Origin of the sequence: Caballeronia arationis (assembly GCF_001544975.2) — a bacterium.
Lineage (GTDB): Bacteria > Pseudomonadota > Gammaproteobacteria > Burkholderiales > Burkholderiaceae > Caballeronia > Caballeronia arationis.
This window is the reverse complement of the sequence record NZ_FCOG02000009.1, coordinates 1-55817: the sequence shown is the minus strand read 5'-3', so window position 1 is coordinate 55817 and position 55817 is coordinate 1. Positions and strand designations below refer to the sequence as shown.

Here is a 55817-nt window from a genome sequence, read left to right as displayed (position 1 = left end):
TGCACGCCCGCGTCTTCCGCGAGTCCTTCGAAGTATTCGGCGATGCGGTGCAGTTCCCCGGCCACTTCAAACTCTCCCATGTGCCGCGAAAATTGCGGATGCTCCGCGCGCGCGAGGAACAGCACGTTTTCGATCATGCGCGAGAGACGGTCGCACTCTTCGAGATTCGACGCGAGGAGTGCCTGATACTCGTCGACCGAGCGGGGCCGCGCGAGCGCGACCTCCGTCGCGCCGCGCATGTTGGCAAGCGGCGTGCGCATGTCGTGGGCGAGATCGGCGGTGAACTGCGAGAGCCGTTGAAAGCTGCGCTCCAGCCCCGCGAGCATGCCATTGATCGACACGATGAGCGGCTCCAGTTCGCTCGGCACGCCCTCCACCGCGATGCGCGTGTCGAGCTTGTCGACCGTGACGCCCGCCGCATTCTCGGCCATTTCGCGCAGCGGACTCAGCGCGCGGCGCACGAGAAAATAGCCGATGGCGAACGTCAGCAGCACGCCCGCGACTCCGGCGAGATGCAGCCGGTCGCGATAGCGGTCGAGCAGCAGCCAGCGGTCGCGCATGTTGCGCACGATCACGATGGTGGCGACCGTCCCGTCCCCGAGCTTTGCATCGGCGGTCAGAATGCGCAGTGGATCGCCGTCCGGCGCGGTGGCCGCGAAGATGGCGTTGTCCGTGATCCGGGCCGCGGCGGGGACGCGCTCGGAAGCTGGCGTCAGTCCTTCGGCGGTTGCGCCGAGATTGTGCTGCAGCAGCAGTTTGCCCGACGCATCCGCGACGCCGATGGAGAGCGCCTCGTTGCCGAGCACCTGGCTCTCGAGCCGCTCGTTGAAGCGGCGGACGTCCCCGAAATCCTGCAGTTCCTCCGCCAGGCGCCGCGTGTGCCGCGCGGCCAGGACGATGTCGAGATCGTCCTGCACCCGCACCTGCCGCTCCAGCGCGAAGTACACGAAACTGCCGACCAGGCCGAATACGGCGAGCGTGGTGGCGGCGAAGGCGAAGGCGAGCGTCGTGGTGAGCGAACGCGCGCGCATCAGTCAGTCTCTTGGGTATTGATCACGTAGCCGACACCGCGCACGGTCTGGATCAGCTTCACGTCGAAGTCGTCGTCGATCTTCGCGCGCAGGCGGCGGATCGCCACCTCCACCACGTTCGTGTCGCTGTCGAAGTTCATGTCCCAGACGTAGGACGCAATCTGCGTGCGGCTCAGCACTTCGCCGTGCCGCCGCGCGAGCAGTTGCAGCAACGCGAATTCGCGCGGCGTGAGCTCGATGCGCCTGCCCGCGCGGCGCACCTTGCGGCGCGTCACGTCGATCTCCAGATCGCCGAGCGAGATCAGGTCGCTTTCACGCAGCGGACCGCGACGCGCGAGCGTCCTCACGCGTGCCAGCAGTTCGACGAAGGCGAACGGCTTCACCAGATAATCGTCTGCGCCGAGTTCGAGTCCGCGCACGCGATCGGCGACGTCGTCGCGGGCAGTGAGGAAGATGACCGGCGTGGCCTTCGTCTGACGAAGATTGCGCACGACTGTCCAGCCGTCCATGGTCGGCAGCATCACGTCGAGAACGATGACGTCGTAGTTCTCTTCCTGCGCGAGGATCAGCCCTTCGGCGCCATCGCGCACGACATCGACCAGATAGCCGGCTTCTTCGAGTCCCTTCTTGATCTATGCGCCGGCCTTTTGCTCGTCTTCGACTATCAGAATGCGCATCCCGGCGACCTCATCGTAAGCGATTGACCATGCCTGCGATTTTACGCCGCGCTCGCCGGCGTCCGATTACAAAAGCGTCATCTTCGAGGGCCGCCGGGGAAGTCGTTCAGGTCGGCGTAGCGGCCATGGCGGCCCGCGCGGCTCAGCACATCGCGGGAGAACATGTCGGAGATCGCGCATGTGCCGAGCGCGCCCGCCGAAAGGACCAGGACCGCTTGCATCATCAAGTCGAACATGGGAATTTCTCTCTCAGGTTTTGGCGTCAATGAATGCGCGCCCTCCACGCGCTCGCCCCGTCGAATCGTCACGCTGGTCATTGTTTGCCCTCAGACCCGACTTTCGGACTGGCGACTTAGTCGTCAATTAGGGTGCGTTTGGCGACCGAAATATCTTGAGCATAATGCGACTCAATCGTATTCTGACGCACTCAAGTGCATGAGTTTGCCGTCGTCCGAGGCGCGCTCGCATGACGTTGCTGCCCCTGGCGGACGTCGCGTCACCCAATCCGATCACCCGTCTGCACAGGAGCTCCGGCATGTTGTCGACCGCCATCATCGTGTTTCGTGAAGTGCTCGAAGCCGCGCTCGTCATCTCCATCGTGATGGCCGCCACCAAGGGCGTTCCGCGGCGCGGTTTCTGGGTGTCGTGCGGGCTGGTTGCGGGGATCGTCGGCGCAGCGCTGGTCGCCGTTTTCGCCGATGTCATCGGCTCCTTCGCGGCAGGCATGGGCCAGGAGGTGTTCAACGCGGCCATCATGTTCCTCGCGGTCGCGATGCTCACCTGGCACAGCGTCTGGATGAGCAAGCACGGTCGCGAAATGGCACAGCAGTTGAGCGCGGTCGGGAAAGCGGTCGCGAGCGGGGCCAAGCCCCTGACGGGCCTCGCCATCGTCGTGGCGGTCGCCGTGCTGCGCGAGGGCTCCGAAACCGTGCTGTTCCTCTACGGCATCGCCGCGGGCGATCCGGGACAGACCTCGCAGATGGCCGTGGGCGGCGCCATCGGCGTTCTGGGCGGCATCGGACTCGGCGCCTGCATGTACTTCGGCCTGCTGCAGATTCCGGTCAAGCGCCTTTTCAGCGTGACGAACTGGCTGATCATGCTGCTGTCGGCCGGGATGGCGAGCCAGTGCGCCGGCTACCTGCTGTCCGCCGGACTCGTGCCGGCGCTCGGCGAACAGGTCTGGGACACCTCGTGGCTGCTCGACGAGACCAGCATCGTCGGAAAGATGCTGCATACGCTCGTCGGCTACACGGCGCGCCCGGCGGGCATCCAGATCATCGTGTACGTGGCGACGCTGGCGGGCACGATTGCGCTGAATCGCTGGGTCGGCCAGTCCGGCACGCGCGCGGCGCAGCCGAAACAGCCTGCATGAGCGACGCGGCACCCGTCATCCGGCCGCGGCAGCCGCCCGCACGATCAGCAAGAGCCCGAGGCCGACAGCCACCGCGCCGATGCCTCGCGCGACGTTCTCACCGGCCGGCGCGACACGTTCGGCCGTCACGGCGGCCGTCACCACGGCCATCGCGCGCAGGTCCATGACGCCGCTGACGAGGAAGATTGCTGTCAGGCCGGCGGAGCAACCGATGCAGTGAAAGCCGAGGCGCAGTCCATATCGCCATGCCATCCCGGCGTGGGCCGGTAATGCGTGCCCGCGTCCCGGCGCCTCCCTGCAGCAGACAAGATGACGCGCCTTCCACGCGCTGAACTGCAGCCCGCCGCCGATCACGACGACCACCCCGATCGCGACCGGCACGGCGCGCGCGAGCGCGGGCACCTGCAACTCGACGGCAGCCAGCGCGGCGCCCAGCGCGAAGACCACGACGCCGGCCACGGTCCACACGGCGAAATACCCGACGCCCGCCACCGCGGTCAGCCGGCCGGGACGCGTCGCGCCGCTCGCAGCAACGGCCTCGCGATAGCGCCGCAGCATCGGCATGAGCGACGGCAGCATCATCGCGACCATCATCACGGCCCACATGCCGACGAACGACGCCGCGACAACGGGCCACGACTGTCCGCACATCGGCATCCATGCCATCGACATCGTCCAGCCGCCGGGCATCGGCATCTCGCCCATCGAGGACATCGATTCGCACCAGACGACCGTCGCCGCCGCGCTGACGGCGAAAAGCAGCACCGACACGCCGATGAAGCCCCGCTCGGAAACCATCCGTACCGACATCTTTCGCTCCCTGATGGTCGTGCTAGATTAGTACCGGGCTTCGGACGGCGGGAGTGACAAGTGTGGCGGGATTCGAATAGACGATGGACTCGCTGATCACGGCGGCGGCGCGTGCGCTCGCAGCCGGCGATCCGCTCGGCGCGCTGAACCGGGTGGCCTTGCGCGACGACGCTCCCGCGCTCGCGCTGCGGGGCATCGCGATGGCGCAGCTCGGCGACCTCGTGCGGGCGAAGGCACTCGTGCGAAGCGCGGCCCGCGCGTTCGGTTCGAAGGAGGCCGTGGCCCGGGCGCGATGCGTCGTCGCCGAGGCCGAGATCGCACTCGTCTCGCGCGACCTGAACTGGCCGACCCGGGCGCTCGACGCAGCGCGGGTGACGCTCGAAGCGCACGGCGACCGGCTGAACGCCGCGCACGCGCGATATCTCGAAGTGCGGCGCCTGCTCCTGATCGGTCGCCTCGACGATGCCGAGCGCACGCTCGCCGCGCTCGACCCCACGCCATTCCCGCCCGCATTGCGGGCCGCTCATGAACTGGTCGTCGCGGGTATCGCGATGCGGCGCCTCAGGACGAAGCCCGCGCGCGCGGCGCTCGCCCGGGCCGAGCTCGCCGCGCAACACGCGCGCATCCCTGCGCTCGCGGCCGAAGTCGAAAGCGCTTTCCTTGTTTTGAACGCCCCCGCGGCGCGCCTCATTGCACGCGGCGAGGAACGGCTCCTCCTGCTCGACGACGTCGAGGCGCTGCTTGCCTCGGAGGCGCTCGTCGTGGATGCGTGCCGTCTCGTCGTCCGTGACGCACACACGCTGGTGCCGCTCGCGAGCCGTCCCGTGCTGTTCGCGCTCGCGCGTGCGCTCGGCGAAGCATGGCCGTCGGACGTGCCGAGGGACGCGCTCATCGCGCGGGCATTTCGCACGAAACATGCCGACGAGTCGCACCGGGCACGGTTGCGGGTCGAAGTCGGGCGGCTTCGCGCGATGCTCGGGACGCTGGCCGACGTGAGCGCCACGAAGCAAGGCTTTGCGCTCTCGCCACGCGACGCGCGCGAGGTCGTGGTGCTGGCGCGGCCCGTCGAAGAGGAGCATGCGGCGATGCTCGCCTGTCTCGCGGACGGCGAGTCGTGGTCGAGTTCCGCGCTCGCCCTTGCGCTCGGTGCCAGCCAGCGCACCGTGCAGCGGGCGCTCGATTCGCTCGCAACGGCGGGCAAGGTGCAGTCCTTCGGTCTCGGACGGGCGCGCCGCTGGATGACTCCGCCGGTGCCCGGATTCACGACGACCTTGTTACTCCCCGCATCGCTTTCGGGCGACTAGGATGGGAGCATGAATCGTCCGTCAACGAGCAACCAAGACAATCAGGATCCGACCATGAACCGTTCAGCGGCTGAAATCGTGCGTGAATACGGGCCCTTTCCGGGCGTCGACAAAGTGAATGGAGTCACGTACGACGGCCAGCAAGTGTGGTTCGCCGCCGGCGACACGCTGAACGCCCTGGATCCGGCGAGCGGCGAGACGGTGCGCTCGATCGAAGTCGCCGCCCATGCGGGCACCGCCTTCGACGGAGAGCACCTGTATCAGATCGCCGAAGAGCGTATCCAGAAGATCGATCCGAAGACCGGGCGCGTGCTCGCCACGATCCCGGCGCCCGGCGGCGGCGGCGATTCGGGGCTCGCGTGGGCCGAAGGGACGCTCTGGGTCGGGCAGTATCAGGAGCGCAAGATCCATCAGGTCGATCCGCAGACAGGGGCCGTTCTTCGCACCATCGAATCCAACCGCTTCGTCACCGGCGTAACCTGGGTCGAAGGAGAACTCTGGCACGCCACGTGGGAAGCCGACGAGAGCGAACTGCGGCGAATCGATGCCCGCACGGGCGAGTTGCTGGAGCGTCTCGACATGCCGGCTGGCGTCGGCGTGTCGGGCCTCGAGTCCGATGGCGGCGACCGGTTCTACTGCGGAGGCGGAAGCAGCGGGAAGATTCGGGCCGTCCGCCGGCCGAGGCGCCAGCCGGGCGACGCCGGCGACACGAAAACCCCGGACGACGCCGCCTAGGGCTGAACCGCCGTCAATTCGTCCACTCTCGACAGAAACAGTTCGAGCGTGGGTGAAGCATTCGACCGGCTGTAACCGACAACGAGGTCGATCGTCGGCGCCTCGCCTTCCAGCGGCCGGCTCACCACCGACCACGGCAGCAGATTGTTCGCATACTCCGGCATCAGCGCGAGGCCGCGCGTGGAAGCCACGAGCGACATCGCCATCGCCAGGTTGTCGACGCCGTGCTCGGGCGTGATATCGAGGCCGCTCTCCCGCAGATAGCGTTCGATCACGTCGTGCAGCGACGTCGCCTTGTTCGACGCCATGATGAACGTCTCGCCGCTCAGATCCTCCGCGCGGATGGCGGCGCGCTCCGTCAGCCAGTGATCGCTCGGCATCAGCACGACCAGCTTCTCGCGGCTCACCACGCGATACGTCAGATCGAAACCCGGCTCGGCCCGCAAAAACGCGAGATCGAGCTTGCCGCGCGCGAGCGCGTCGGCGAGGTCCGGCGAATAGTGGCTCGACACCGTCACGTCGATGTTCGGCAGTTCGTCGCGCAGCACCTGCATCGCGCGCGGTAGCCAAGTCATCTCCTCGCCCGTCAGGAAGCCCAGCGCGAACACCTTCTTCGCCGGCTGCGACGCGCGGCGCGCCGCTTCCGTTGCGGCGTCTACCTGCGCGAGCGCGAGTCGCGCGTGATCGAGAAACGCCTTGCCCGCCGCCGTCAATTCGACGCCGCGTGCGCTTCGACTGAACAGCGCCGCACCGACCTCGTCCTCCAGGTCGCGAATCTGCCGGCTGAGCGAGGGTTGCGACGTATGCAGCCGCCGCTCGGCCGCCACGGTCAGGCTGCCGGTCTCGGCGACCGCCACGAAGTACTTTAGATGGCGCAGTTCCATTTCCTTTCTCGCGCTTTCCCATGCTTCACAGGCATGCCCCTCAGCCTACAAAGTCTTTTTCATTTAGGCAAGCGCCCTCTACATTGCTCAACAGGCAAGGACGACACGCAGCAACCACCCGTCGTCCGCCCCATACCTTTCATCTATATCCCAAGGAGTTTGAAAATGACCAAGCCAGTCATCCTCATCACCGGCGCGCTGACCGGAATCGGCCGCGCAACCGCGTTCGCTTTCGCCGACAGCGGCGCGCGCCTCGTCGTTTCGGGTCGTCGGGAAGCCGAAGGCCGGGCGCTCGAAGCCGAACTGCGCGAACGCGGCGCCGACGCAGTCTTTGTCCGCGCCGACGTCCGCCGCGACGACGACGTGCGCGACCTGGTCGATGCCGCGGTCGCACGCTTCGGCCGGATCGACGCAGCGGTCAACAACGCGGGCACCGAAGGCGAGCCGGGCCCGATCGTCGATCAAACCGCCGAGAGCTACGCGGCGACCTTCGAAACCAACGTGCTCGGCACCCTCCTGAGCCTCAAGCACGAATTGCGCGTCATGCAGGCGCAGGAGCACGGCAGCATCGTCAACGTGTCGTCGACGTACGGTCACGAAGGCGCCGCGTTCGCATCGGTCTACGCAGGAAGCAAGCACGCGGTGGAAGGCATCACGAAATCAGCGGCGCTCGAAGTGGCGGCGTCGGGCGTGCGCGTGAACGCCGTCGCGCCCGGACCGACCGACACCGGCATGCTCGACCGCTTCACCGGAACCGCCGACCGCAAGGCCGCGCTCGCCGCGTCCGTGCCGCTCGGACGCGTCGGCAAGCCCGACGACATCGCCCGCGCGATCGTGTTTCTCGCTTCCGACGCGGCGTCGTTCGTGACTGGCCAGATCGTCACCGTCGACGGCGGCAAGACCGCCGGCTGAGCGCCCTCTTTACCTACATCACCGGAGTTTCGTCATGAACAACCTCACAGGAAAGACCGCGCTCGTCACGGGCGCATCGCGCGGTATCGGCCGCGCAAGCGCGCTCGCACTCGCTCGCGCGGGTGCGCAGGTTCTCGTCCACTACAGCAGCGGTGAAAAGGAAGCGGATGCCGTCGTCGAGGAGATTCGCGCGGCGGGCGGCGTTGCACAGAAAATCCCGGCGAACCTGCGCGATGCCGACGGCCCGCATCGGCTCGCAGAACGCGTGCGCGAAGTGATCGGCCATCGTCTGGACATTCTGGTGGCGAACGCGGGCGTCTCGAAGGCCGCGAGCATCGAGGAGACGACCGTCGAAGACTTCGACAACCTGTTCGCCGTGAACGTGCGCGCGCCGTATTTCCTCGTCCAGCAACTGCTGCCGGTGATGTGCAAGGGCAGCAGCATCGTGCTGCTCTCGTCGCTCGCGGCGCGCGCTGCGGTCGGCACGCTTTCGGCCTACGCGGCGACCAAGGGCGCGGTCGATACGCTCGTCACGCACTTCGCGTCGATGCTCGGCGAACGGGGTATCCGCGTGAACGCCGTTGCACCGGGCGTCGTCGAAACCGACATGTCGAACTTCACGAAGACGGATGCGGGACGCGCGGCCACCCTCGGCATGCAGGCATTGCAACGTCTGGCCCAGCCAGACGACATCGGCGACGCAGTGGCGTTTCTCGCTTCGGACGCCGCGCGCTGGATCACGGGCGAGACGCTGCGGGTAGACGGAGGCTCGAAGCTCTGACGACCGAGGCAGTCCCGCGCTCAGGCGCGCGCGCTCCTGCCGCGCAGATCGTCGAGAACGGGGACGACGGCGAGCGCCACGAGGATCGTGGCGAGGGGAATCGTCGCGACGAAGCCGGCGTATTTGAACCCGAACGCGCCCGCCAGCGCGCCTGCCAGAAACATCCCGAGCAGCGACGACAGCAGGCGCAGGCGCGCGCGGTCGGCGCGGACCTTTTCGCCGCCCTGTGCTTCGCCGAGGTTCCAGTAGAAGAGCTTGCCGAGTTCGATGCCGATATCGGTCACGAGTCCCGTCACGTGTGTCGTGCGAATCTCGGCTTTCGAGATCTTCGTGATCATCGCGTTCTGCAGGCCCATCACGAAGCAAAGCAGGCCGACCGTCGCGGGCATGAACATCACGCGATGATGTTCGAGGTTCGAGCCGAGGAGGCCAAAGCACAGCAGCAACAAGGCTTCGAGCAAAAGGGGCATCGCGTATTCGCTGTGAGCCTGCCTGCGCCGGCCCCAGTTGATGAGCATCGCCGACGCCGCAGCACCGCAGAGGAACGCCGCGAGCGCGCTCAGTCCACCGACGACGAGCATGGTTTCGCCGATTGCGAGATTGTCCGCAAGCGCCGAGACGATGCCCGACATGTGGGAGGTGTACTGTCCCACCGCGAGAAATCCGCCGGCGTTGGCCGCGCCGGCGACAAACGCGAGCGCAAGCCCGAGCCGCCGGTTGGCCAGAACGGTGCGATTGCGGGCAGTCAGGCTGCGAAGGTAGTGGATCGGCATGACGGACGGGAGACGGGCATCGAGCGCTTATTCTATGCCGTGAAAACTCCCAGCATCTATTGTTTTCCGTACGCGGGGAGCGTCGGCTCAGGCCCGGAAGACCCGCGGATTCCGCAGGTAGCCGGGTGCGGCGCGTCGGGCTATCCTGAAGGATGTTCCAGCCGATCCGTTGAACAAGTCTCGAAAGGGGTCAAGCCATGCCGGGTTCAACCGCCGAAAAGCGCGCAACGTTTCGCGCGTTGCACGATCAGGGTTGCTTCGTGTTGCCGAATCCGTGGGACATCGGAAGCGCCCGCTATCTGGAGAGTCTCGGCTTCAAGGCGCTCGCCACCACGAGCGCCGGTTTCGCATGGACGCTCGGCCAGCCTGACAACGGCGTCACGCTCGAACAGGTACTCGCCCATCTTCGCGACATGGTGTCGGCTACCGACCTGCCGTTGAACGCGGACTTCGAGAACGGCTTCGCACACGATCCAGCCGAAGTCGCCAACAACGTGCGGCTCGCGCTCGATACCGGCATCGCGGGTCTTTCGATCGAAGATGCAACCGGAGACGCCGGCAATCCGATCTATCCGCTCGACGTCGCGATAGCGCGCATCGAAGCGGCTCGACGCGCGTTCGACGAAGCCGGCGGCGATGCGATGCTGATCGGCCGCGCGGAAAACTATCTGCACGGGCGCAATGATTTGCGCGACACCATCGCCCGCCTGGTCGCTTATCGCGACGCGGGCGCAGACTGCCTATACGCGCCGGGCCTTAAGACTCGCGAACAGATTGCCGAAGCGGTCGCGGCCGTGGCACCGGCACCGCTGAACCTGCTGGTGAGTTCCGCGACGGACCTCACCTTGGACGACATCGCGAAACTGGGCGTGAGGCGCATCAGCGTCGGCAGCGCGCTGGCTCGCACCGTGTGGGGCGAGTTCATGCGCGTGGCGCAGTCGCTTGCGAGCGGGAGCTTCGACGGGTTCGCCAAAGCGGCTTCGAATCCGCAGCTCGACGCGTTTTTTCCGAAAAAGCGCTAGCGATCCGGCGTTTCCGCCGTGCTACTCGCGCGGCCACACTCCCGACGACCCTCTGCGGTGACTGTCGACGAGATGCGTATCGACGATGCCCGTCGCTTCCATGAGCGCGTGCATCGTCGTCGGGCCGACGAAAGCGAAGCCCTTCGCGCGCAGTGCCTTGCTCAATGCAATTGATTCGGCCGAGGTGGTCGGGATGTCGGAAATGAGCCTGGGCGCGGGCGTGACCGCCGGCTTGAACGACCAGATGAACGCGGCAAATCCGCCTTCATCGCGCAGACGGACGGTCGCCCGTGCATTTCCGATGGTCGCGAGAATCTTGGCGCGGTTGCGAATGATGCGCTCGTTGGACATCAGGCGCTCGATGTCCTTTTCCGAAAAAGCCGCGACGGCGTCCGGGTCGAAATCGAGGAATACTTCGCGGAAAGCGTCGCGCTTGCGCAGGATCGTCGCCCACGAAAGTCCCGACTGGAACGCTTCGAGGCTCAGGCGTTCGAACAGCCCGCGCTCGTCGCGCACCGGCATTCCCCATTCGGTGTCGTAATACGCCTGCAGCAAGGAATCCGTCGCGGCCCACGGCGGACGCGCGAGACCATCGACGCCGACGATCACGTCGACGGGTTGCGCCCGCAGAGGGCGAGCCGCTTTCCCTGCTGCCTCGTTCGCCACTTTTTTCGCCGCGGGCTTTGCGGGTTGACTGTTCTTCTTCGTGACCACGTGTGCCTTGTTTGTCGATTCGCAGTTTTCTGACCGTTCCATCTTATCCAACACACGAATCGTTTTCGCACAATTTGTCTTCGACACATCGACGCGGTCCGCCTCGCACGGCAAAGCGCCTACACTGTGTCCTTCCCTGTCACTCACGCGAGCCGGGACAGTTCGCGTTCGCAAAGACTCATGGCTACACCCGCCCGTCAGGCTACGACCACGCTGGAACTCCCGTTCAAGGCTCCATTCGACTGGACCCATCTGCTCTCGTTCATCGCGGGGCGGGCGTCGGCGGGAGTCGAATCGGTCGAAGGGAACACCTACCGCCGCGCGATCGAATGGAACGGAGACAGCGGCACGATCGAGGTCACGCGTCATCCGCGCAAGCATCGGCTCATCGTGACGATCGATGGCGACGTGCAGCGCCATCAAGAGGATCTCGCTGCGCCCATCGCCCGCATGTTCGACCTGCACGCCGACCCGAAGGAAATCGACCGGACGCTGTCAGCCGACCCGTGGCTCGCGCCTCTGGTCGAAGCCGCGCCGGGACTGCGCGTGCCGGGCGCGTGGTCGGGCTTCGAACTCGTCGTCCGGACGATCGTCGGGCAACAAGTGAGCGTGAAGGGCGCATCGACGATCATGAGCCGCATCGTGCAGCGCGCGGGCAAGCGCATCGACGGCCATCCGCATGAAGGCACCGCCTGGCGATTTCCGACGCCTGCCGAACTGGCCGCGGCCGATCTCGAACTCATCGGCATGCCGACGAAGCGGATCGCCACCGTGCAGCGCTTCGCACAGGCCGTCGCGAGCGACGCACTGCCGCTCGACACGCCCGGCGCCGATCCGCTCGCGCTGCAGCGGGACATGCTCGCGATGCCGGGGATCGGGCCGTGGACTGTCGGCTATGTCGCGATGCGCGCATTGCGCGATCCCGACGCGTGGCCGGAGGCCGATCTCGTGCTGATGCAGGCCATCGCGCGGCGCGACCCGACGCTCGCGAAGGCGGCGCAGAAGCGCGCAAGGACCGAACGGTGGCGGCCGTGGCGCGCGTATGCAGCGATGCATCTATGGAACGGCGTCGCCAGGGAAACGGGCCTTGCGCGAGGCGGCTAGCCGGGATGCCCGGGCGGTTCTGCGCTCTTTAGGGGCAGCTTAAGTTTCGCTTAAGAAAGCGGACTTAGCCTCGGACCTCCTTCTTGCACCGCGCACGGCCGTATCGGCGGCCTCGCTTTTCGATGTTTTTGCCGCTCTCCGCTTTCACCTCGACGATTCTCCTGCCGTTCCGTCCGCAGCTCGAATAGCGCCGGCCGCTCCCCGCTCGCGGCGGCCTGCGCCGCGCCTTTTCACCCGACGCACGTGCCGCGCGCTGCGTCGTCTGTGCCGGCTTCCTCTCCCGATGGCTCGTCTCGCTTCCATAGCCCTGCCCGCCAAGGCAGGCAAAATCGTTTTCGCTTGCGCACTCAGTTCGGTGTGTGCCGTGCTGATCCTCAACGCCGGCGCGCCGGGCAAGCCGGAAGCGTCCGACGTATCGCTCAAGGAGAGCGGCACTTCGGGCGAGGCGCGAACGCCGCCTGTGCCCAAGGCTGTGCCCGAACCGTCGCCCTACTCCGTGAATTCCGCGACCGTCGAGCGTACCTTCGCGGAGACCGCACAACGTCTCGGCATCGACGCGGGCACGACCGTCGCGTTAAGCCATGCTTTCGCCGACGAGATCGACTTCACGCACGACCTGAGAAAGGGCGACACGCTGAGCGCCGTGTACGACCGGCCGCATGAAGGCGCGCCGCCATCCACGGAGCCGCTCGCCGTGCGCCTCACGGTCGGCGACGACTCGCACGATGTGTTCCTGCATCGCAAGCTCGACGGCAGAGCCTTTTACTACTCGGAAGACGGAACGAGCACGACCCCCTCGTTCTCGCGCTATCCGCTGAGTTTCACGCGTATCTCGTCGGAGTTCTCGCATCGGAGGCTCGATCCGGTAACGCATCGATGGCAAAGTCATGACGGCGTCGATCTCGCGGCGCCCGCCGGTACGCCGGTCCATGCGACGGCTGCCGGCACAGTGAAGTTCATCGGCAGGCAGACGGGCTATGGCAAGGTCATCGTCATCCAGAATCCGCCGCCTTATTCGACGACGTTCGCGCATCTCTCGCGCTTCGCCAAAGGCATCAGGCGCGGCAGCAAGGTGCATCGCGATCAGGTGATCGCGTATGTAGGCGAGACCGGCTGGGCGACAGGACCGCATCTGCACTACGAGGTGCATGTCGATCATGTCGCGAAAGACCCGCTGACTGTCGCGCTGCCGCACGACGATCGCCTGCGCGGTGCAGAGCGCGAGCACTTTGCCAAAGAGGCGCACGGCCTGAGCGCATTGCTTTGAACGACTGGCGCAGCCGCAGAAGGTCGTGCTGTCTCAGCATTTCACACCGATGCCGCAATGTGCTCACGTAGCCATGAATGCGCCGGGTCGCGATGCGAGCGCTCATGCCAGAGCATGGCCATCTCGTAGCCCGGCACATCGACAGGCGGCTCGACAATCCTCAGACCAGGCGAATCGCGAACCAGCCGCTCGGGCAGCATCGCGACGAGATCGGTGTTCGCCACAACCGACATGACGAACAGGAAGTGCGGCACTGACAGCACGACGCGACGCGTGAGACCGGCTTCCGACAACACTTCATCCGTGACGCCGCGAAACCCGCCGCCATCCGGCGACACGATCACATGATCTAGTGCGCAGAATTGCGATCGCGTCGGTCTTCTTTTCAGGCGCGGATGACCCGCGCGCCCCGCCAGCACATATCGCTCGGTAAAGAGCGGACGGCGACGCAAGCCGGATGGAGCCTCGTCGCTCGTATGAAAAGCCAGATCGATCACGCCCTGCTCCGCTTGCCGCGCGATGTTTGGCGGAGCGAGTTCCAGAACCGCCAGCCGCGTGCGAGGTGCAGCCGTGCGCAATCCGCTCAATGCCGGCAGCAGAACGGTCGATTCGCTGTAGTCGGTCGCGGCGACGCGCCACGTATGGGTCGCCACAGCCGGGTCGAATGGACTGGCTGGCGACACGGCGCGTCCGAGCGCTTCCAGTGCCTCCCGCAAGGGCTCGCGCAACTCGTCGGCTCGCGCGGTGGGCCGCATGCCGCGTGGCCCCGGTAACAGCAGCGGATCGCCGAAGATGTCCCGAAGCTTCGCGAGATGCACGCTCACCGATGGCTGCGAGAAGTTCAGGCGTTCCGCCGCACGGGTGACGTTGTGTTCCGAAAGCAGGGCATCGAGCGCGACCAGCAGATTGAGATCGATCCGCCTGAGATTATTCATGGCAATACCTGCAATATTGGAAATTCATTTCCAATATACCGGGCGCAGACCTACCCTGCCTGCTTCTGGCAATGGAGGTCACACATGAATATTCTTTTGGTCTACGCCCATCCGGAACCCCGGTCGCTGAACGGCTCGCTCAGGAATTTTTCGGTCAGGCGACTCGAAGAGGCGGGACACGTCGTTCAGGTATCGGACCTGTATGCAATGAACTGGAAGGCGTCGCTCGATGAGAACGACAGCGGCGCCACGCAGCGCGATGCGCGCTTCGATCCCTCGCTCGACTCGAAGCATGCATTCGAACATGGCCTGCAAAGCGAGGACATCGCACGCGAGCAGGAGAAGCTGATGTGGGCGGACACGCTCATCCTGCAGTTCCCTCTATGGTGGTTCTCGATGCCCGCGATCCTGAAGGGCTGGGTCGAGCGCGTCTACGCTTATGGCTTCGCGTATGGGGTCGGCGAGCACTCCGACGCGCGCTGGGGCGATCGATATGGAGAAGGCACGCTCGCGGGCAAGCGGGCGATGCTGATCGTCACCGCGGGCGGCTGGGAGTCGCACTACAGCCCGCGCGGAATCAACGGACCGATCGACGACATCCTGTTCCCCATCCATCACGGAATTCTTTATTACCCGGGCTTCGACGTCCTTCCGCCGTTCGTGGTCTATCGTTCCGGCCGCACCGACGAAGCGCGATTCTCGGTGATGTGCGACGAACTCGGACGGCGCCTGGACGACCTCGCAAACACGACGCCGATCCCGTTTCGTCCACAGAACGCGGGAGCGTACGACATCCCCGGCCTCACGTTGCGCCCGGAGATCGCGGCTGACACAAACGGCTTCGCCGCGCACATCGGCTAGACGCATGTCAATGGCCGCCCGCGCCTGCCGCCCCGGCGCCCGCACCCTTGCCCGGCTTCGTGAGCCAGATGAGCGGAATGATCGCGACGAAGATCACGGCGGAGAGCCAGAAGATGTCGTTAAGCCCGAGCATCGCGGCCTGCGTGTTCAGCGAGCGCTCGAAGTATGCGAGCGCTTGCGGCGCGCTGCCGCCGAGCGACGCCTGCAGCGACCCGATCGCTTCGACGAAGGCCGGGTTGTGCACGCTCGCCTGATCGACGAGTTGCGAGTGATGCAGGATCGTCCGGTCGTTCCAGCCGGTGCTCGCGAGCGACGTTCCCACCGCGCCCGCGAACACCCGCACGAAGTTCGAGAGGCCCGCCGCCGCCGGAATCTTCGAAGGCGGCAGGCCAGAGAGAATGATCGCGGTGAGCGGCACGAAAAAGAGCGCCGTCGGAATGCCCTGCAGCAACGTGGGAACCACGAGCGTGACCGTATCGACACCCGTCGTGTAGTGCGAGCGCATGAAGAACACCGCCGCGAAGCCGACGAACGCGAGCGTTGCAAGCACGCGCGCATCGGACTTCGGCATGAGCTTGCCCATCACCGGCGCGAGCAGCACCGCGAAGATGCCGAGCGGCGCGGTCACGAACCCCGCATCGACGGAACGGTAGTTCAGATAGCCTTGCATCCATTGCGGCAGCAACACGAGGTTGGAGAAGAACACCGCATACGCGACTGAAATCGCCACCGTCCCGCCAAGAAAATTGCGTCCCGCGAAGAGCTTGATGTCGATCACCGGGTTCTTCTCGGTCAGTTCCCAGATCAGGAAGAACGCGAAGCTCACGAGCGCGAACACGCCCAGTCCGACGATGACGGGCGAGTTGAACCAGTCGAGATCCTTGCCCTTGTCGAGCATGATCTGAAGCGATCCGACCCACGCGATCAGCGAGATCAGCCCGACCGTGTCGATCGGAATGCGCTTCACCGGCGTCTCGCGGTCGCGGTAGATCGCCCACGTGACGCCCGCCGCAAAAAGGCCAACCGGGATGTTGATATAGAAGATCCACGACCACGAATAGCTGTCGGTGATCCAGCCGCCGAGCGCGGGCCCTGCGATCGGACCGACGGTCGCCGTCATCGCCCACAGTGCGAGCGCGTGCGAGCTCTTTTCCTTCGGATACGAGCCGAGCAGGATTGCCTGCGAAAGCGGAATCAGCGGACCCGCGACGGCACCCTGCAGAATCCGCGCGGCGAGCAGCACCGGCAGGTTCGGCGCGATGCCGCACAGCCACGACGAGACCACGAAGAGCAGGATCGCCCATACGAACAGCTTGATCTGCCCGACGCGCTGCGTGAGCCAGCCGGTCAGCGGAATCGCTATCGCGTTCGCGGCGGCGAAGAGCGTGATCACCCACGTTCCTTCATCGACGGAGACGCCGAGATTGCCGGCGATCGTCGGAATCGCGACGTTCGCAATCGACGAGTCCAGCACGTTCATGAACGTGGCGAGCGCGACGGCGAGCGTTGCAAGGACGAGCTTGCCGCCGGTGAGCGGCGCGGGGTTCTGGGTCGGGTTCATCGTGTCACCTGCATTGTCTGTGGCTGACTTGTCAGATATGTGGGTAAAAAAATCAGCCCGCGCGGCGCTTGCCGGAGGTTCGGGCAGGAACCTCCGCGACGGCGCGCTCCGGCATGTTCTGTTCGATGATCCGCTCGATCTCGGCGTCCGCTTCGTCGCCATACTTGCTGAACACGTCCGTGCGATACGACGTCGTGGTCGCGGCGCCGAGCTGCGTGCCGGATTCGTCGCGCGTCTCGACTTCCGCCTGCATCGAGAGCCCGATGCGCAACGGATGCGCCGCTAGTTCACGCTGATCGAGCCGGATGCGCACCGGCAGGCGCTGGACGACCTTGATCCAGTTGCCAGTCGCGTTCTGAGCGGGCAGCACGGCGAACGCCGCGCCCGTCCCGGCGGAGAAACCTTCGACATGTCCGTGGTACTGCACCTTCGACCCGTAGACATCGGCGACGAGCGTCACCGGCTGGCCGATGCGCATATGTGCCAGTTGCACTTCCTTGAAGTTGGCATCGACCCAGACGCCGTCGAGCGGGACGATGGCCATCAACGGCGTGCCGGGCGCGACCCGCTGTCCGACCTGCACCGAGCGGCGCGCGACATAGCCCGTCACCGGCGCCGGCAGCGTGTTGCGCGCGTAGTTGAGATAGGCATCGCGCACCTTCGACGCCGCGGCCTGCACGTTGGGATGCCGTTCGATCGACGTGCGGTCGGTGAGCGCGTGGTTCGCCTCCGATTGCTGGCGCACCGCGTCGAACGCCGCTTGCGCGGAACTCACGGCGTCGCGCGCATGAGCGATGTCTTCGCCCGACACGGCGCCCGTGCCCGCGACGGCCTGACGGCGCTTCAAATCGTCCATCGCGCGCGCGAGATCGGACTGGCGCTGCGCGACGGTCGCCGCGTAGAACTCGTTGTTCACGTAGAGGCTGCTCACCTGCCGCACGCTCTGTCCGAGCGTGGCTTCGGCGTTCGAGAGCGCCACTTTCGCGTCGGCCGCATCAAGCGTCACGAGCGGCGCGCCCTGCTTCACGATCTGGGTGTCGTCGGCGTCGACCGCGACGACCGTGCCGCTCACCTGCGGCGTCAGTTGCACGAGATTGCCGCTGACGTAGGCGTCGTCGGTCGCTTCATGAAAACGCGCCGTGGTGTAGTAGTACGTGCCGTAGCCCGCGCCCGCCACGACGATCGCCGCCGCGAGCAGCGACAGCAGCAGCTTGCGCTTGCCCGGGTGCTTCGATTCCGCACGTTGCGCGTTTTCGGGTTGTTCCGCCGTCGTCCGGGCGGAGGTGATCGTGTCGCTCATTTCAATGCTCCTGGTGAATGCGTGGACGTGCCCGCTTCAGCGCGCGGCAACGACGGGGTTTGCGGATTTCGGTTCGTCGCGTGCAGCGGCGTCGCTGTAGCCGCCGCCGAGCGCCGCCGCGAGCGCGATCTGCTGGTCGCGCCGGTTCATCTTCAGGTTCGCGACCGACTCGTCCGCCGCCAGCGCGTTCGTCTCGGCGTTGAGCACGGTCAGCTGGTTCGTCAGACCCGCCTTGTATTGCGTGAGCGCAAGTTCGTCCGCGCGACGGGCGGCGGCTTGCGCGACCTCGGCATCGACGAGTTGTGCATCCGTCGAGCGGATCTGCGCGAGTTGCGTCGCGACGGCGGAGAGCGCCGTCACGAGCGTCTGGTTGTAAGTCGCGACGGCGTAGTCGAATTCGGCGTAGCGGCCCTTCAACTGCGCGCGCAAGGCGCCGCCGTCGAAGATCGGCAGATGGATTGCCGAACCCGCCGACATTGTGCGGCTCGCGGCTGTCAGCAGCCGGCCGAAGCCGAACGCGTCGAGCCCGAGCGACGCGCTAAGATTGATGTCCGGATAGAACTCCGCCTTCGCCACCTTCACTTCGTGTGTCATTGAATCGACGCGCCAGCGGGCCGCGACGATATCCGGCCGGCGGCTCACAAGGTCGGCGGGCAGGTTGTCGGGCAGTCGCACTTCATCGCCGATACCGAGCGCCGGGCGCGCAATCGACAAGCCGCGATCCGGCCCCGCGCCGAGGAGCGCGGCGATCTGGTAGCGCGTCGAGGTGATGCTGCCGTCGAGCGCGGAGAGCGTCGCGCGGCTTGTCGCGAGGTTCGCCTGCGCGGTCTTGCGTTCGACTTCGGTGTCGAGGCCCGTCGCGATGCGGCCGGCCGTGATGCGGTCGATTTTTTCGCGCTGGACGATTTCCTGCTGCGCGATGTCGCGCAACGCATAAAGCCGCGCGAACTGGTTGTAGGCGCGCGCGATGGTCTCGTTGAGCGTGAGCTTGACGACTTCGGCATCGGCCTGACTCGCCTGAAGCTGCGACAGCGCGGCCTTGAGCGCCTCGCGGTTCTTGCCCCACAGGTCGAGGTCGTAGGAAGCCGAGAGCAGCGCCTTGTTCTCCGACTGCCACGATCCCGCGTACGGCGGCGGCACGAGCGCGTTAGACGAATACTGCTGGCGCGAGTATGAATACGATGCGCCGACCTGCGGCAGCGTATTCGCCTTCGCGGTTTCGCTGTACGCCGCCGCCGCGGCGACGCGCGCACGCGCCTGTTCGAGCGTGGGGCTGTCTTTCAGCGCTTCGTCGAGGAGCGCGCCCAATTGTGCGTCGCCGAACTGGTCGGCCCAGCGCGCCGCCGGCCAATGGCCTTGCTCGGCCGGCAGGCTTTGCTCCGTCGCGTACGACTGCGGCTGTGCGGTTTCCTTGTCGCTGTGAATGCCGGCGTAATTGGCGCACGCCGACAGCACCGCCACGAAGATCACCGTGACGCTCGCCTTCGCGATCCGCGCACTCACTGCATTTCCGTTTAACTGAGATTTCATTTTCTGACCTGTCAGATATTGGACCAAAAAAAAAGAGCGAGGCAGAGGTTCCGGCCCGCTCAGTCTTCGAGAAACTTGTACAGCAGACGGCGCAATTCCTGAAATTCGGTTTTGGTGAACTTCCTGAGACGGCTGTTCAGCACCACCGGCACGATTTCCGGCAGACGGGCGGCGACCTGCTCGCCGTCGCCGGTGAGCTTCAGATTGACCACCCGGCGATCCTCCAGACTGCGCGAGCGTTCCAGCAGCCCTTTGTCTTCGAGCTTGTCGAGCATGCGCGTCATCAGGCCGGTGTCGATACCGAGCAGTCTGGACAGTTCGAACGGCGTGGCGGCGACGCCCCGACGCATCGACAACAGAATCCCCATTTGCTGGCTGGTGATGCCCAGGTCTTTCAGGGCGGCGTCCATCTCCGTGACGAGGACGTTGCGCGCCTTGTTGATGGCGAAACCCACGCTTTGTGTCAGGCTGAAATTGTCCGGTGTGTAGTGATCCATGAGCGGCTCCCCCGTCGATGGAGCGAACAATATCTGCATAATCAGATATTGTCAATGTGAGATTCTGGTCTTTTTTATCGGACCTGACGCCTACGATTTCCCGCTATACGAGCGTCCGCACTGGTTATCTCAAATTAGCCGAAACTGGTCGTTTTCGAAGGCCAGTCGAGAGCGTAGTCTTCACTCATCGCATCGCTGCATGCGTTCAACCCCTCAGGAGCCAATCATGGAACAACGTCTCGACTTCTACAAAGCAAACCCCGCCGCCATCGAAGCGCTGGTCGGTGTCGAAAAGCGCATCGGCAAGTCGGCGCTCGAAAAATCGCTGACGGAACTGGTTCGCCTGCGTGCGTCGCAGATCAACGGCTGCGCGTACTGCGTCGACATGCACACGACCGACGCACGCAAGGGCGGCGAAACCGAGCGCCGCCTGGCGACAGTCGTCGTGTGGCGCGAAACGCCGTTCTTCACCGACCGCGAACGCGCCGCGCTCGAATGGACCGAAGCCCTGACGCTGGTGTCGCAGGAACACGTGCCCGACGCGGTGTGGGACGCTGTGCGTCCGCACTTCAGCGACGAAGAACTCGTCGACCTGACCCTGCTCGTCTCGGCCATCAACGCATGGAACCGCTTTGCGATTTCGTTCCGCAAGCTGCCGGCCTGAGATAACGCGAATCCGTCATTCGAACCGCCGCGGCGCACGCGGCCACTTCAGTCAGTCATCGTTTCCAGGAGAAAAGTCGTGAAAGTCATGCATGTGGATGCGAGCGCGAAGCGCGAACGATCCAACTCGCGGGCGTTGAGCCGATTCTTCATCGAGCGTCTGCGCGCCGAGGGTGTGGACGTCGAAATCGACTACCTCGACGTCACGGTCGATACCCCGCCGCACGTCACCGAAGCGTTCGCCATCGCCACCTACACGGCGGCGGAAGACCGCACGCCGGCGATGAAAGCGACGCTCGCCGCCTCCGACGCTTTGTGCCAGCGCCTGCTCGAAGCCGACGCGCTCGTGTTCGCCATGCCCATGTACAACTGGTCGATGCCTTCCGCGTTCAAGGCTTTCGTCGACAGCGTCACGCGCACCGGCCTCACGTACGTAAATACGGAAGACGGCCGCATCGAAGGTCAGCTCGGACGCCAGAAGGTGATCTTCATTACCAGCCGCGGCGCCGATCTGCGTCCGGGCACGCCGTTCTCATCGATGGACGCGCTCACGCCGTCGCTCCGGGCCGCGTTCGGGTTCCTCGGCGTCGCGGAGCCGACCTTCGTCGATGCGCAGCCGCTCCAGTTCTCGGATCAGGAAGCACGCACACAAGCGCTCGAACGGGCACGCGGCGAGTTGTCCGCGATCGCGTCGCGCTGGGCGCAAGTCGAATTGTCATCGGACGTAGAAGAGGAAGCAGACGCGATCTGATCGAAACGAATTTCATGGCCGATCCAGCGAAATAATCTATTCGGATACCGAATCATCTGGCCGTCGGATACTTACTGCTGGCATCAATCCGAACATTGCACTCTCAGGAGAATCATTATGAATATCCGCTCAATGGCGGCAGCCGCGCTCGCCGTGCTGTCCCTCGCGACGGCTTCGCAAACCACCTTCGCAGCCGATGCCGCCGCGCACGAAACGATTACACCCGCGTTGGCCGAATCGATTCCGAACGTTCCCGGCAAGACGATGACCGCGCTGGTCGTCGAGTATGCGCCCGGCGCCAAGTCGCCCTCGCATCGGCACGGGCAGGCTTTCGTCGTCGGCTATGTGCTCTCGGGCGCGATCCGCAGCCAGGTCGATGGCGGCGAGGAACGCGTCTTCCACGCGGGCGAGCACTGGACCGAAAAGCCCGGCGCGCATCACACGGTGAGCGAAAACGCGAGCGATACCGAACCGGCGAAACTGCTCGCCATCTTCATCGCGGACACGAAGGACAAGAATCTCGTCACGTTCGACAAAAAGTGACCGCTGACGCCGTGCAGCACGGCGGTTCCAGCACAACCTGACCACCCACGACCGGATCGCGATTCGCGCTTCCGGTCGTTTCAATTTTCCCCGAGGCCGTTCCATCTCGCTTCTCCCTTCAGACGAATCCGCACCACCGCCCACGCATTAGAAAACGATTAACTCAAATGGAGCCTGCCACTGCGGCCTGTCAGGCCTAACCTCGGGAAATCGAGCACTAGCCAATCTCCGGCAAACCCACTATTCTTAAAAAACGTTTTCCAAACCCGGCAGACGCAGCGCCCGGCAAGCCCCGCCGCGCGACGCAACGGCCCCCGGCGCTCGTCGCCATTACCGATCAGAGAGCGCGGCACGACGAGCGATGCCGCGCAACGGAGACACTCATGAACACTGCCGTCGCCGGCGTCGTACGCGCCGCCAGCCGCTACCGCTGGACCGTGTGCGCGCTGCTATTCTTCGCGACCGTCATCAACTACATGGACCGGCAGATTCTCGGCCTGCTCGCGCCGCTCCTGCAGCACGACATCGGCTGGACGCAGATTCAGTACGGACGGATCGTGATCGCGTTCTCGGCGTTCTACGCCGTGGGCCTGCTGTGTTTCGGCCGGATCGTTGACTGGCTCGGCACGCGGGTTTCCTACGCGCTCGCCATGCTCATATGGAGCATCGCCGCGATGCTGCACGCGGCGGTCGGCTCGGTAACCGGCTTCGCGATGGTCCGTGCGCTCCTCGGCATCGGCGAAGGCGGCAATTTCCCGGCCGCGATCAAGACCACGGCGGAATGGTTTCCGCGCCGTGAACGCGCGCTCGCAACCGGCATCTTCAACTCTGGCGCAAACATCGGCGCCGTGTTCGCACCCGCGATCATTCCGCCGCTCGCGCTCGCCTTCGGCTGGCGCGCGGCGTTCGTGATCATCGGGGCGATCGGCATTGTCTGGCTGGGCTTCTGGTTCGCGTTCTACCGCTCGGCCGACCCGCGCTCCCGCGAAGATGAAATGGCCGAAGGGCAGGACGAAGTCGAAGCGCTCGATGCCGCCAACGTCAACGCCCGCGCGCCGGGCTGGGGCGTGCTGATCAAGAAGCGCCAGACGTGGGCGTTCATCATCGGCAAGTTCCTGACCGACCCGGTGTGGTGGTTCTACCTGTTCTGGCTGCCGAAGTGGCTCAACGAATCGCGCGGCATGGACATGCAGCACATCGGCCTGCCGCTCGTCGTCATCTACGCGATGACCACCATCGGCAGTATCGGCGGCGGCTGGATTTCGTCGGCGCTGTTGCGTGCCGGCTGGAGCGTGAACGGCGCGCGCAAGACCGCGATGCTGATCTGCGCATGCTGCGTGCTGCCGATCGCGTTCGTCTCGCAAGTCGACAACCTGTGGGGCGCGGTGGCCATCGTCGGTCTCGCGGCTGCGGCGCACCAGGGCTGGTCGGCGAATCTGTTCACGACGGCGTCGGACCTGTTCCCGAAGCGTGCGCTCGGCGCCGTGGTCGGTATCGGCGGAATGGCCGGTTCGATCGGCGGCGTGCTGTTCTCGGAAGTGATCGGCCAGGTGCTGCAACGCACGGGCCACTACTGGGTGCTGTTCGCCATCGGCGCATCGGCATATCTCATCGCCTTCGCGATCATGCACCTCCTCACGCCGCGCATGCAGCCGGCGAAACTCGAGGTCTGAAGCAATGCGGCGCCCGCCTGATTCGACTCGCGGGCGCCGCGTTTCAACGGCAGGGCGCCGTCGAATCCCTCACGATCAGCCGCGGTTCGAACATCGAATGGCCGGTATCCGGATGACCCGCGAGCGCGTCGATGAGCTTCTGCATCGCGAGCTCGCCCATCTTTTCGCTCTGCACGTCGACGGTGGTCAGCGCGGGCGATGCGTACTCGCTGTAGGGAACGTTGTCGACGCCCGTCACCGACACGTCCTGCGGCACGCGAATTCCGAGCGACGCGGCTTCCTTCATGAAACCGAGCGCGATCAGGTCGTTGTAGCAGATCACCGCCTGCGGCCGGTGCGGCCCGAGCATCACGCGCGAGCAGGCATGTTCGCCCGCGCGGGCGGTCGGCGCGTGGGCGTCGTGAACTTCGAGCGTGAGCCCCACTTCGTCGAGACACTCGCGCACGCCGCGAATCCGCTCGTCGTTGATGCGCGCCTGCCCGAAGCCGAGATACGCGATCTGGCGATGCCCGAGGTTCAGCAGATGCCGCGCGAGCATGTAGGCGGCAAGCCGGTTGTCGATACCGACGCTCGGAATCGGCAACTCGTCGCTGCGGCGCAGAAGGACGATCGGTTTGTCGAGATCGAGCATCCACTTGGCCTCCTCGTCGGAGAGACGCGAACTCACGATCAGGCCGTCGACGCGCTGCGCGAGCGCTTCGATCAGCGGACGTTCGCGAGCCTGCGTTTCGTCGATGTCGACGAGCAGCAATGTGTAGTCGTGCCGCAGCGCAATGCGGTTCGCGCCTTTCACGACGTTCGTGAAGTGCGGATTGCTGATGTCGAGAATCGTCAGCCCGATGGTGCGCGTGCGCCCGGTGATCATCGAGCGCGCGAGAGGGTTCGAGCGGTAGCCGAGTTCTTCGATGGCCGCCTTGAGCTTCGCTTCGACGGGCGCGGAGAAGCGCTGCGCGCCGTTCATGTACTTGGATACCGTCGCCACCGACACGCCTGCAGCGGCGGCAACGTCGCGAATCGTCGGGGAAAGTTTTTTCATACCGGAGGGTAACGTTTTCTCTGTCTGTTAACGGATTGTCGCAGAAAACGCGATTCGCGGGCGTACGCCGGGCAGGCGATCCTCTCGGGGAAACCGCCACCGGCAGGCGCCAATTGACGATGAGCAACAGCCGCCGCTATAGTACGGAAAACGTTTTCCTTAATCAAATTCTTGAAGCATCCTGGAGGAAATTCCCATGAACCAGACACGCAAACCGTTTCGCCGTCTGCTCCTGACCGGCGCGGCCGGCAATCTGGGCTGTCAGCTTCGCAGCGCGCTCGCGAACTGGGCTGACACCGTGCGCGTGAGCGATATCGCCGCGCTCGGCGAACCCGCGCCGCACGAGGAAACGAACGTCGTCGACCTGTCCGACCGCGAGGCGGTGATGCATCTCGTCGAAGGCGTCGATGCGATCGTGCATCTCGGCGGCATTTCAATCGACGCACCGTTCGACGACCTGATCGAAGCGAACATCCGCGGCACTTACAACCTCTACGAAGCGGCCCGCAAGCACGGCGTGAAGCGCGTCGTGTTCGCGAGTTCGAATCACGCGATCGGTTTTCATCCCGTCACCGACGTGCTCGACGCGGACTCGCCGCAGCGTCCGGACAGCCTCTATGGCGTCACGAAATGCTTCGGCGAATCGCTTTCGCGCTATTACTACGACCGCTTCGGCATCGAGACGGTATGCCTGCGCATCGGCTCGTCGTTCGAGGAGCCGAAGAATCCGCGCATGCTGGTCACGTATCTGAGCTACCGGGATTTCATCGAGCTCGTGCGGTGCTCGCTGTTCACGAACCGCGTCGGGCACGTGGTGGCGTATGGCGCGTCGAACAATCCGGTCAAGTGGTGGGACAACACGAAGGCGGCGTTCCTCGGCTTCAACCCGCGCGACAGCTCCGTGCAATTCGCCGAGCGCTTCCCGGCATCGGCGCCGACCGACGACCACGATGATCCCGCTCAGCGCTTCCAGGGCGGCCCGTTCGTGCTCGGCGAGCCGATGGAGCGCAGCCGATGAGCGCCGCGCCGCGCGTGGAGCGGCTGGAGGCGGCCGGCCGCGCGACAGTCGGCGAGTGTCCCGTGTGGCACGCGGGCGAAGCGGCGCTCTACTGGGTCGACATTCCGGCGCGGAAGATCGTCCGGCTGGAGATCGCGAGCGGGCGTCGCAGCGAGTGGGCGATGCCGGAACAGGTCGCGTGCTTTGCGTTCGACCGCGACGGCACAGTGCTCGCGGGGCTCGAAAGCGGGATCTTCGCGGTGACGCTGGATAGCGCCGATGTCACGACGCGCCGCCTCGCCGCGCCTGATTTCGCGGCGGATGGCATGCGCTTCAACGACGGCCGCTGCGACCGCCAGGGCCGCTTCTGGGCCGGCACGATGGTGCAGGACATGTCGCTTGCCAGCACGGCCGGCGCGCTCTATCGCTTCGACGCGGAGGGCACGCTGTCGTCACCGGTGGTGGACGGCTTGATCACGCAGAACGGCCTCGCGTGGTCGCCGGATGGCGCGACCATGTATCTGTCGGATTCACATCCGACGCGGCGGCTCGTGTGGGCATTCGATTTCGACATCGAAGCCGGCACGCCGCACAATCGCCACGTCTTCGCCGACCTGCATCACTATTCGGGCCGCCCGGACGGCGCTGCCGTCGACGCCGACGGCTGCTACTGGACCTGCGCGAACGATGCCGGCCGGCTCCTGCGTTTCACCCCGCAAGGCCAGCTCGACCGCGAGATCGCGGTGCCGGCAAGCAAGCCGTCGATGTGCGCATTCGGCGGCAGCGAACTCGACACCCTGTTCGTCACCTCGATCCGCCCGGGCGCGAACGCGAACGACGACGACGGACACGTGTTCACGCTGCGCCCGGGCGTGAAAGGATTGCCCGAGCCGCTCTACGCCGGGAGTTTGCCGGTCGCGTAACGGTGGCGTTTTCGCCGCACGCGCAAAAAGCCTCAGAGACCGAAGCCCAGTTGCTCCTTGCCGAGCGCAGTCAAACTGGCCTCGGTCGCCCTTCCGGCAAAATCGACTTCGAAATGGTCGGCCGGGAAATCGGGCGGACTCTCTCCCTTCACGAACGCCGGCAACTGGCGCCGCAAATAGGCGTCGTTCTTCGCGCAGGCCGGCGCCGCCGAGATGTACATCACGTTGCTGTGACCCGTTCCGCGATGCACATCCTCCACCGCGTGAATCACGTCGCTATGCCAGAACACGGTGTCGCCGGCCTGCATCTGCGGAATCGACGACAGCGCCTCCTGCAACAGACCGTGCCACTCCGGCTTGATGGACAACGCGCGCCCCGGCAACGCACCGCACAGATCGTCGTCGGCGACGTCGTCCTGCAGCGCGCGCAACAGCACATAGACCATCGCGTTCGCGATCGGCACGATTTGCAGCGTGCCGTCGCCGGGGCCTTGCGGCGTCAGCGCGGTCCAGCCCTGGAACGTGCGGAACATCGAGCAGACGGCCGGCGACGGAACCTCGCGCACTTCGGGCCGGTAGGCGGCATCGAAGGCGTCGTAGCGGCGCCAGTCGCCGCTGAACACATGCCGATAGACGCGCCTGAAGTTGTCGTCGAGCCATCGCTCGACCGAGCCGCCGTCGCAATGCGCCGACAACCCGAGCGACTCCGATCCGGGAGGCCGGCGGCGCAGGCGGTCGGCGTATACCGGAACCCGCTCGGGATCGAAATGGACGCGGCCTTCGCTCTCCCATTTCCACAGGCGGTTAAGGAACACGCGCGTTTGGGTGAGTTCGGGCGACTGCCGGGCCTCGACCTGCGGCCCCGACCAGTAGATGCCGTAGATCTGCGGCTTGCTCGACGCGAGATTGCCGAAGTACTTGTCTTCGGCCCGATGCTCGAGTTTCTCGTCGAGCAGGTTTTCCTCTACATACGCGGCCACGCGCGCATCCCACTCGCTCGCGCGTTCCGGCGTGAAAACGCCCCGCACGACGCACGCGCCGCGATCCTTGACGAGCGCAATCTGTTCGTCGCTGACCCGACCCGCCGCGATGTCCGCGAAGCGGATTTCGGGGATCACCGAGTCGCCGCGCCCTCGCTCTTTCACGATGAAGGCAACCTTTCGCTCGATCTCTGCCTCGACCTGCCTGAAAACTTCCCTGTAGTCGGGCAGCGCCGCCCGGAGCTGTCGTTTCACTGCGCGAATCGCAGCCGGCAAGTCGTCGATATGAAGGGCATCCATGGCGTCTCCTGATGTTTTCGAATGCCCCCAGCTTAGTCCGATGCGCCCTCTCCGAGTGATACCATACGGTCAAGTTCTTTGCGCTTTCGGCCATGAAGCCTTCCTACGAACGCGTCGCGATGGGCACCGGCTGCTCGGTGCGCGTCTTTCATCGAAAGTTGCCGCGCATCCCTTTCGAATGGCATCACCATCCCGAGTACGAACTCACTCTGACGATGAACAGCCGCGGCAAGCGCTACATCGGCGACTCGATCGCGACCTACGAAGGCGACGATCTCGTGCTCGTGCCGCCGGACCTGCCGCATACGTGGTCGTCGAATCGTTCGATCGACGGCAGTGCGCCGCAGGTCGCCATCGTCGTGTGGTTCAGCGGCGACTGGGCGCGGCGGGTGGCCGACTGTTGTCCGGAGTTCGAGGCGCTGCATCGGCTGCTGAGGCGCGCCGCGTGCGGGCTGGCGTTTGGTCCCGAAGCGGGCGCAGCGCTGCGCGCGCGTGCCGGGGGACTTCTTTCCGACTCGCCGCGCGAGCGGCTCGGCGTCGTGCTCGATGCGCTATGCGCGCTCGCCGATGAAGACGCCAAGCCTCTGGCATCGCCGAGCGCGTTCGACGTCGGCAGGGCCGGACGCCCGTCGGGCCACGAGCCGGAGCGGCTCAATCGCGCGCTGGCGGTGATCGAGGCGCGCTTTGCCGAGCGGCTGACGGTCAGTGAACTGGCGGCGGCCGCGAGGCTCTCCGAACGCACGCTCAATCGCTATTTCGTGCAGCATCTCGGCGAGAGTGCGGGGCGATATGTGAACCGCGTGCGCGTCGGTCACGCTTGCCGGATGCTCGCCGATACGTCGTGGCCGGTCTCGGTGATTGCGGCACGGTCCGGCTTTCCGAATGTCGCCCATTTCAACCGCCAGTTCCGCGCGCTCAAGGAGACGACGCCGGCGGCCTACCGGAAGGAGTTTGCCGGCGCGGCGCGTCAGGCGGGCGACAGCGAACCGCTTGAGTCGCGCTCGCCTTCGCTGGAGCGACGCTGATCCGCCTAACCGCCGAAGCGCGGTTCCGGCAATCCTCTGACTCCGAGTCCCGTCACCGCGAACAGTCCGCCCTTGTCGCGCTCTTTCTGCGGGATGCCCCACATCGGGCGCCCCATCGTCGTGACATACAGCGTATCCAGATTCGGGCCGCCGAACATCACGCTCGTCAGGTTGCGCACCGGAAACGGCACGACGCGATCGAGCGTGCCATCTGGCGCGTAGCGCAAAATCCGCCCGCCGAACACGAGCGCCGACCAGATGTAGCCTTCCGCATCGACGGTCGCGCCGTCGAAGGTCCCGGCCATGTCGCGCGCCGAAGCGAACACGCGCCGGTTCGACGCGGCGCCCGTTTCGATGTCGTAATCATAGGCGTACATCTGCTTGTCGTAGGTGTCCGTGAAATACAGCGTGCGATTGTCCGGGCTCCAGCACGGGCCGTTCGAGCAACTGATCCCGCCGTCGAGCCGGGTCACCTTGCCGTTCGTATCCAGCCGGTACAGCCCGCCGCTTCGCGTCGGGCGCTGTCCGCGATCCGCATCGTAGCGGTCGAAGTCGTAAGCCATCGTGCCCGCAATGAAACGGCCTTTGCGATCCACCTTGCCGTCGTTGAAGCGCGTCTCGGGATCGTCGCTTTCCGGGTCCGCGATCAGTTGGACCGTCTGCTTGTCGAAGTCGTAGAAGTGCAGGCCGTTCGCGAGCGCGACCACCGCGCCACCCTTCTCCCGCAGCGCCATCGAGCCGATATGACGCGGCACGAAAAAGCGCTCGACTTCGCTGCCGTCCGCACGGCAACGGTAGATCTCGGCGGCAGTACTGTCGATCCAGTAGAGCCGCTCCTCCTTCACATCCCAGAGCGGCCCTTCGCCGAGGTGATTGTTCGCATCGACCAGCAATCGCGTTTCGATCATCGTCGTCTCCGTATTTGGTTTAGCGGCGCTTCAGTCCTGTTCCTTCTTCGCAACCGTGCGGCGATGGGCGAGCAGCGCCATCAGCCTGCGATCGCGCCAGCGGCTGCGCGTTTCGATGTCGCCGCGATCGAGCACCGCGCGGCGTTCGGCATCGAGCTTCGCGATCGTGTCGGGCGACCAGTCGAACGGCACGCGCTGCGCTGCAATCGAGCGATAGGTGCCGCCATAGCGATCCGCGTAGTCCTGCACGCCGCCCGGCGCGTTCAGGTCGATGGTCTCGAACGGGCCCATGAAGGACCAACGCATGGCGAGGCCGTCGCGCATGACCGTGTCCAGATCGGCGGCGCTCGCGTAGCCTTGCTCGTAGAGACTCATTGCTTCGTCGAGCACGGCGCCTTGCAGGCGGTTGAGCAGGAAGCCTGCTATCTCGCGATTGACGGTTACCGGCTTCTGCCCCGCTTCTTCATACAACGCGCGGGCGCGCTCGAGCGTCTCGCGCGAGGTCCAGGGTGCGCCGCACAGTTCGACGAGCGGCACGAGCGAAGGCGGATTCACCGGATGCCCGACGAGGCAGCGCGCGCGACCGTGCAAGCCTTCGGTGAATGTCGACGCGGGCAGGCCCGAAGTGGAACTGGACAGCAGCGTCTCGGGTTTGGTCAGGCGGTCGAGTTCGGTGAAGAGCGCGCGCTTCGCCTCGACGATCTCCGCGATGTTCTCCTGCACGAGTTCGACGTCGCGCACGGCGTCCGCGAGACTCGCGCACGGCGTGATGCGCGCGACGATCTTCCCGGCATCTTCATCGATCAGGCCGAACTCGGCCAGGTCGCGAACGCTTTCGCTTATCGCCGGCAGCGCGCCGTCCAGCATTGCGAGGTCCGCATCGTGCAGGTTCACGTGAAAGCCCGCGCGCGCGAAGACAATCGCCCACGCTCGGCCGATTCGTCCTGAGCCGATCACCGCTATTCGTCGATTCGCCATCGAATGTCTCCTGGATCGTGTTTTGCACCGTTTGATGGTTCTGCGCTTCTATGGAACTTGCTTTCTTTGTGGTCTATTTGCTCTGCCCCTGTCCGGGGCGGGACTTACTTTCTTTGCTGCTGCAAAGAACGTAAGCAAAGAAAGCAGCTAGGGGGTCAGCGATATTAGGACGTGACCACACTTGCACTACCGAGTGGCCCAGCGCCTAAGTGTCGCCCTCAAAGGACCCTCCCGGCTTGGCACGCGCACGCACTGACACCCCTCGCACTCCAACAGAGTGGTATGCACTGCGTTCCGGTCCGTCCGCGCTTCGCTCGGACGACGGGCGTCCGAAAACCAGCGGATTGCAACGACCGCGAAGCCAAACCGCACGACTGATGTACCTCTCGTCCAGCGAAGCGAAAACGGATGAATGACTGCTGTGCCAACTCGTTCACTGTGCGATTTCACAGTGCGTGCCGCGCGCCAAGCCCTGAAGTCCTTTGAGGGCGACACTTAGGCGCTGGGCCAATCGGTATTGCCAGTGCGTTGCCGTCCTAAGACTGCTGCCTGAAAAAGCTGCTTTCTTTGGTTACTTTCTTTGCAGCAGCAAAGAAAGTAACTGCCGCCCCGCACAGGGGCAGAGCTAATAGACCAATACCAATACAAGTTCCATTGAAGGAAGCGCGAGGCGCATGAACCCGCTCAAAAAACTCAAGCCTTCTTGTCCCGCAGCGTAATCACCGCTGCCAACACGACGAGTCCATTGATGATGTCGCGCACGGCCGGCGGCACCGTCGTCCCCGCGAGCAGCGTACCGAGCGCGGTGAGCAGCAGCGCGCCGCCGAACACGCCGAGATAGTGTCCGCGCCCGCCGGTAATCAGCGCGCCGCCCACGACGACGACCGCAATCGACGGCAGCAGATACGGATCGCCCATGCCGAGGAACGCCTGGCTGCTGAAGCCCGCAAGCAGCAACCCGACGATCGCGGAGCAAAGCCCCGAAAGACAGTACACGGCGATAAGCGTCGCGCCTACGCGCACGCCAGAAAGCTTCGCTGCGACCTGCGAATTGCCAACCGCATAGACGCGGCGCCCGAACGCAGTGCGATGCAGCAGCAACAACGCGACCGCAAGAAAGAGCGGCACGCTCCACGCCGCGAGCGAGAGCGGACCGAAGCGGCCGTTCGTGAACTCGCTGATCGAAGACGGTGCCCAGCCTTGCGGCGAGCCGTTGCAATAGATCAGCGTGAGGCCTTGCAGCAAACCGTTTGCGGCAAGCGTGACGACGATGGGCGGCAGCCCCAGCACCACGACCCCGACGCCATTGAACACGCCGACGAGCAGCCCGACGCCCAGCACGAGCGGCACCGCCCACACCGCCGCGCCGTTCAGGCCATGCGTGAGGCCAGTAAGCAGCACGCCCGACAGCGTGATGAGCCACGGCATCGACAAGTCGAGGCCGCCCGTGAGGATCACGGCGCCCTGGCCGAGGCCAAGGATCGCGAGAAACAACGTGAGCGTGAGCAGGCTGCTGTAGAAGTTCGCGCTCGCGAGCACGCCGGGACCGTAGACGAACCCGGTGATCACGACTACCGCGATGAACAGCAGATACGCGGGCATCACATACTTGACCCATTCGCGATTGCGCTCGATCCAGTCTCCGATCGCACGGCCCTTCAGTTCCGTGTTGTCGATCGGACGAAAGTTCTCTACTTCGAAACTGACGCGGCGCGCATCGCCGCTATCCTGCGCGCGCGTCCCGGTTCGCAGCGCCTTGATCCATTGCGACGCATAGCGCGCACAGTGATGCGCAGCGGACTGCTTGCCGATGGACGAGCCGAGCACCGCGAGAATCAGGATCACCGCTTCGGCGATCGTCGTGAAGAACGCCGACACGTTCAGCACGAGCAGGATGTTCACCGTGATCATCAGCGTCATCGCGGCGAACACGGTGCCGACGCATCCGCCGCGTCCACCGCCGAGCCACGTCCCGCCGAGCACGACCGTCGTGAACATCGAAAGCAGGAGCGGCCGGCCGACGAGCGGGTCTGCGGACCCCGTCTGCGCCGACACGTAAAGACCCGCCGCCGCGTAGAACATGCCGGCGAGCGCGTAAGTCGCGATGCGGTAGCGCGTCACCGGCATGCCGTTCGCGTACGCGCCGTCCGGATCGCTGCCGAGCGCATAGAGGCCCACGCCGAAGCGCGTGCGCTTCACGAACGACCAGACGATGAGCGCGAGCACGAGCACTGCGGCCGACATCGGCACCTTGTCGGGAATCAGGTCCGATGTGACGAACGCGCCGAACTGTTCGCCGATGCTCCCGCCCGGCTTGTTCTGGATGAGGAGAGTGAGCCCTTGCACCATGAACATCGTCGCGAGCGTGACGACGATGGACTGCAAGCGAAACCACGCGATCACCGCGCCGTTCACGAGCCCGATGCCGCCGCCGATTGCGAGAATGAGCGCGACGCCGCCCCACTGTTCGAGCGGCGTGCCCTGCACGAAGCGCACCGCGAGCACGTTCGAAAGCGACACGACCGCCGACGCCGACAGGTCGAAGCCGCCCGAGAGCACGACGATGGTCTGTCCGATCGCCGCGAGCGCGAGCGTCGTGCTGCTCGATATGACCGAACCGATGTCGTACAGGCCGACGGGCGTCGCGGAAAGCGACACCCACGCGACCAGCATCGCGAGCAATGCACCAATGGCGATGATCAGGCCGCGGTAATGGTCGATGCGCGCGCCGAGCCCGACACGCGCGCCGGGTCGCACGATCTCGCTATCGGGAGACGCAATGGCGTTGTTCATGAAGCACCTCTGTTTGCTTGAATCGGTCTTAGCTCGCAAGCATCTTGCGCATCACGTTTTCTTCGCTAAGCGCATCGCCCTCGAGTTCGGCGACATTGCGGCCGCGATACACGACCGACACACGGTCGCAGACGTTGACGAGCTCGGGCACGTCGGTCGAATAGAACAGCACCGAGCCGCCTGCTGCTGCGAAAGCGCGCATCAGCACGAAAATCTGGTGCTTCGTGCCGACATCGATACCGCGTGTCGGATCGAACATCAGCCACACGCGGCTTTGCGTAAGCAGCCACTTCGCCATCGCGATCTTCTGCTGGTTGCCGCCCGAGAACGACAGGCACGGCTTGTAGACCGCGCGCGGATTGACTTCCATCTGCGCCAGCGCCCGCTTGATCGCGGCCTGCTCCCGCTTGCGGTCGATGAGACCGAAGCGCGAGAAGCGCTTGATGACCGGCAACGACACGTTCGCACCGCCCGGCAGACGCAGGAACAGCCCTTCGGTCTTGCGATCCTCGGGAAGGAAGCTCGTCGATACGCCGGCCTTCAACGAATCGGCGGTGGACGTGAGCGTGACCGGCTTGCCGTCGATCAGGATCTCGCCGTCGTCGATGAACTCGGCGCCGAAGAGCGCCTCGAAGAGTTCACGCTGACCCATGCCCTGCAACGCCGCGATGCCGTGCACTTCGCCCGCCTTGAGCGTCAGGTTGAAGTCGCTCACGACGCCATCGACCTTGATGCCACGCGCTTCCATCGCGGGCACGTCGCTCCTGATGTTGGCGGGCACCTTCGGCGGATACTTCGCCTCCATCGAGCGGCCAATGACGAGGCGGATCACTTCATCGTCGGAGATGGCGGCGGTATCGAACGCACCGACGTCCTTTCCGTTGCGATACACCGTGAGGCTGTCGCAGAACTCGCGCACTTCCTGCATGCGATGCGAGATGAAGACGAACGTGACGCCGCGCGACTTCATCTCTTCGATGCGCCGTGCGAGCCACGCGACGTCGCGTCCCGAGAGCGCAGAAGTAGGCTCGTCTAGCAGCAGCACCTGCGGCCCGCGCACGATGGCCTTCGCGATCTCGATCTTCTGCCGCACAGGAAGCGCGAGATCGCGGATGTAGGCGCCGGGTCGCACGTCGGTTAGTTCCAGGCGTTCGAGCCATTCGGCCGCCATGCGCTGCGACTCGCGCCGCTTGATGCGGCCGAACCAGCCGGTCGGCTCATACGACATCATCAGGTTTTGCGCGACGGTCAGGTCGCGCACGAGCGTCATCTCCTGGAACGCGGTCTGCACGCCGGCACGATGCGCGTCCATCGGATTCTTCATCGTCACGTCGCGCCCCATCACGGCGATGCTGCCCGCGTCGGGCTGCATGAGTCCCGAGAGCAGCTTGACTGTGGTGGACTTGCCCGCGCCGTTCTCGCCGAGCAGCGCGTGAACGGCGCCGCGCTTCACGCTAAACGACGCGCCGTCGAGCGCAACGGTCGCACCGAAGCGCTTCGTGACTTTGGACAGATCGATGGCCAGCTCGGACGTCATCGCGTGTCTCCCTTTGTGTCGACCAGAGCCAGCGTTTTGGCGCTTACTCCGGTCCCATGCAAAATGGTCGCTGTCGGAATCAGTCCTGCTTGCCCGTCAGCGCCGCGTTGAAGCCGACCTCTCGCGTATCGTCTGAGTAGATGTCCGCGAACCAGCCCGGGGGCACCTTGTCCGGCATGAACGCGGTGCAGCCCGCCTTGAGTTCATCGATCGAACCGGTCTTGCAAAGCTTCGACTGCGGCGTCTCGACGAGCGGCAGCTTGAGCGTCACGCGCTGCGGAAAGTCCTTGCCGTCGAGCTTCTGCACGGCCATCTTGAGCGCCATCGCGCCCGAGTACGGCGGCGCGCCGTACGAGATCGAGCGGTAGCCGATCGAGCGATACGCGCCTTCGCCCTTCACCGTGCCCGGCGGCAGCATCTGCACTCGATGCCCGTTCGACGATTCGCCCGCGCACGGCTTGATCTTGTCGTCGGCGATGCCTGCTTCGAGCTGCATCGACGCCGCCGTGAAGCAGCCGACCTGCATCCACAGGCCGTCGATCTTGTCCCAGCTGTTCGTCGCGAGAATCTTCGACAGCTCGGTCTTCGCCGTCGCCTGACTCCACATGCCGGTTCCTTCCGCGACGATCTTGATGCCCGGATACTTCGCGAACACGGCCTTCGCGGCCTCCGTGCGCGCGCGGTCCACCGAGGTTCCCGGCACGCCGTTGATCATCACGATGTTGCCCTTGCCGTTGATGGTCTTTGCAAGCCATTCCGCCGTCACCGTTCCTGCCTGATGCTGGTCGATGGTCACGTTATGCGCGCACGGTTCGGTGACTTCGCCGTCATACGCGGCCACCACGACGCCCTTCGAGCACGCATTCTTGATCGCGCGATTGAGCGCGGTCGGTGAGATCGGATAGATGACGATGGCCTTCGCGCCCGCCTGCACCATCGAGTTGATCTGCTGGATCTGCTTCTGCGCGTCGGTGCCCGCGACCTGCACTTCGAGATCGACCTTGTCCTTCAACGCGGGCGTCCCGGCCATCGCCTTGACCATGTTCGCGGCTTCGGTCTGCCAGTCGTTGCCGACATAGCTCATCGAAAGGAAAATCTTGTACTTGTCCGCGGCCGCTGCCGGCCCGGATAAAGCGATCGCTCCCAGAAACGCAGCGCCGAGCGCGAGCCGGCCCGCATGACGAATCGTATGCGTCAGTGCTTTCATGTCTTCCTCCATCCAACGTATGTTTGTGTTCTAGCTTTCGATGTGTTGCAGACGTGCGCTTGCGGGCAGTTCGATGCCCGACGATCCGGGCACGACATTCGGGTCGTGTCCGGGAATCACGAAATCGGCGATCTGCCGGATGCGCCTGAGCGATGCCAGTTCGGCGAACGTCTCGTGGACGATCCCCACCGGCACGAGATCGACGATGTTCTCCATGCAATTCGCGCAATCACCGGCGATCATCACGACGCCATCGTCCGTATCGACTGCGACGGACTGATGGCCCGGCGTGTGGCCCGGCGTCGGCACGACGCGCACGCCCGGCACGATGTCCGCGACGCCGTTCACGAACTGCCAGCGGAAGTACGCGAGCGGTTCGCGGCCGATCAGGAACTCCTGGTAGTAGGTGGCTTGCGTCGGCAGCGGACGGCCCGCGTACTCCCACTCGGCAGCCTGTATCACGAAGCGCGCGTTGCGAAAGAGCGTGTTGCCGCCCGAGTGGTCGTAATGCAGATGCGTGTTGATGACGATATCGACCTCGTCCGCGCTCCAGCCCACGTATTCCTTCAGCGCGCGTTCGAGCTTCTCCTCGGGCGCCTGCTCGCACGGACACACGAAGCTCGACACCCACGCCGGATCGTGAATGCCCGTATCGACGACTATCTTTTTCTGCGCGCCCACGATCGCCGTCGACCAGACCGGCACCTTCATCTGCTGGCCGAAGTAGCGGCCATAAACTTGCGACGAGCGGTCGACGGTGAGCCAGCCCGTCGGCATCGCGACAACCTTCAGCTTGTTCAAGACGGCCTCCGGTTCAGAAGTTCGTTTCGCTCGCGCCTTTCAGGCCGAGCATCTCGCGCGCTTCGGCAGGCGTCGCGATCTCGAGCGAGAGTCCTTCGATCACCTGGCGGATCTTCACGACCTGCGCCGCGCTCGATTCCGCGAGCTTGCCCGGCTCGATCCAGAGCGAGTCTTCAAGCCCGACGCGCACGTTCGAACCCTGCGCGAGACCGATCGACCCGAGCGTAATCTGGTTGCGTCCGGCGCCGAGGATCGACCACACATAGTCCTTGCCGAAGAGGCGGTCGGCGGTGCGCTTCATGTGCGCGAGGTCTTCCGGATGCGCGCCGATGCCGCCGAGCAGACCGAACACGCTCTGCACGAAGAACGGCGGCTTCGCGAGCCCGCGATCGACGAAATGCGCGAGGTTGTAGAGATGCGAAATGTCGTAACACTCGTACTCGAAGCGCGTGCCGTTCGCGCCGCACGACGTGAGGATGTATTCGATGTCCGCGAACGTGTTCTTGAAGACCAGGTCGCGGCTGTTTTCCAGATGCTTGCGTTCCCAGTCGTACTTCAGTTCCTTGAAGCGATCGAGCATCGGATAAAGCCCGAAGTTCATCGATCCCATGTTGAGCGACGCCACTTCCGGCCTGAAGTGATGCGCGGGCTTCAGACGCTCGGCGACCGTCATGTGCGGACTGCCGCCGCTCGTGAGGTTGATGACCGCGTCGGTTTCCGACTTGATGCGCGGCAGGAACTGCTGGAACACCGCGGGGTCCTGCGTCGGATGGCCGTCCTCGGGATCGCGCGCATGCAGGTGCAGGATGGCCGCGCCCGCCTTGGCGGCGGCCAGTGCCGCATCGCCGATTTCCTGCGGCGTCACCGGCAGATACGGCGACATCGATGGCGTGTGAATCGCGCCCGTGGGCGCGCAGGTGATGATGACCTTGCGTTTCGTTGCCATGTATTCCTCTCGACTGGAGACTCGAATTCGTTAAAGCACTTCGACGTTGCCGCACACCGAGATCGCCTGCCCCGAGATGCCGCTGCCGCCCGGCGAGCACAGGAAGAGCGCGGTGGCCGCGACTTCCTCGGGCGTCGTCATCCGGCGCAGCGAAATCTTCGCGAGATACTCCTTCTCCATGTTTTCGTAGGAGAGTCCGAGCTGCTTCGCGCGCGCCTCGATCACGCGCTGGATGCGCGGACCCTTCACGACGCCCGGCTGGATTGCGTTCACGCGGATGCCCGCCGGTCCCAGTTCGATCGCGAGGCTCTTGGTGAGGCCGACGACTGCCCACTTCGTCGCGGAATACGGCGTGCGGTACGCGTAGCCGAGACGCCCCGCCACGGAAGAGAGCGCGATGATCGCGCCGCCGTCGCGCGCACCGCGCAAGAGCGGCACCGCACGCCGCGCGAAATAGAACTGCGCGTTCAGATTGACGTCGATGGTCTGTTCCCACTCGCCCACGTCGATCTCGTCGATGCCACCTGTCGGACCCGCAATGCCCGCGTTGTTGATCAGCACATCCAGGCCGCCGAGTTGCGCATCGGCGTCGGCGAAGACGCGCTCGACGGCATCCTTGTCGGATACGTCCGCGAGCGTCGCGGTGATCGCATTGCACTCGGTCTGGCTTTCGGCTTCGAGCAGCGCGTCGATGGCCTGCTGGCTCGCGTCGCAGACATGCACGCGCGAGCCGGCATCGACGAACGCGCGCGCAATCACGAGCCCGATGCCCGATGCGCCGCCCGTCACGAGCACGCGCAAGCCGGCGTGCGGTTTCAACATCTGTAGAACCGTCATGCTGCCTCCATTTTTTTTAGAACCTCAGGCGCTCGCGGCTTCCCTGCCCTGCAGGCGCTCCTGCAAATCGGCGGCTGCGTCGCCGATGTCTTGCTCGATCCCCGCACGCGCGCCTTCGCCATCGCCGCGCCAGAGCGCGTCGACGATGTTGCGATGCGCCGCCATCGACCTCCGCATGTGCGGGATGTCCGGCGCGACGAGATTGAGAAACGGGCCGATGCGCATCCAGAGGTTCTGGATCGTCGCGAGCGTGAGGTCGCTTGCGCCGTGCGTGTAGATGGCGATATGGAACTCGAAGTTGCTGCGCAGATAGGCGGCGACATTCCCCCCTTCGACGTGCGCATCCATCGTGTCGAAGACGGCCTGCAGCGCGGCGAGATGCTCCTGCGTCATGCGCGAGGCGGCGCGCTTCGCCACGCAGCCTTCGAGCGCGATACGCACGTCGCGCAGTTCGTCGAGCAGTTCGAGCGTCATCGGCGGGACCATCAGCGCCCGCCCCGGACCGTCGATCAATGCGCCTTCCGCCTGCAGTCGCGTGAGCGCGGCGCGCACGGGCATCGTCGACGAACCGACCGCTTCCGCGACACCGCGCAGCGAAAGCAACTGCCCCGGCGCGAAGCGGCCGGTCATGATCGCTTCGCGCAACTGGGCGTAGACGCGGCCCGCCATGGTTTCGCGCGCCACGAGTTCGAGCGCGGGCAGGTCGTTGCCAGCAGAACGTGTTGCCACTTCGTGCCTCCCTGCGAATGGTGTGACCTGTGATCACAGATAATGTGACGCAGTTTCGGCCTTGAGCACGTGAGAGTCAACCCGCGAGGGATAGGGATAAACGCGGAGGCGGCACGCGACGTTCACACCGTGATCGCGGCGATCCCGCAGTAAGCAGATGAAAGGTGCGCGGCGCTCGCTACTGCGAGTCGAGTGCGAGGTGCTCGCGCGCGGCTTCGAGAATCTCGTCGGAGAGCGGGTCGCCGCGAACCGCCCGGGCGAGCGTCACGGCACCCACCAGCATTGACATGCGCGCGAGCGCGCGCCGTCGTTCGCGCTTGGTCCGGCGCGCTTTCGAATACGACATCAGCACGCTCACCAGCGTCTTCAGCCCGCGTGCGTATGCGTTGCGAACCGGTTTTGACGCGTCTTCGCGCCCCACGTCGGCAGCGAGCGAATGGGCGGGGCAGCCGAGGCCGGGATCGTCGCGCTGCCTCGCGCTCAGATAGTGCTTCGCCAGCGCTGAGAGCACGGCCTGTTCGGTGGCGCCATGCTCGCCGAACGCCTTCCAGCGCGACGCCGATTCCTCGAAGGCTCGCGCACATGCGACCGACGCGAGTTCGTCCTTCGATTCGAAATGCCCGTAGAAGCCGCCGTGCGTGAGGCCCGCGCTCGCCATGATGTCGGCGACCGACACGCCGTTGAGCCCGCGCTCCTTGAAGAGGCGCGCGGAAGCCGCCTCGATCAGCAGGCGGTTGCGCTCGGTCTGTTCGCGGGAGACGCGTGGCATGGTCGTCGTTCAGGTCGCGTACTGCGCCTCGCCGTTGCCGAACGACCAGTTCTCCTTCACCACCTCGACGAGACTGATGAACAGGTCCTCCCGTCTCAGGCCGACGCGTTCATGCAGGCCGTCCACGAGCGCCTTGTAGAAGGCGCGCTTCATGTTCACGTCGCGCCCCGCGTTCAGCGTGATCTGCACGATCACGCATTTCGGCGTTCGCTCGATGCCGAGGTAGCTCGGATCCGCGATGAAGTCGCCAGCTTCGTGTTCGCTCACGACCATGAAGCGATCGTTGGCCGGGACGTTCAGCGTCTTGGTCATCGCGTTATAGACTTCGTCGGCCAGCGCGGCGCGGTATTCGGCCGATTGGCCTTCCGCGAGATCGATGCGTACGAGCGGCATTTCCTTCTCCTTTCAGTGTGGGTCGCTGTGACTCTCCACAATAGATGATGACCGTACTTTATTCAATAGATGATGGTCGTCATTTTTGGGAAAGTGATGGACTGGTGGCCATCTGTCGCCAAAATGCAGATGCATGACCGATGGCGCCATGACGCCGGCCGCGCGGCGTGAGAGTCTCAGCAGACGCTTACATGCGCATCAAAAACCTCATATCGCGATCCGAATACCGCGGCTCACTCGAAACGTTCTCTTTGTCACCAGGCGACGAAGTCCGCTAAAGTAAATCCCGCGCGGGACATGCGACGTCGCGCAAACATCCGATCGGAGCAACACTCATGCAACTCAAGTGCGCCAACCTGTTCGAGCAGTCCGCGTATGTCGGCGGAACGTGGATCGAAGCGTCATCGCAGCCGCACGACACCGTGGTCAATCCGGCCAACGGCGAGCCGATCGGCCACGTGCCGCGGCTGACAGCCGCGCAGGCGAAAGAGGCCATCGCGCACGCGGCGACGGCCTTCGAAGAATGGCGCGAATGGAGCGGCCGCGAGCGCGCGCGCGTGTTGCGCGAATGGGCGCAGCTATTGAAGACGCATCGCGACGACCTCGCGATCATCCTGAGCTCCGAACAGGGCAAGCCGATTCACGAGGCACGCGCCGAAGTCGCGCAGGCGGCGAATTACATCGAGTGGTTCTCGGAAGAGGCGCGGCGCATTCACGGCGACACCCTGCCGGCCGGGCGCCGCAGCCAGCGCATTCGCGTAATCCGGGAGCCGCTCGGCGTGTGCGCGGCGATCACGTCTTGGACATTTCCCTCGTCGATGGTCGCGCGCAAGATCGGCGCCGCGCTCGCCGCCGGCTGCACGGTCGTGCTCAAGCCGGCTTCGCAGGCGCCGTTCTCCGCGCTCGCGCTCTGCGTGCTGGCCGAGAATGCTGGACTGCCGCGCGGCGTGCTCTCGGTGCTGACCGGCGACGACGAGACACTCGTCGGCGCACTGATCGACAGCCCGCAGGTCAGGAAAGTGTCGTTCACCGGCAGCATCGAAGCGGGCAAGAAGCTGATGGCCCGTTGCGCCGCGACGGTAAAGAAGGTCTCGCTCGAACTCGGCGCAAGCTCGCCTTTCATCGTCTTCGACGACGCCAATCTCGACCTCGCTGTGAGCGGCGCGATCGCGGCGCGCTTTCGTCATACGGGTCAGGCGGCGATGTGCGCGAACCGCTTTCTGATCCAGGAAGGCGTGCACGACGAATTCGTGCGCCGACTGGTCGACAAGGTGAAGACGCTGAAGACGGGCGACGGCATGCGCGACGAGACGCAGGTCGGCCCGCTGATCGACCGCGCGTCGGTCGAGCGGATCGACGCGCTGGTGAGGGAAGCCATCGAATCAGGCGCGAGGGTGATGGCTGGGGGCCAGCGCCATGCGGCCGGCCCGAATTTCTATCAGCCGACGGTGCTCACGAACGTCAGCCCCGAGATGGCGATTTGCGGCGACGAAATCCTCGGTCCGGTGGCGAATGTGACCCGTTTCCATGACGAAGCCGAAGCACTGCGTCTCGCGAACCGGCCGCGAACCGGACTCGCGGCGTACTTCTATACCGCCGATCTGAACCGCTCGTTCCGCATGATGGAAGCGCTGGAATGCGGCGTGGTCGGCGTGAACGAAAGCCTGGTGTTCAGCGAAATGGGCCCGTTCGGCGGCGTGAAGGAATCGGGCATCGGCCGGGAAGGCTCGCACTATGGCGTCGAGGAATATCTCGACACCAAGTACGTCTGCTACGGCAACGTGAGCTGAAACCCGGCTCAGCGCGCGCGGCGCTCGCGCACCGCGCTCGCGAGCGCTTCGAGCGCGGGTTCGGTCTGCGCCCAGCCGAGACACGCATCGGTGATCGACACGCCGGGGCGCAGCGGCACGCCCGGCTTGAGATCCTGACGGCCTTCTTCGAGATTGCTCTCGATCATCACGCCGATGATGCGCGTGTCGCCGTGCGCGAGCTGCCCCGCGACATCCGCCGCCACGTCGAGCTGCCGCAGATGCGACTTGCCCGAGTTCGCATGCGAGAAGTCGACCATCACCTGCTCGCGCAGGCCGACCGTCTTCAGCGCGGCGCAGCATGCCTCGATCGATTCGCGGTCGTAGTTCGGTCCCTTCTTGCCGCCACGCAGGATCACGTGCGCGTCGTCGTTGCCGCGCGTCTCGAAGATCGCGGCCATGCCCATCTTCGTCATGCCCATGAACGCGTGGCTCGCACGCGCCGCGACAATTGCGTCCGCCGCGATCTGCACGCCGCCGTCCGTGCCGTTCTTGAAGCCGATCGGGCAACTGAGGCCCGAAGCAAGCTGCCGATGGCTCTGGCTCTCCGTCGTGCGCGCGCCGATCGCGCCCCATGCGATCAGGTCCGCGATGTATTGCGGGCTCAGCAAGTCGAGGAACTCGGTCGCGGTCGGCAGACCGATGCTGCTCACGTCGAGCAGCAACTGCCGCGCGCGCCGCAACCCTTCGTTGATGCGATAGCTGCCGTCGAGGCGCGGGTCGTTGATGTAGCCTTTCCAGCCGACCGTCGTGCGCGGCTTTTCGAAGTACACGCGCATCACGACCAGAATGTCGTCGGAGAGGGCATCGGCGGCAATCTTCAGACGGCGCGCGTAATCGAGCGCCTGATCGTGGTCGTGGATCGAGCACGGCCCGACGATGGCCACGAGGCGGTCGTCGCGACCGTGAAGGATATCGGCGATCGCGGCGCGGCTCTTTTCGACGAGCGTCTGCACGGCGGTCGGCACCGGCAGCTCGTCCTGCAGGAGCGCCGGGGAGATCAGCGGGCGCACGGCGCCTATCCGCACATCGTCGATGCGGGTCGTATCCTGCGTGGAATCGGCGAGGCCGACTTCCTGATCGAGTTGCGGATTGTCGATGCGGCTCAAGGTCGTTCTCCCGGGCTGGCGGTAAACAAACGATGATTATCGCACTCGCGCCAGCACAGGCCTCTCATTTTGCGCGCCGGGAATCGAACGACGGGCCGGTTTTGCACGGCGATCCGCTCAACTCGCCTGCAGCCGATGCATCAGGGGCTTGAGCGCAGGATACAGATCGACGTAGACGCCGAAGCGCTCGTCATACAGCTTCTTGCGTGCGGCGTCCGGCTGCGCGCGCTCGACGAGCGTCACCCAGCCCGCCTCGGCCGTCTCGCGCGAGACGAGCCCCACGCCGAGCGCCGCCAGCATCGCCGCGCCCATCGCGGCCTCCACTTCCTCTTCGATCGAAAGCACCGCAAAGCCCGTCACGTCCGCGATGATCTGCATCCACAGGTCGGAGTGCGCCGCGCCGCCGACCACGATTAGCCGCTCGTCGAGCGAGCGCGCGCCGCGCCGTCCCGCTTCGATGTTGTGCCGCAGCGCATACGCGACGCCTTCCAGCACCGCGCGATAGAGCGTCGCGCGCGTATGAAAGAGGCTCAGTCCGACGAACGTGCCGCTCGCCCTCGGGTCCCAGACCGGGCTGCGTTCGCCCATCAGATAAGGCAGGAACACAACGCCGTCCGATCCCGCCACGACCTTCGACGCTTCCTCTTCCAGGATCCGGTGCGGATCGCCGTGCGGAAGCGCCTTCGCGGCCTCGGTCTCGCCGTGGCAGAACTGCTCGCGGAACCACGTCACCGACGCGCCCGCCGTGATCGCGCCGCCGAACACGTACAGGTCCTTCAGGCCGTTGAAGACGTGCGGGAAGCTCACGAGACCGTGCTCCGCATCGACGCTCTGGTTGATGTAGCCCCAGCACATGCTGGTGCCGATCATCGCGACGTGTTCGCCGGACTTCGTCACGCCGGCGGCGAACGTCGCAACGGCCGCGTCGATGCCGCCCGCGACGACCGGCGTTCCCGCCGCGAGGCCCAGCCGGTCGGCCCAGTCCGGCAGCAAGCCGCCGACGACCTCCGTCGATTCGACGAGCCGCGGCGGCATCAGCGCGGCGGGAATGCCGAGCATGTCGAGCGCTTCGGGCGACCACGCGCGCTTGGCGATATCGTACACGCCGCCGATGTTGCCCGCCGAGCTGTGATCGACCGCGAGCTCGCCCGTCAGACGCTGGATCACATAGGCGTTCGGCGGCACGAAGTAGCGCGTCTTCGCCCAGACGTCCGGCTCGTTGTTGCGCAGCCAGAGCATCTTCGTATAGCCGTAGTAGCTGTCGACGCCGTTGCCGGTGATCGCCCCGAGCCGCGCCAGATCGACCTGCGCCTTCACCCTCTCGACTTCCTTCGTCGCGCGGCGATCCATCCAGATGAGGCACGGAAAGAGCGGCTCCATGTCCTCGCCGACCGGAATGCCCGAGCCGCCGTAGAGGCTGCTCACGCAGAGGCTCCTGATCGCGCCGGGTTCCACGTTCGCCTTCTTCACGCATTCGGCGATGCACTCGGCAACTGCGTCGAACCACACGTCGGGCCATTGTTGCGCCCACAGCGGCTTGGGCGTGTCGGGGTGATACGCCCGCGTGCTCTGCGCGACAATGTCGCCGTTCGCATTCACGACGAGCGCCTTTGTGCTCTGGGTGCCGATGTCGATGCCGATCACATGGTCCATTCTGTCTCGCTCCGGGTCTTTTGTATTTGGCTCATCGTCCGGGCGCGCGTGGTCCGGCGTGATTTGCCATCTTATATCGACGGAAGCGGAGCGGCAGGTACGGGCGGTTCAGGCGGGCGTCGTATCGACGATTGCACCGGTCTGCGCGGCCTTCGCGATCGCCTCGGTGATGCGCAGGTTCTGCAAACCGTCGCGTGCGCTGACGATCGGCTCGGCCTCGCCGTGCACGACCCGCACGAAATGCTCGATCTGGTTTGCAAGCGGATCGTCGCGCGTGATTGCCACCACGCTTTCGTCGAACGGCTTCCACCACGAGCGGTCTTCGGCGCGGCCGTAGGTTTTCAGTCGCATCGTCGGAACCGACAGCGAGCCTGACGTGCCCGCGATCACATAGCAGTCCTCGTCGGGGTAGGTCGTGTAGGCCTTGTTCTCCTGCGACGTCTGTTCCCAGCTGCGCGCGCTCGCCGCCGAATCGGAAAGCATGAACGTGCCAAGCGCGCCGTTCGCGAAGCGCAGGTTGATCGCGACCGTATCCTCGACCGCGAAGCCGCGCGTCGCATTCGACGCGAACGCCTGCACCGCGACGATGTCGCCGCACAGCATGCGCAGGTTGTGCACCTCGTGGATCATGTTGAGCAGGATCGGGCCGCCGCCCGGCTGGCTGCGCCACGGCGCATCGGCGTAATACGAGTCGGGCTTGAAGAAGACCGCGCTGCCCATCACCGCGACCAGCCGGCCGAGCCGTCCCTCTTCGATCAGTTGCCGCGCGCGCGCCATGATCGGACTGTGCGCGCGGTGATGGCCGATCAGGATCCTGGCTCCCGTGCGCTCCGCTTCGGCCACGAGCGTCTCGGCTTCCGCGACACTCGGCGCGACAGGCTTTTCGAGCAGCATCGGCACGTCCGCCGCGATGCACTTCAGCGCGTGCTCGACGTGAAGCTGATTTGGCGTTGCGAGCACGATGCCGTCGGGACGGTCCTTGTCGAACAGTTCGTCGAGCGAGCGATATAGCGGCACGCCGGCCTTCTCCGCGACGGTTGCGGCGCCCGGCGAAGGATCGACGATCGCCGAGAGCGCGCAGGCCGGGCTCGCCTGAATGACGCCGATATGCGCGAGTCCGATATAGCCAGCGCCTGCCACGGCGATGCGGGTCTTTTCCATTGCTGCGTCTCCTTTGTCGACCAGAGTTGGGGCTTAGCGCCTTACTCTGGTCCCATGCAAAGCTGTCGACCAGAGTCGGGGTTGTCCCATGCGCCTTACTCTGGTCCCATGCAAGGCTGCATCTTTCCCGATTGCGCACTGCTTCGGGCTGGCGCTAGATTAATATGCATCCAGCTCAACACAATGCGGCCCTATGGAAAATCACAATGCGCTGCTAGCGAACAATGACGCGTTCCTGCGCGACCTTCAGTTGTTCTGCACCGTCGCACGGCGCGCCAGCTTCATCACGGCATCGACGGAAATGGGCATCTCGCCTTCGCATGTCAGCAAGCGCATCGCGATGCTGGAAGCGAGCCTTGGCGTGAAGCTCTTCTCGCGGACGACGCGCCGCGTGAGCGTCACGAGCGACGGCGAAGCGGCTTTTCAATGGGCGCAGAAGATTCTCGAAGACGTGCAGGGCATGGCCGACGCGTTCGCGAGCCGCGCGAGCGGACCGCGCGGCCTGCTGCGCATCGCGACGAGTTTCCGGCTCGGGCGCAATCACGTGTCGCCGATCCTTTCGCTCTTGCGCAAGCAGCATCCCGAACTCGAACTATGGCTGGAACTGCTCGACCGGCGCGTCGATCTCGTCGGCGAGAACTTCGACATCGACATTCGCGTGGGCGCGGTGCAGGAGCCGCATCTGATCGCGCACCGGATCACGCAGAGCGTGCGCATCCTGTGCGCCGCACCCGGCTATCTCGCGCGCAAGGGTGCGCCGAAGCATCTCACCGAGCTTTCGCAGCACGACTGCCTGCTTTTTCGCGGACGCGACGACCGCTTCGGTGTGTGGCGCCTGACCGGTCCGCACGGCGAGGAAAGCGTCAAGGTGACGGGACCGATGGCGTCGAACCATACCGACATCGTGCTCCAGTGGGCGCACGAAGGACACGGCATCCTGATGGCGTCGGTGTGGGATGTCGCCGAGAGCCTCGCATCCGGCGCGCTCGTACGCCTGCTGCCGGCCTATCGGCAACAGGCGGACGTGCTCGCGGTGACCTCGACGCGGGCGTCGTCGTCGGCGAAGATTCGTGTGTGTATCGACTTTCTGACGGAACAGCTGACGAGCGGGCCCCATGCGCTCGTCACGCAGGGCGTAGGCGGCGTATGAGCGCCGGCGCCCACCCTGCAAGGTGCGCGTTATGCCGCGTGCCGCAGCGCGGCGTCTTTGCGTCCGGACGGCTGCAGCAATGCGGCGGGCGCGCCCGGCGGGCGGTCGTCGATTTCGGCCATGCCATAGGCAAGCGCGAATTGGCGGGCCTCGGCCGGCCCCGAAAAATGCCCTAGCACGCCGCTCGCGCGCTGTAATCCGTTCAATTCCCTGACGATCAGCATGGCGGCGTATAAACCTTCGTCATAAGCAGCGAGCGGAATCAGGTAAACGTTCTTATATGCGACCTCGGTATTTCGCATTGTCGATTCTCTCCAGGTTCGTGGCCTTTTTTCGCTCCGGTAAATGTTCCCCGGGAGCGTCGGTTATGTTTACCTATTGTCGATAAACATAATGATCGAAGCATTCGGGGTTTTCCCGTGTTTCGGTAACTATTTTCCGAACGATCGGTCATCGATGCCTGGATGGACTAGACAAAAATTTGACGCGAGTTTTGATTTTCCGAACTTTTCTCAGTGTGCAACCTTTACCGGCCCCGTTCGCCGACGGAGCACGCGCGCCTGCAACACGATGACGAGCAGCAGGAACAACCCGCGAATTACCGACTGCCAGTACGCCGACAAGCTGATGAAGCCGAGCCCGTTCTCGAAATTGAGCAGATTGAACACGAGACCGAGCAGCGCGACGCCGGCGATCGTCATCGCGATGGAACCCTCGCCGCCCGTGAGGCGCGTGCCGCCGAGCACCACCGCCGAGATCGCGAAAAGCTCCCACGACGCCTTCGTTCGGCTGCCCCGCGCCAAACTGCGCCGCGAGGATCGCGCCCGCGATGCCGGCGAGCAGGCCGCTCACCGCATAGACCGAGACCAGCGTGCGGTCGACGTTGAGACCCATCAGCCGCGACGCTTCCTCGCTGCCGCCGATCGCGAGCGCGTGCCGGCCGAAGCGCGTGCTGCGCAACGCAATCCAGCCGAGCACGGCCGCCGCCGCCGCGACGAGACCCGGTATGGGCAGGCCGAACAGGTCGCCCTGGCCGAAGTTGGCAAAGTTTGATTCGGCGGAAATCGCGACCGCATCGTTGTGTCCGAGCAGGAGTGCGAGTCCGTGCGCGCCCAGGCTCGTGGCGAGCGTGACGATGAACGGCAGGATGCGCATGTGCGTGATGACGAGGCCGTTCAGCACACCGACCGCAAGCCCCGCGCACGATCCGGCGAGCACCGCCGCGAGGCTGCCGTGCGAACTCGCGAGCGCCGCGACCACGCTGCCGAGCGCCGCGACCGCCCCGACCGACAGGTCGATGCCGCCCGTCATGATGACGAACGCCATGCCGACCGAAATCAGCGCGAACATCGAGTTGTAGCGCCAGAACGACGTGATGTTGTAGGCGGAGGCGAAGTGCTCGTAGCGCGTGACGCCGAGCACGAGCAGCGCCACGAGCGCGATGAGAATCGGAAGGTTCTTTTTCATGTCGATGCTCCTTGCGCGCTCAGTGCCGCCGCCGCTGCACGTACACGGCCGCGATGATGATGCCCGCCTTCATCACGAGCGCGGCAGCGTCCGGAATGCCGTGCGCGAGCAGCGTGTAGCGCAGCAACTGGATGATGAGCGCGCCGATCAGCGTGCCCGCGATGTACGCCTTGCCGCCCGTCAGCGCCGTGCCGCCGACGGCGACCGCCGCGATCGCATCGAGTTCGGAGCCGAGGCCGATCACGTTCGCATCCGACGACGAGTTCACCGAAATCGAAATCAGCCCGGCGAGTCCCGCGAGCGCAGCGCACACGGTGTACGCAATCATCTTCACGCGCGCGGTCGGGATGCCGGAGAGATACGCCGCCTGTTCGTTGCCGCCCGTCACGAGCAGATACTTGCCGAAGAGCGTCTTCCGCACGATCCACGCGAACAGCGCGACGAGCGCGAACATCAGCAGGATCTGGAACGGCACGCCCCCGACCTTGCCGAGTGCGATCCACTGGAACGCAGGATTGTTGAACGCCTGCAGGCTGCCGTCGGTGACGACCTGCGCGATCCCGCGTCCGGCGATGAAAAGCACGAGCGTCGCGACGATCGGCTGCACTTCGAGCCGCGTCACGAGAAAAGCGTTGAACACGCCGCACAGGGCGGCGGCGGCGATCGGCAACGTGAACGCGAGCACGATGCCGAGCGGCCCGTCGATGTTCATGAAGAGCATCGGCGCGAGCGCACCGGAGATCGCCATCGACGCGCCCACGGAGAGGTCGATCCCGCCCGTCGCAACGACGAGCGTCATGCCGATCCCGACGATCACGATCGTCACGACCTGCGTCAGGTTCACGTTGAAGGTCTGCAGCGACCAGAAGTGATCGGTGAAAAGCAGGTTGAACACGATCATCGCGAGCAGCACGGCAATCTCGCGCTGGATGGTCAGGCGACGTTTCTTCTTCGTCGCGGATCGCGAAAGCGCCACGGCGGCGGGTTGCGTCTTCTGCGTCATGGCGTGTTTCCTTCGCTTTCGGTCACGGCCTGCGCGAGCGTCGATTGTTCGCCCGAGCCGTAGGCGATCGCATCCATGATCGACGCCTCGTTCATGCGGGCGCCGTCGAGTTCGGCGACCGTCTCGCCGTCGCGGATCACGACCGCGCGGTCCGCCACCGCCGTCAGTTCTTCCAGCTCCGATGCCGAGAGCAGCACCGCGAGCCCGGAGTCGCGCAGTTCGCGGACGATCTTCGCCACATCGGCTTTCGCGCCGACGTCTATCCCGCGCGTGGGCTCGTCGAGCAGGAGCAGCTTCGGATCGGTGGCGAGCCAGCGCGCGAGCAGCACCTTCTGCTGGTTGCCGCCGGAGAGCTCGCGGATCGGCTGGTCGGGCGAGCGCAGCTTGATGCCGAGCGATTCGATGAAGCGATCGACGATCTCGCGCTGCTTCGCCACGTCCACCACGCCGTTCTTCGTCAGCGTGCGCAGGCAGACGAGCGTGAGGTTGTCGCGCACGGAAAGCTCCGGCACGATGCCTTCGGCCTTGCGGTCCTCGGTGAGGTACGCGACGCCGCGCGCGATCGCGTCCTGCGGCGACTTCAGCGTCACGCTCTCGCCGCCGATTGCGAGCGACCCGCGCTCCGGACGGTCCGCGCCGAACAGGAGGCGCATCGTCTCCGTGCGGCCCGAGCCGAGCAGGCCGGCGAGCCCGACGGCCTCGCCCGCGTGGACGTCGAGCGTGACGTCGGTCACTTTCGCGCCGCTCGCGAGCGCCTGTGCAGCAAGCACGACGCCGCCGCGCTTCGCGAGATTCGCCTCCTTTACGGCGCTGTCTTCCTGCACGACGGCGGCGAGCGAGCGCCCGAGCATCGTCGTGACGAGTTGCAGCTTGTCCATGCCGGCCATCGTGCTTTCGGCGACGGTCTGGCCGTCGCGCATCACGGTGACGCGGTCGCACAGCGCATAGAGTTCGTCGAGCCGGTGCGACACGAAGATCACCGCGCGGCCGTCGTCGCGCAGACGCCGCACCACGTTGAACAGCAGTTCGACTTCGCGTTCGTCGAGCGAGGACGTCGATTCGTCCATGATGACCATCTTCGCATCCGACGACACCGCGCGCGCCAGCGCGACCATCTGCTGGATCGCGGTCGAATAGTCGCGCACGGGCCTCTCGACGTCGATCTGCAAGCCGAACGAATCGAGCAGCGCGCGCGCATCGGCGCGCACCCGCTTCCAGTCGATCAGGCCGAAGCGGCGCGGTTCCCGGCCGAGAAAGATGTTCTCGGCCACCGACCGGAACGGCACGAGGTTGATTTCCTGGTAGATCGTGCTGATGCCCGCTTCGCGCGCTTCCTTTGGCGAGCGGAAATCGACCTCGCGACCGTCGAAGCGGATCGTGCCGCCCGTGCGCCGGTATGCGCCCGTCAGAATCTTGATGAGCGTCGACTTGCCCGCGCCGTTCTGGCCGATGAGCGCATGCACCTCACCGGGAACGACCGAGAGCCGCGCGTGGCGCAGCGCCGCGACGCCGCCGAAGCTGATGTCGATGTCCTGCATCTCGAGCAGCGCGCGCCCGGGTTGTCCGCCTGCTGCCGGCGTCTCCATTGCTGCCTCTCCCATGCAACTCGTTGCTTGCTGGCGTACAAAAGGAGCGGCCGTCCGCGTGATTCCGTGGACGCGCCGCTCCAAACACCTTCGCTGTTGCTCTTCCAGGCTCGATGACCCGTCTGGCTGTCGGTCAGTACCCGTACTGCATGCTTTCCTTGACGTTGCTCTTGTCGTAGAAGCGGTCGGAGACCTTGACCCACGGCGGCACCGTCTCGCCCTTCGCGAACTTCTGCGCGACGTCGCATGCGAGCGGCCCGAAGAACGGGCTCGACTGCACGCTCGCGCCCAGTTCGCCGGCGGCGATGGCTTCGAGGCCGCCCTTGGTTCCGTCGATCGTCACGAGCACGATGTCCTTGCCCGGCTGCTTGCCGGCCGCCTTGATCGCGGCGATCGCGCCGAGCGCCATCTCGTCATTGTGCGCGTAGACCGCGGTCACGTCGGGATGCGCCTGGAGCAGCGTCTCCATGACCTGGCGGCCCTTGTCACGCGCGAAATCGCCGCTTTGCGACGCGACGATCTTCATGCCCGGATTCTTCGCGATCACCTCGTCGAAGCCCTTCTTGCGGTCGTTCGCCGCGGACGCGCCCGTCGAGCCTTCCAGTTCGATGATGGTCGCCTTGCCGCTTGTTGCCTTGACGAGCCAGTCGGCGGCGCGGTGTCCCTGGTCAATGAAGTCCGAACCGATGAACGTGATGTAATCCTTGCCCGCCTTCGCCATCGACTGATCGACATTGCGGTCGACGAGAATCACCGGGATGCCGGCCTTCTTGGCTTGCAGCACGACCGGCGCGAGCGGCTTTTCCTCGCGCGGCGGGAACACGAGCAGATCGACGTGCTGCGCGATCATGCTTTGAATGTCCGCGACCTGCTTGGCGGGCGAGCTGTTGGCGTCGGTCATGACCATCTGCCAGCCGCACTTGGCCGCGACGTCCTTGAAGCTCTTGGTCTCCGCGAGCCGCCACGGGTTGTTGCTCTCGGTCTGCGCGAAGCCGACGCGCAGGGGCTTCTTGTTCGGGATCTTGGGCAGCGCGTCGTCGGCGGCGCTGGCGATGCCCGCGACACTCAGACCCGCCACGAGCGACAGCGCAGCGAGCGCTGACAGCGGACGAATGCCGGTGGCGCACCGGCGCGAGGTTTTTCTAAGCGACAGCATGTCTTCCTCCGATAGGGATGGTTTGCTTTGTTCTGTGCTGCTGATGCCTCGGGTGCTTCGAACTGCGGTGATGTTCCTTTTGGTTTTGAGGTGCGTCGATTATTCCACCGTGATTTATTAACGGTCAATCGCTAATATTATTAGTCGTGAGCTGTTTCGCAACGGTGATTACCCCGACCGACCCGCGCTCGACCAGCGGCCCGTCGAGCTTGACGGTCCGGTGCCGGACCGGCGCGCCCGCCGCGCGGTTGTGCTCTTCCTGAAGCAGCGTTTCGACTGCCCAGCGGCCCAGTTCGTAGTTCGGCAAGACGACCGTCGAAAGCGGCGGATGCGTGTGGCGCGCGATTTCCTGGTCGTCGTAGCCGAGCACGGAGACGTCTTCCGGCACTCGCAGCCCGAGTTGCTTCAGCGCCTCGATCGCGCCGAGCGCCATCAGGTCGTTCGCGCAGAAAATCGCAGTCGGCGGATTCGGCTCGCGCATCAGCGAGAGCGTCTGCTCGAAGCCGGTGCCCGAACTCCAGTCGCCCTCACGCACGAGTTCGGGCGCGAACGGCAGGTCGGCGGTGGCGAGCGCAGTTCGATATCCCTTCAGACGGTCGCGCGCGGCATCCTGCCACGGCTCGCCGTTGATATAGCCGATCCGCCGGTGCCCGGCGTTCAGCAAATGATCGGTGGCGGTGTGGCCGCCCGCCACTTCCGCCGGCACCACGGATGAGAGGTTCAACTCGCTCGCATAGCAGTTGAGCAGCACCGTCGGCACCTTCGAGAGCGCCGCGGGCGGACTCACGCGTCGCGTATAGACGGTCGCGTAGATCACGCCGAGCACGTTCGGGTTGCTGAGCGTCGCGTCCAGCACCTGCTGTTCGATCTCCGCGTTGCCATGCGTCGAGTAGACGGCGAGCATGCGGCCGTGCGCGAATGCGGCATCGCGCGCACCGTCGATGTTCACGACCGGATGCGGGCTCGTCGAGATTTCGTCGGCGAGATAGACGATCAGGTTGCGCTCGCCTGCCGAGTCGAGCGCGAGCGGCTCGCGCGGCGTCATCCGGTAGCCGAGTTCCTGTGCTGCCTTCAGCACCTTGTCGCGCGTTGTGTCGGAAAACTTCGCGCCGCTCGCGTTGTTCAGCACAAGCGAAACCGTCGATTGGGAGACGCCGGTCAACTTGGCGATGTCGGTCATCGTCGGGCGGCGCTGCGTGGATTTTTTCATTGTGTTGGCCGCCCGCAGGCGGCGTGGTCGATGCCGATGGCGCGTTCATGCGGTCTCGACCTTACCACTAATATTATGCGTGAACAACGCTCGAAAACCTGATGACAAGGGCGCCAGACATCGGGACAATTACTAATAATATTGACGACGCGCCGCGGCGCGTGCGATTCTGACTCGAAAGCGCAATGTCACATAGAGGAGACGGCATGCCCCGATACGACGAGAGCGCCCGCGACGCGCTCGCCGCCGCGTTCGAACGCGACGGTTTCGTCATGCTGCCCGAACACTTTCCGCGCGCAGCGATAGAGACGTGGCGCGCGGCTTTTGCACCGCTTCTGGCGCCGCACATGAGCGCGGCGACCGGAAATCGCGGTTCGGGACGCTACTACGTGACGCTGCCGTTCGACGGCGATTTCGCCGACCCGGCAATCTTCTGCGACGACGACATTCTCGGTATCGTCGAACGGGTAGCGGGTCCGGACCCGGTCATGTGCCAGTTCGCCACCGACACGCCCGTGCGCGGCTCCGAGTTCCAGGACTGGCATCGCGATACACCGGCGCTCTTCGACCACTTTCCTGAGACGCCTTCGTTCCAGCTCGCGGTGAATTTTCCGCTCGTCGATGTCGATGAGGAAAACGGCTCGCTTGAAACCACGCGCGGCACGCATCGCATGTCGCGCGACGAGGCGCTCGCGGGCCTCGCGGACGGGCGATTCCCGCCCGAACGCGTGCCGATGCGCGTTGGCGACGTGATGATCCGCGATGTGCGCGGCGTGCATCGCGGAACGCCGAATCTCATGGACACGCCGCGTCCGATGGTCGTGATCGGCTACAGCCGCGCGTGGTATTTCCGGCCGGAAGTGCGCATCGACGTGCCGCGCCGCGTGTTCGACGCGCTCCCGGCTCGCGCCAAGCGACTTCTGCGCTACAACCCGCAGGTCGACGAGACACCGCGCATCTTCGACGAAAACTACCGGCAGTTCGCATATTGAGCGCCGCTTCCACCCCGCCGCTGCTGGCGCTATGCCACGGCGCGCGGCGCGCGCTGATCGCACCGCACGTCGGCGGCGCAATCGCGGCGTTCTTCGATGCGAACGACGACGGCAAAGTCCACTGGCTGCGCCCGGCTACCGACGCCGCGCTTGCCGCGCGCAATCCGCTCGGCATGGCGAGCTTCCCGCTGCTGCCGTACTGCAACCGTATCCGCGACGCGCGGTTCACGTTCGATGGCCGCGCGATCGATCTCTCCGGCGACGGCAACGCGTTCGATCACGCGCTGCACGGACATGCGTGGCGCCGCCCGTGGCGTGTGGGCGAAACGACGGAGTCGAGCGTCGAGCTGCATTTCAGCCACGAACCATCCGACGCGCCCGCACATCACTGGCCGTTTTGCTATGAGGCGACGCAGCGCATCGTGCTTTCCGACGACGCGCTCACCGTCACCATGTCGGCGCGAAATCTGTCGGAACGTCCGATGCCCTTCGGCATGGGCCATCATCCGTATTACCCGCGCACGCCGTCGACGCGCATCCATACGCGCGTCGATGCCATGTGGCACGCGACGCCCGATCTCCTGCCGGTAGAGTCGAGATGTGGCGCGGTAGCAGTAGGTTCGGTTTGTCTGTTGCCGCCTCTTTCGTTCGGCGGTGCCCTAA

Annotated in this window: 53 protein-coding genes and 1 pseudogene (1 of these 54 running past the window's edge); 20 read left to right on the top strand and 34 right to left on the bottom strand. The window is 65.2% G+C overall.

Going from position 1 to position 55817, the window contains the following annotated elements; genetic code table 11:
• From AWB81_RS07580 to AWB81_RS44600, 3 genes are all read right to left on the bottom strand, one after another.
• Positions 1–1031, bottom strand: partial view of a heavy metal sensor histidine kinase gene (locus AWB81_RS07580; RefSeq protein ID WP_062633789.1) — the 5' portion only. Its footprint begins 373 nt before the window's first position; the window shows 1031 of its 1404 coding nt (coding positions 1–1031); its start codon is at positions 1029–1031; its stop codon lies off the left edge, out of view.
• Positions 1031–1663 (bottom strand): heavy metal response regulator transcription factor, encoded by a 633-nt coding sequence (locus tag AWB81_RS07575; protein ID WP_235025748.1) that lies wholly within the window; start codon positions 1661–1663, stop codon positions 1031–1033. The genes AWB81_RS07580 and AWB81_RS07575 overlap by 1 nt, the downstream gene beginning before the upstream one ends.
• 122 nt (positions 1664–1785) lie before the next feature.
• A complete protein-coding gene (locus AWB81_RS44600; protein ID WP_143753701.1) occupies positions 1786–2025 on the bottom strand; it encodes a hypothetical protein in 240 nt (79 codons plus the stop codon).
• Positions 2026–2243: 218 nt separating this feature from the next.
• Here AWB81_RS44600 and AWB81_RS07570 point away from each other — a divergent pair, with 218 nt between their 5' ends.
• Positions 2244–3080, top strand: coding sequence for an FTR1 family iron permease (locus tag AWB81_RS07570; protein WP_062633787.1), 837 nt, complete (start codon positions 2244–2246; stop codon positions 3078–3080).
• A 15-nt stretch (positions 3081–3095) separates the two neighbouring features.
• Here AWB81_RS07570 and AWB81_RS07565 read toward each other — a convergent pair whose 3' ends face one another.
• Complete coding sequence (locus AWB81_RS07565; protein WP_062633785.1) at positions 3096–3890, bottom strand: DUF2182 domain-containing protein; 795 nt, start codon at positions 3888–3890, stop codon at positions 3096–3098.
• Positions 3891–3973: 83 nt separating this feature from the next.
• On the opposite strand from AWB81_RS07565, the gene AWB81_RS07560 reads away from it, so the two are divergent.
• On the top strand, positions 3974–5194 hold the full coding sequence (locus tag AWB81_RS07560; protein WP_062633784.1) for a hypothetical protein: 1221 nt from the start codon (positions 3974–3976) through the stop codon (positions 5192–5194).
• A gap of 54 nt (positions 5195–5248) precedes the next feature.
• Positions 5249–5929, top strand: coding sequence for a Vgb family protein (locus tag AWB81_RS07555; protein WP_062633936.1), 681 nt, complete (start codon positions 5249–5251; stop codon positions 5927–5929).
• Here AWB81_RS07555 and AWB81_RS07550 read toward each other — a convergent pair.
• A complete protein-coding gene (locus tag AWB81_RS07550) occupies positions 5926–6813 on the bottom strand; it encodes a LysR substrate-binding domain-containing protein (protein WP_062633782.1) in 888 nt (295 codons plus the stop codon). The two genes, AWB81_RS07555 and AWB81_RS07550, sit on opposite strands and share 4 nt — an antisense overlap.
• A gap of 165 nt (positions 6814–6978) precedes the next feature.
• Between AWB81_RS07550 and AWB81_RS07545 the strand changes: the two genes are divergently transcribed.
• Both AWB81_RS07545 and AWB81_RS07540 read left to right on the top strand, forming a co-directional pair.
• A complete protein-coding gene (locus AWB81_RS07545; protein WP_062633780.1) occupies positions 6979–7725 on the top strand; it encodes an SDR family NAD(P)-dependent oxidoreductase in 747 nt (248 codons plus the stop codon).
• Positions 7726–7759: 34 nt separating this feature from the next.
• Positions 7760–8506, top strand: a complete 747-nt coding sequence (locus AWB81_RS07540) for an SDR family NAD(P)-dependent oxidoreductase (RefSeq protein WP_062633778.1) — start codon at positions 7760–7762, stop codon at positions 8504–8506.
• A gap of 20 nt (positions 8507–8526) precedes the next feature.
• Here AWB81_RS07540 and AWB81_RS07535 read toward each other — a convergent pair whose 3' ends face one another.
• Complete coding sequence (locus tag AWB81_RS07535) at positions 8527–9279, bottom strand: YoaK family protein (protein ID WP_062633776.1); 753 nt, start codon at positions 9277–9279, stop codon at positions 8527–8529.
• Positions 9280–9476: 197 nt separating this feature from the next.
• On the opposite strand from AWB81_RS07535, the gene AWB81_RS07530 reads away from it, so the two are divergent.
• Positions 9477–10301: an isocitrate lyase/PEP mutase family protein gene (locus AWB81_RS07530; protein ID WP_062633773.1), complete on the top strand. Its 825-nt coding sequence runs from the start codon at positions 9477–9479 to the stop codon at positions 10299–10301.
• 21 nt (positions 10302–10322) lie between these two features.
• Here the strand turns inward: AWB81_RS07530 and AWB81_RS07525 are convergent, their stop codons facing one another.
• Positions 10323–11015, bottom strand: coding sequence for a DNA-3-methyladenine glycosylase I (locus tag AWB81_RS07525; protein WP_235025743.1), 693 nt, complete (start codon positions 11013–11015; stop codon positions 10323–10325).
• A gap of 180 nt (positions 11016–11195) precedes the next feature.
• Between AWB81_RS07525 and AWB81_RS07520 the strand changes: the two genes are divergently transcribed.
• A complete protein-coding gene (locus AWB81_RS07520) occupies positions 11196–12119 on the top strand; it encodes a DNA-3-methyladenine glycosylase family protein (protein ID WP_062633771.1) in 924 nt (307 codons plus the stop codon).
• Positions 12120–12483: 364 nt separating this feature from the next.
• Complete coding sequence (locus tag AWB81_RS07515) at positions 12484–13386, top strand: peptidoglycan DD-metalloendopeptidase family protein (protein ID WP_235025742.1); 903 nt, start codon at positions 12484–12486, stop codon at positions 13384–13386.
• A 41-nt stretch (positions 13387–13427) separates the two neighbouring features.
• On the opposite strand, the gene AWB81_RS07510 is transcribed toward AWB81_RS07515, so the two are convergent.
• Positions 13428–14321, bottom strand: coding sequence for a LysR family transcriptional regulator (locus tag AWB81_RS07510; RefSeq protein ID WP_062633769.1), 894 nt, complete (start codon positions 14319–14321; stop codon positions 13428–13430).
• Positions 14322–14405: 84 nt separating this feature from the next.
• Here AWB81_RS07510 and AWB81_RS07505 point away from each other — a divergent pair, with 84 nt between their 5' ends.
• On the top strand, positions 14406–15182 hold the full coding sequence (locus AWB81_RS07505; RefSeq protein WP_062633767.1) for an NAD(P)H-dependent oxidoreductase: 777 nt from the start codon (positions 14406–14408) through the stop codon (positions 15180–15182).
• Positions 15183–15189: 7 nt separating this feature from the next.
• Here AWB81_RS07505 and AWB81_RS07500 read toward each other — a convergent pair whose 3' ends face one another.
• From AWB81_RS07500 to AWB81_RS07485, 4 genes are read right to left on the bottom strand one after another with little or no spacing between them, the layout of a single operon-like run.
• Positions 15190–16743, bottom strand: coding sequence for a DHA2 family efflux MFS transporter permease subunit (locus AWB81_RS07500; RefSeq protein ID WP_062633765.1), 1554 nt, complete (start codon positions 16741–16743; stop codon positions 15190–15192).
• 52 nt (positions 16744–16795) lie between these two features.
• Positions 16796–18043, bottom strand: a complete 1248-nt coding sequence (locus AWB81_RS07495) for an HlyD family secretion protein (protein ID WP_062633762.1) — start codon at positions 18041–18043, stop codon at positions 16796–16798.
• Between the two features lie 36 nt (positions 18044–18079).
• Positions 18080–19573: an efflux transporter outer membrane subunit gene (locus AWB81_RS07490; RefSeq protein WP_062633760.1), complete on the bottom strand. Its 1494-nt coding sequence runs from the start codon at positions 19571–19573 to the stop codon at positions 18080–18082.
• A 59-nt stretch (positions 19574–19632) separates the two neighbouring features.
• The gene (locus tag AWB81_RS07485) at positions 19633–20070 is read right to left on the bottom strand and encodes a MarR family winged helix-turn-helix transcriptional regulator (protein WP_062633758.1); all 438 of its coding nucleotides are present in this window, start codon (positions 20068–20070) and stop codon (positions 19633–19635) included.
• Between the two features lie 226 nt (positions 20071–20296).
• Here AWB81_RS07485 and AWB81_RS07480 point away from each other — a divergent pair, with 226 nt between their 5' ends.
• From AWB81_RS07480 to AWB81_RS07465, 4 genes are all read left to right on the top strand, one after another.
• Positions 20297–20734 (top strand): carboxymuconolactone decarboxylase family protein, encoded by a 438-nt coding sequence (locus AWB81_RS07480; protein WP_062633756.1) that lies wholly within the window; start codon positions 20297–20299, stop codon positions 20732–20734.
• A gap of 78 nt (positions 20735–20812) precedes the next feature.
• The gene (locus AWB81_RS07475) at positions 20813–21484 is read left to right on the top strand and encodes an FMN-dependent NADH-azoreductase (protein ID WP_062633754.1); all 672 of its coding nucleotides are present in this window, start codon (positions 20813–20815) and stop codon (positions 21482–21484) included.
• A gap of 117 nt (positions 21485–21601) precedes the next feature.
• The gene (locus AWB81_RS07470) at positions 21602–22027 is read left to right on the top strand and encodes a cupin domain-containing protein (protein WP_062633752.1); all 426 of its coding nucleotides are present in this window, start codon (positions 21602–21604) and stop codon (positions 22025–22027) included.
• 383 nt (positions 22028–22410) lie between these two features.
• Positions 22411–23700 carry an MFS transporter gene (locus AWB81_RS07465; protein ID WP_062633750.1) on the top strand — a complete coding sequence of 430 codons (1290 nt, stop codon included), beginning with the start codon at positions 22411–22413 and terminating at the stop codon, positions 23698–23700.
• Between the two features lie 43 nt (positions 23701–23743).
• Here AWB81_RS07465 and AWB81_RS07460 read toward each other — a convergent pair whose 3' ends face one another.
• The gene (locus AWB81_RS07460) at positions 23744–24736 is read right to left on the bottom strand and encodes a LacI family DNA-binding transcriptional regulator (protein WP_062633748.1); all 993 of its coding nucleotides are present in this window, start codon (positions 24734–24736) and stop codon (positions 23744–23746) included.
• A 196-nt stretch (positions 24737–24932) separates the two neighbouring features.
• Here AWB81_RS07460 and AWB81_RS07455 point away from each other — a divergent pair, with 196 nt between their 5' ends.
• A complete protein-coding gene (locus AWB81_RS07455; protein WP_062633746.1) occupies positions 24933–25754 on the top strand; it encodes an NAD-dependent epimerase/dehydratase family protein in 822 nt (273 codons plus the stop codon).
• Complete coding sequence (locus AWB81_RS07450) at positions 25751–26656, top strand: SMP-30/gluconolactonase/LRE family protein (protein ID WP_062633744.1); 906 nt, start codon at positions 25751–25753, stop codon at positions 26654–26656. Before AWB81_RS07455 ends, AWB81_RS07450 begins: the two co-directional genes overlap by 4 nt.
• Positions 26657–26688: 32 nt before the next feature.
• On the opposite strand, the gene AWB81_RS07445 is transcribed toward AWB81_RS07450, so the two are convergent.
• Positions 26689–27936: a DUF1479 domain-containing protein gene (locus AWB81_RS07445; protein ID WP_062633742.1), complete on the bottom strand. Its 1248-nt coding sequence runs from the start codon at positions 27934–27936 to the stop codon at positions 26689–26691.
• 92 nt (positions 27937–28028) lie between these two features.
• Between AWB81_RS07445 and AWB81_RS07440 the strand changes: the two genes are divergently transcribed.
• Entirely contained in the window at positions 28029–28961 is a 933-nt protein-coding gene (locus tag AWB81_RS07440; protein ID WP_062633735.1) for a helix-turn-helix domain-containing protein, read from the top strand.
• Between the two features lie 5 nt (positions 28962–28966).
• On the opposite strand, the gene AWB81_RS07435 is transcribed toward AWB81_RS07440, so the two are convergent.
• From AWB81_RS07435 to AWB81_RS07385, 11 genes are all read right to left on the bottom strand, one after another.
• Positions 28967–29869: an SMP-30/gluconolactonase/LRE family protein gene (locus tag AWB81_RS07435; RefSeq protein ID WP_062633733.1), complete on the bottom strand. Its 903-nt coding sequence runs from the start codon at positions 29867–29869 to the stop codon at positions 28967–28969.
• A 30-nt stretch (positions 29870–29899) separates the two neighbouring features.
• Positions 29900–30847 carry a 3-hydroxyacyl-CoA dehydrogenase gene (locus AWB81_RS07430; RefSeq protein WP_062633731.1) on the bottom strand — a complete coding sequence of 316 codons (948 nt, stop codon included), beginning with the start codon at positions 30845–30847 and terminating at the stop codon, positions 29900–29902.
• A gap of 693 nt (positions 30848–31540) precedes the next feature.
• Complete coding sequence (locus tag AWB81_RS07425) at positions 31541–33640, bottom strand: ABC transporter permease (RefSeq protein WP_062633729.1); 2100 nt, start codon at positions 33638–33640, stop codon at positions 31541–31543.
• A 28-nt stretch (positions 33641–33668) separates the two neighbouring features.
• On the bottom strand, positions 33669–35177 hold the full coding sequence (locus AWB81_RS07420; RefSeq protein ID WP_062633727.1) for a sugar ABC transporter ATP-binding protein: 1509 nt from the start codon (positions 35175–35177) through the stop codon (positions 33669–33671).
• Between the two features lie 79 nt (positions 35178–35256).
• A complete protein-coding gene (locus AWB81_RS07415) occupies positions 35257–36384 on the bottom strand; it encodes a sugar ABC transporter substrate-binding protein (RefSeq protein WP_062633925.1) in 1128 nt (375 codons plus the stop codon).
• 30 nt (positions 36385–36414) lie between these two features.
• Positions 36415–37161: an N-acyl homoserine lactonase family protein gene (locus tag AWB81_RS07410; protein WP_062633923.1), complete on the bottom strand. Its 747-nt coding sequence runs from the start codon at positions 37159–37161 to the stop codon at positions 36415–36417.
• A gap of 37 nt (positions 37162–37198) precedes the next feature.
• Entirely contained in the window at positions 37199–38131 is a 933-nt protein-coding gene (gene kce, locus AWB81_RS07405; protein ID WP_062633725.1) for a 3,5-dioxohexanoate:acetyl-CoA acetone transferase, read from the bottom strand.
• Positions 38132–38161: 30 nt separating this feature from the next.
• Entirely contained in the window at positions 38162–38968 is an 807-nt protein-coding gene (locus AWB81_RS07400; RefSeq protein WP_062633723.1) for an SDR family oxidoreductase, read from the bottom strand.
• 24 nt (positions 38969–38992) lie between these two features.
• Positions 38993–39637, bottom strand: coding sequence for a GntR family transcriptional regulator (locus AWB81_RS07395; RefSeq protein WP_062633921.1), 645 nt, complete (start codon positions 39635–39637; stop codon positions 38993–38995).
• A 238-nt stretch (positions 39638–39875) separates the two neighbouring features.
• Complete coding sequence (locus AWB81_RS07390; protein ID WP_062633721.1) at positions 39876–40466, bottom strand: TetR/AcrR family transcriptional regulator; 591 nt, start codon at positions 40464–40466, stop codon at positions 39876–39878.
• A 9-nt stretch (positions 40467–40475) separates the two neighbouring features.
• A complete protein-coding gene (locus AWB81_RS07385; protein WP_062633719.1) occupies positions 40476–40859 on the bottom strand; it encodes a tautomerase family protein in 384 nt (127 codons plus the stop codon).
• Between the two features lie 335 nt (positions 40860–41194).
• Between AWB81_RS07385 and AWB81_RS07380 the strand changes: the two genes are divergently transcribed.
• Positions 41195–42649 carry an NAD-dependent succinate-semialdehyde dehydrogenase gene (locus AWB81_RS07380; RefSeq protein WP_062633717.1) on the top strand — a complete coding sequence of 485 codons (1455 nt, stop codon included), beginning with the start codon at positions 41195–41197 and terminating at the stop codon, positions 42647–42649.
• Positions 42650–42657: 8 nt separating this feature from the next.
• Here AWB81_RS07380 and AWB81_RS07375 read toward each other — a convergent pair whose 3' ends face one another.
• The 3 genes from AWB81_RS07375 to AWB81_RS07365 form a co-directional block, all read right to left on the bottom strand.
• The gene (locus tag AWB81_RS07375; protein WP_062633715.1) at positions 42658–43776 is read right to left on the bottom strand and encodes a 3-deoxy-7-phosphoheptulonate synthase; all 1119 of its coding nucleotides are present in this window, start codon (positions 43774–43776) and stop codon (positions 42658–42660) included.
• 117 nt (positions 43777–43893) lie between these two features.
• Positions 43894–45429, bottom strand: a complete 1536-nt coding sequence (locus tag AWB81_RS07370; protein ID WP_062633713.1) for an FGGY-family carbohydrate kinase — start codon at positions 45427–45429, stop codon at positions 43894–43896.
• A 108-nt stretch (positions 45430–45537) separates the two neighbouring features.
• Positions 45538–46590 carry a Gfo/Idh/MocA family protein gene (locus AWB81_RS07365; RefSeq protein ID WP_062633711.1) on the bottom strand — a complete coding sequence of 351 codons (1053 nt, stop codon included), beginning with the start codon at positions 46588–46590 and terminating at the stop codon, positions 45538–45540.
• Positions 46591–46783: 193 nt separating this feature from the next.
• On the opposite strand from AWB81_RS07365, the gene AWB81_RS07360 reads away from it, so the two are divergent.
• Positions 46784–47740 (top strand): LysR family transcriptional regulator, encoded by a 957-nt coding sequence (locus AWB81_RS07360; RefSeq protein WP_062633709.1) that lies wholly within the window; start codon positions 46784–46786, stop codon positions 47738–47740.
• A 29-nt stretch (positions 47741–47769) separates the two neighbouring features.
• On the opposite strand, the gene AWB81_RS07355 is transcribed toward AWB81_RS07360, so the two are convergent.
• The 6 genes and pseudogenes from AWB81_RS07355 to AWB81_RS07330 all read right to left on the bottom strand — a co-directional run bounded on the left by AWB81_RS07355 (position 47770) and on the right by AWB81_RS07330 (position 54132).
• The gene (locus tag AWB81_RS07355) at positions 47770–47964 is read right to left on the bottom strand and encodes a hypothetical protein (RefSeq protein ID WP_159938841.1); all 195 of its coding nucleotides are present in this window, start codon (positions 47962–47964) and stop codon (positions 47770–47772) included.
• Positions 47965–48252: 288 nt separating this feature from the next.
• Positions 48253–49207, bottom strand: a pseudogene (locus AWB81_RS07350) (ABC transporter permease).
• A 19-nt stretch (positions 49208–49226) separates the two neighbouring features.
• A complete protein-coding gene (locus AWB81_RS07345; protein WP_062633705.1) occupies positions 49227–50210 on the bottom strand; it encodes an ABC transporter permease in 984 nt (327 codons plus the stop codon).
• Entirely contained in the window at positions 50207–51811 is a 1605-nt protein-coding gene (locus AWB81_RS07340; RefSeq protein ID WP_062633704.1) for a sugar ABC transporter ATP-binding protein, read from the bottom strand. Before AWB81_RS07340 ends, AWB81_RS07345 begins: the two co-directional genes overlap by 4 nt.
• A 118-nt stretch (positions 51812–51929) precedes the next feature.
• Entirely contained in the window at positions 51930–52952 is a 1023-nt protein-coding gene (locus tag AWB81_RS07335) for an ABC transporter substrate-binding protein (protein ID WP_062633701.1), read from the bottom strand.
• 124 nt (positions 52953–53076) lie between these two features.
• A complete protein-coding gene (locus tag AWB81_RS07330) occupies positions 53077–54132 on the bottom strand; it encodes a LacI family DNA-binding transcriptional regulator (protein ID WP_062633699.1) in 1056 nt (351 codons plus the stop codon).
• A gap of 236 nt (positions 54133–54368) precedes the next feature.
• On the opposite strand from AWB81_RS07330, the gene AWB81_RS07325 reads away from it, so the two are divergent.
• Together AWB81_RS07325 and AWB81_RS07320 are read left to right on the top strand one after the other, a co-directional pair.
• Positions 54369–55154, top strand: coding sequence for a phytanoyl-CoA dioxygenase family protein (locus tag AWB81_RS07325; protein WP_062633698.1), 786 nt, complete (start codon positions 54369–54371; stop codon positions 55152–55154).
• Positions 55151–55817: aldose epimerase family protein (locus AWB81_RS07320; protein WP_445344333.1), on the top strand; the 667-nt coding region annotated here is incomplete at its 3' end. The genes AWB81_RS07325 and AWB81_RS07320, both read left to right, overlap by 4 nt.

Excerpts from the sequence above, each read along its gene's own strand:
- AWB81_RS44600 (WP_143753701.1), bottom strand. The coding sequence starts at position 2,025 with ATGACCAGCGTGACGATTCGACGGGGCGAGCGCGTGGAGGGCGCGCAT.
- AWB81_RS07570 (WP_062633787.1), top strand. The coding sequence starts at position 2,244 with ATGTTGTCGACCGCCATCATCGTGTTTCGTGAAGTGCTCGAAGCCGCG.
- AWB81_RS07565 (WP_062633785.1), bottom strand. The coding sequence starts at position 3,890 with ATGTCGGTACGGATGGTTTCCGAGCGGGGCTTCATCGGCGTGTCGGTG.
- AWB81_RS07560 (WP_062633784.1), top strand. The coding sequence starts at position 3,974 with ATGGACTCGCTGATCACGGCGGCGGCGCGTGCGCTCGCAGCCGGCGAT.
- AWB81_RS07555 (WP_062633936.1), top strand. The coding sequence starts at position 5,249 with ATGAACCGTTCAGCGGCTGAAATCGTGCGTGAATACGGGCCCTTTCCG.
- AWB81_RS07550 (WP_062633782.1), bottom strand. The coding sequence starts at position 6,813 with ATGGAACTGCGCCATCTAAAGTACTTCGTGGCGGTCGCCGAGACCGGC.
- AWB81_RS07545 (WP_062633780.1), top strand. The coding sequence starts at position 6,979 with ATGACCAAGCCAGTCATCCTCATCACCGGCGCGCTGACCGGAATCGGC.
- AWB81_RS07540 (WP_062633778.1), top strand. The coding sequence starts at position 7,760 with ATGAACAACCTCACAGGAAAGACCGCGCTCGTCACGGGCGCATCGCGC.
- AWB81_RS07535 (WP_062633776.1), bottom strand. The coding sequence starts at position 9,279 with ATGCCGATCCACTACCTTCGCAGCCTGACTGCCCGCAATCGCACCGTT.
- AWB81_RS07530 (WP_062633773.1), top strand. The coding sequence starts at position 9,477 with ATGCCGGGTTCAACCGCCGAAAAGCGCGCAACGTTTCGCGCGTTGCAC.
- AWB81_RS07520 (WP_062633771.1), top strand. The coding sequence starts at position 11,196 with ATGGCTACACCCGCCCGTCAGGCTACGACCACGCTGGAACTCCCGTTC.
- AWB81_RS07510 (WP_062633769.1), bottom strand. The coding sequence starts at position 14,321 with ATGAATAATCTCAGGCGGATCGATCTCAATCTGCTGGTCGCGCTCGAT.
- AWB81_RS07505 (WP_062633767.1), top strand. The coding sequence starts at position 14,406 with ATGAATATTCTTTTGGTCTACGCCCATCCGGAACCCCGGTCGCTGAAC.
- AWB81_RS07500 (WP_062633765.1), bottom strand. The coding sequence starts at position 16,743 with ATGAACCCGACCCAGAACCCCGCGCCGCTCACCGGCGGCAAGCTCGTC.
- AWB81_RS07495 (WP_062633762.1), bottom strand. The coding sequence starts at position 18,043 with ATGAGCGACACGATCACCTCCGCCCGGACGACGGCGGAACAACCCGAA.
- AWB81_RS07490 (WP_062633760.1), bottom strand. The coding sequence starts at position 19,573 with ATGAAATCTCAGTTAAACGGAAATGCAGTGAGTGCGCGGATCGCGAAG.
- AWB81_RS07485 (WP_062633758.1), bottom strand. The coding sequence starts at position 20,070 with ATGGATCACTACACACCGGACAATTTCAGCCTGACACAAAGCGTGGGT.
- AWB81_RS07480 (WP_062633756.1), top strand. The coding sequence starts at position 20,297 with ATGGAACAACGTCTCGACTTCTACAAAGCAAACCCCGCCGCCATCGAA.
- AWB81_RS07470 (WP_062633752.1), top strand. The coding sequence starts at position 21,602 with ATGAATATCCGCTCAATGGCGGCAGCCGCGCTCGCCGTGCTGTCCCTC.
- AWB81_RS07465 (WP_062633750.1), top strand. The coding sequence starts at position 22,411 with ATGAACACTGCCGTCGCCGGCGTCGTACGCGCCGCCAGCCGCTACCGC.
- AWB81_RS07460 (WP_062633748.1), bottom strand. The coding sequence starts at position 24,736 with ATGAAAAAACTTTCCCCGACGATTCGCGACGTTGCCGCCGCTGCAGGC.
- AWB81_RS07455 (WP_062633746.1), top strand. The coding sequence starts at position 24,933 with ATGAACCAGACACGCAAACCGTTTCGCCGTCTGCTCCTGACCGGCGCG.
- AWB81_RS07450 (WP_062633744.1), top strand. The coding sequence starts at position 25,751 with ATGAGCGCCGCGCCGCGCGTGGAGCGGCTGGAGGCGGCCGGCCGCGCG.
- AWB81_RS07445 (WP_062633742.1), bottom strand. The coding sequence starts at position 27,936 with ATGGATGCCCTTCATATCGACGACTTGCCGGCTGCGATTCGCGCAGTG.
- AWB81_RS07440 (WP_062633735.1), top strand. The coding sequence starts at position 28,029 with ATGAAGCCTTCCTACGAACGCGTCGCGATGGGCACCGGCTGCTCGGTG.
- AWB81_RS07435 (WP_062633733.1), bottom strand. The coding sequence starts at position 29,869 with ATGATCGAAACGCGATTGCTGGTCGATGCGAACAATCACCTCGGCGAA.
- AWB81_RS07430 (WP_062633731.1), bottom strand. The coding sequence starts at position 30,847 with ATGGCGAATCGACGAATAGCGGTGATCGGCTCAGGACGAATCGGCCGA.
- AWB81_RS07425 (WP_062633729.1), bottom strand. The coding sequence starts at position 33,640 with ATGAACAACGCCATTGCGTCTCCCGATAGCGAGATCGTGCGACCCGGC.
- AWB81_RS07420 (WP_062633727.1), bottom strand. The coding sequence starts at position 35,177 with ATGACGTCCGAGCTGGCCATCGATCTGTCCAAAGTCACGAAGCGCTTC.
- AWB81_RS07415 (WP_062633925.1), bottom strand. The coding sequence starts at position 36,384 with ATGAAAGCACTGACGCATACGATTCGTCATGCGGGCCGGCTCGCGCTC.
- AWB81_RS07410 (WP_062633923.1), bottom strand. The coding sequence starts at position 37,161 with ATGCCGACGGGCTGGCTCACCGTCGACCGCTCGTCGCAAGTTTATGGC.
- kce (WP_062633725.1), bottom strand. The coding sequence starts at position 38,131 with ATGGCAACGAAACGCAAGGTCATCATCACCTGCGCGCCCACGGGCGCG.
- AWB81_RS07400 (WP_062633723.1), bottom strand. The coding sequence starts at position 38,968 with ATGACGGTTCTACAGATGTTGAAACCGCACGCCGGCTTGCGCGTGCTC.
- AWB81_RS07395 (WP_062633921.1), bottom strand. The coding sequence starts at position 39,637 with ATGGCGGGCCGCGTCTACGCCCAGTTGCGCGAAGCGATCATGACCGGC.
- AWB81_RS07390 (WP_062633721.1), bottom strand. The coding sequence starts at position 40,466 with ATGCCACGCGTCTCCCGCGAACAGACCGAGCGCAACCGCCTGCTGATC.
- AWB81_RS07385 (WP_062633719.1), bottom strand. The coding sequence starts at position 40,859 with ATGCCGCTCGTACGCATCGATCTCGCGGAAGGCCAATCGGCCGAATAC.
- AWB81_RS07380 (WP_062633717.1), top strand. The coding sequence starts at position 41,195 with ATGCAACTCAAGTGCGCCAACCTGTTCGAGCAGTCCGCGTATGTCGGC.
- AWB81_RS07370 (WP_062633713.1), bottom strand. The coding sequence starts at position 45,429 with ATGGACCATGTGATCGGCATCGACATCGGCACCCAGAGCACAAAGGCG.
- AWB81_RS07365 (WP_062633711.1), bottom strand. The coding sequence starts at position 46,590 with ATGGAAAAGACCCGCATCGCCGTGGCAGGCGCTGGCTATATCGGACTC.
- AWB81_RS07360 (WP_062633709.1), top strand. The coding sequence starts at position 46,784 with ATGGAAAATCACAATGCGCTGCTAGCGAACAATGACGCGTTCCTGCGC.
- AWB81_RS07355 (WP_159938841.1), bottom strand. The coding sequence starts at position 47,964 with ATGCTGATCGTCAGGGAATTGAACGGATTACAGCGCGCGAGCGGCGTG.
- AWB81_RS07345 (WP_062633705.1), bottom strand. The coding sequence starts at position 50,210 with ATGACGCAGAAGACGCAACCCGCCGCCGTGGCGCTTTCGCGATCCGCG.
- AWB81_RS07340 (WP_062633704.1), bottom strand. The coding sequence starts at position 51,811 with ATGGGAGAGGCAGCAATGGAGACGCCGGCAGCAGGCGGACAACCCGGG.
- AWB81_RS07335 (WP_062633701.1), bottom strand. The coding sequence starts at position 52,952 with ATGCTGTCGCTTAGAAAAACCTCGCGCCGGTGCGCCACCGGCATTCGT.
- AWB81_RS07330 (WP_062633699.1), bottom strand. The coding sequence starts at position 54,132 with ATGACCGACATCGCCAAGTTGACCGGCGTCTCCCAATCGACGGTTTCG.
- AWB81_RS07325 (WP_062633698.1), top strand. The coding sequence starts at position 54,369 with ATGCCCCGATACGACGAGAGCGCCCGCGACGCGCTCGCCGCCGCGTTC.